Source organism: Methanothermobacter thermautotrophicus, from assembly GCF_014889545.1.
GTDB classification, from domain to species: domain Archaea; phylum Methanobacteriota; class Methanobacteria; order Methanobacteriales; family Methanothermobacteraceae; genus Methanothermobacter; species Methanothermobacter thermautotrophicus_A.
Window position 1 is genome coordinate 115,344 of record NZ_QKOF01000005.1, and the last position, 55,770, is coordinate 171,113.

The window sequence follows — 55,770 nt, forward strand, 5'->3', positions numbered from 1 at the left end:
ATCATGAACAGGGAACTCGAGGATTCTGTCTTCACAAAGCTCTTCCTCCTCGGAGGATTCAACCAGACGTCCTTCAAGTTCCTCCACCAGGAACCCGGTGTGCTGCTCTGGACAGCAGCATAACCCCAATCTTTATTTAATTTTACACTCCTGGAAACAGTAAATGAACTTTTTTAAGAAATTGGCTGCTTAAAAACTCTCAATGAAAAAATAAAATTCAGGCGCCAATCATATACAGAATAAATGAAATTTAATTCAGTTCCTCTCTCCATCAGCAGAATAGAGAAATGAGGTGTCTGAGCATCTACTGAATATGGATTCCTCAGTATCGCTTGGCCATCTTGGCCCTCAGTATATCCGTTGCGCTTATCACACCTATGATCTCATCGTCCTCCTCAACAAGGAGGCGCCAGACAACGTTCTTCACCATTTTCTCTGCTGCTTCCTTTATGGTTGCACTGGGAGGTATGGTAACAAGATCCCGCTCCATCACCTCCCATACCTTGACCTCTCCGAGATCATCCCCCTCTGCAATGGCCTCAAGCACATCCCATGTGGTTACAATTCCAACCCTGACACCATCCTTCACAACAACCGAGCTTCCCTTGGCGTTCTCAACATAGTTCCTCAGAACATCCTCGAGGCTGGCAGTTATGTCGATGGTGTCAACATCTGTAACCATAACATCCTCAACCCTCATAAAATCACCTGCTTATAATATGAACCTTATGGGATATAAAATATAAGGGAAAATATTTAATATGGATAATAGAGAACAGTGGATGATTACACTGATTTTTCCCGGCTTCAACAATGTTCATGTGAGTGGTATGGATATCGAAGAGAAGATCAGGAAGATAGAAGAGGAGATTCAGAAGACACCATATAACAAGGCCACAGCCCACCATATAGGTAAACTGAAGGCAAAGATCTCCCGCCTGAAGGAGGAGGCCCTCCAGAGGAAGACATCATCTGGAAAGGGGAGAGGATTCCATATCAAAAAGTCCGGCGACTCAACGGTGGTCCTCATTGGTTTCCCCTCCGTCGGGAAGTCAACTCTCCTCAATGAGTTAACCAGCGCAGAGTCAAAGGTGGGGGACTATCAGTTCACAACCCTTGAAATCGTTCCAGGTGTCATGGAGTACAGGGGTGCCCAGATACAGATATTCGACATACCCGGGATAATCACCGGGGCCTCCCGCGGGAAGGGTCGTGGAAGGGAGATACTCTCAGTTGCAAGGAGCGCCGACCTCATAGTAATAGTCCTTGATGTTTTCAACACGGACCACATGGACATAATCCTCAGGGAGCTGAGGGATGTTGGTATAAGACCCAACGAGACACCCCCAGATGTGACTGTTAAGAGGAGAAAACTGGGTGGTGTGAAGCTCTCAGCAACGGTTGAACTCACACACCTCGATGAGAAGATAATAAGATCCGTCCTCAATGAGTACGGAATCCACAATGCAGACGTCCTTATAAGGGACGATATAACCGTTGACCAGTTCATAGACGTCATGGAGGCCAACCGGGCCTACATACCAGCCATCACCGTTATAAACAAGATAGACCTTGTGGATGAATCCTATCTGGAGGACCTCAGGGAGAAATTCCCGGACGCCCTCTTCATCTCTGCAGACAGGGACATCAACATCGATGAGCTCAGGGAGGAAATATTTAACAGACTGGGCCTCATAAGGATATACCTCAAGCCCCAGGGTAAAAAGGCTGATTACGACGAACCCCTCATAATCAGGGAAGGTTCAACCGTTGGTGATGTGTGTCAGAAGCTCCACAGGGACTTTGTGCGTAAATTCAGGCATGCGAGGGTCTGGGGGAGCTCTGTTAAATTCGATGGCCAGAAGGTGGGCCTTGAACATGTCCTCAATGATGGGGACGTCCTGAGGATCATAATAAAGAAGTGACCACTTCCATGTCCCAACAGGGACAATGAAGGAGTGCTTCTATCATGGAGTATGTGCAGGTGTGAAGATGAAGCTTGATGATATAAAAATTTCAAGAGCAATTGTTGAAGGATACATGGAGGATCTCCTGGACTACATGGAGATGGATGTTGCAATTGGCGGAGGAGGCCCATCCGGTCTAACAGCAGGCTACTACCTTGCAAGGGCTGGTCTGAAGGTCGCACTCTTTGAACGCAAGCTCTCCATAGGCGGTGGAATGTGGGGTGGCGGCATGATGTTCAACAAGATCGTCGTCCAGGACGAAGGCCGTGAGATCCTCGACGAATTCGGTATAAGGTCAGAGCCCTATGATGACGGATATCATGTGGCCGATTCAGTGGAGGCGACCTCCACCCTGTGTTCCAGGGCCTGCCAGGCTGGACTCAAGATATTCAACCTCATGAGCATAGAGGACGTTATGATCCGCAAGGAGGGCATAAACGGCCTTGTTCTCAACTGGAGCTCAGTCGAAATGGCGGGCCTCCACGTTGACCCCCTCACAGTCAGGGCCAGGGCCGTCATAGATGCTACAGGTCATGACTGTGAGATAGTGAAGGTGGTGGAGAGGAAGATCGGCCCGGAACTCAACACCCCTGATGGTAGGATACAGGGCGAGAGGTCCATGTGGGCCGATGTGGGTGAGGCGGCCCTCATTGAAAACACGAGGGAGGTCTACCCCAACCTATATGTGGCTGGAATGGCGAGTAACGCCGTCTACGGCGCCCCAAGGATGGGGCCCATATTTGGTGGCATGCTGGTCTCAGGTCGACATGTTGCAGAGATGATAATTGAGAAGCTGAAATGATGACTCGAACAGAAACCAGCAAAATCAGATGAAAAAGACCATGATCTGCATAACCGGCACCCCAGGCGTGGGGAAGACAAGAGTGGCGGGTATATTGAGGGAGAGGGGACTTGAGGTCATATCCCTCGGTGAACTCATAAGGGAGAAGGGATTCATCCTTGGACGCGACCCCACCAGGGGGTACCTTGAAGCCGACATTGAGGCCGCATGCAGTTATCTCCAGGAAATGGAGGGCCTGGATGTGGTGGAGGGTCATCTCTCCCACCTCTGCAGATCATGCAGCATGGTGATTGTCCTCAGACTCCACCCTGAGGTCCTTCGGGAGAGACTCGAGGGCAGGGGCTACCCTGAAGGGAAGGTGCTTGAAAACCTCGAGGCCGAGGCACTTGACGTGTGCACCGTCGAGGCCTTCGAAATCCATGGAGGGCGTGTTCATGAGGTTGATACAACCGGAAGACCCCCACAGGAGGTGGCAGATATCATCACAGATATCATCAATGGTGCAAGGGTATGCCCACCAGGGGGGGTGGACTTCTCATGGTGGCTTCTTGGATAGAAAAGCTTTTTAAATATGGAAACACAAACCACTTATAATATTCTTCTTGTGCAGTCAGTACACCATCTTAATGTGCAAGATGTGGATGTTCTATTCCGTTATGAGAGGTTAAACCTTGAGGAGAGGAAAGAGACCGCGATGGATGCTAAAAATTGCTGAAGAGAGAATAGACATCCTTTTCAGAATGGCTGACCGTGAATTCTCAGCTAATCCCCATAGATCGCACAGGTACACCGAAATCGCAAGAAACATCGCAATGAAGTACAGGGTTAGAATCCCCAGGGAATGGAGGAGGAGGTTCTGCAGGAGATGTTACAGTTTCCTCAAACCCGGATCAAACTGCACCGTCAGAATAGCTGATGGAAAGGTTAATTTTAGGTGCCATGAGTGCGGTCACATCATGAGATTCCCATACACAAGGGAAAAAAAGGAGAGAAGGAGAAATAGGATTGAGTCTCACACCACCAAAGAAGGAACTGATGAACAGGTCACTTTCAGCACTCACAATAAATGTGGGGAAAGCCGGAGTGACAGATAGCCTCATTGAAGAGGTGAGGAGGCAGCTAAAGGCAAAGGAACTTATAAAGATAAGGTTTGCCAGGACAGTGGCCTCTGAAAAAGAAAGTTATATTACAGAGATAGTTGAAAAAACAAATTCTAAGCTCATAGATTTAAGAGGAAATGTGGCAATAATTTTCAAAAAAAGATCTTAGGAGGATAAATATGACTACAGTTTATGACGTGCCAGCAGATCTGCTCATAAACAGGGTTGCTGAGGAACTGAAAAATGACAGTAAGGTTAAATCACCTGAATGGGTTAACTTTGTTAAAACAGGTGTCCACAAGGAAAGAAGACCTGAAAATCCTGACTGGTGGTATGTAAGGGCCGCAGCCCTCCTCAGAAGAGTTTACATTGATGGTCCAGTGGGTGTTAACAGCCTCAGGACCCATTACGGTGGTAAGAAGGACCGTGGTTCACGCCCCGAAAAGTTCAGAAGAGGAAGCGGTGCCATAATCAGAAGGGCCCTGCAGCAGCTGGAGGAATCAGGTTTAATAAAGAGGGAAGAGACTGGAAGGGTTATAACACCCGAAGGCCGGTCATTCCTTGATAAGGCCGCTGCAGAGGTAAAGAAAGAAGTTGAAGGACTTGAAAAGTACTGAAAAGATCCCGGAGGGGTCTCAGGAGGCTTCATAGTTGACAGACCTCGAAGATATACGTCGCAGAAAAATGCTGGAACTCCAGCAGAAGGCTCAGCAGCAGGCAATGGAAGCTGAAGCACAGGAACAGATGCGTCAACAGCTGGAAATGCAGAAGAAACAGATAATGATGCAGATACTCACCCCTGAAGCCCGTAGCCGTCTGGCAAACCTCCGCCTAACAAGGCCAGACTTCGTTGAGCAGATAGAACTGCAGCTAATACAGCTGGCCCAGATGGGTCGTGTAAGGTCAAAGATCACCGATGAACAGCTGAAGGAACTGCTTAAGAGGGTTGCGGGTCAAAAGAGGGAGATAAAGATTAGCCGGAAATAGTCTGGTAAAATGAATGCATGCGTACTCTACAGTGGCGGCAAGGACAGTTCACTGGCGGCTGTGATGCTCCAGAGGCTAGGTATAAGGCCTGAACTGGTGACTGTTAACTTCGGCATCCATGATTCATGGAAGCCAGCATCTGAGGCAGCTGCAGCCCTAGGATTCCCACACAGGGTCCTTGAACTCAGCGATGAGATACTTAGGGATGCCGCTGCGATGATCATCCATGACGGCTTTCCAAATAACGGTATAAAGCACATACACAGGATGGCCGTCGAGGCCGCGGCCAGGGAGTACGAAATGGTTGCTGATGGAACGCGACGCGACGACAGGACCCCCAGATTAACAAGGGACGAGATACAGAGCCTAGAAGACCGCATGAACATTGAATATGTGAACCTGGATGGTCTCGGTCACAGGACCGTTAAAAGACTTGCATCGATGCTCTTCAACCTGAGGAGCGAGAGAAGCAGCATCGATAACAGCTCCGACTATGAGGTTGAGGTCCGCCTCCTCCTTGAGGAGATGGGCCACAGTTCAGAGTCATTCTTCCCTGTTCACTTCCAGACCAGGGTCACTGGCTGGAACACCAAAATTAAGGAGGATGCTAAATGAGTAGAAATAAACATGTTGCCAGGAAACTCAGAATGGCGAAGGCTAACAGACAGAACAGAAGGGTGCCAGCATGGGTTATGGTTAAGACAAACTACAGGGTCCGAAGCCACCCCAAGATGAGGCACTGGAGAAGGACCAAACTCAAGGTATAGGAGGACTGGATATGGAAAGGATTTACATTATACCTCTCAGAAAGGCAAAGAACGTGCCAAGGACCATAAGAGCACCGAAGGCTGTTAAGATTGTCAGGGAGTTTCTCATGAAACATATGAAGGCAGACAACGTTAAACTTGACGAGTCCATAAATGAAAAACTCTGGGAGAGGGGTATCCAGAAGATCCCCCCAAGGATAAAGGTCAAGGCCGTTAAGGATGAAGACGGTGTTGTTGAAGCCACACTCGAAGAATGAAATGATGGTGAATTATGATTAGAAGGATCAACCTCAGTGGAAACCCTAACCTGGGAGTCTACATCTCTGTAACCGACAGTGTGGCCCTGATACCACAGAACACCCCGGAAAAGTTCGAGGATGTTCTCAGGGAAGCACTTGAAGTTGAGGTCCTTAAGGTGTCCATCAGTGGCAGCAGCCTGAACGGTGCCCTTGCAGTGGGCAACTCAAACGGATTCGTGGTATCAAATCAGGCCATGGACCGCGAAATCGATGCCCTTGCAGCCGCCGGTGTGGAGGCCGTGAGGATCCCTGAAAGGTTTACCGCAGTGGGTAACCTCATACTGGCAAATGATAACGGAGCCGTTGCAAGTCCACTGCTCTCAGATGATGCGCTGCAGGTTATAGGGGATGTGCTTGAGGTTGACGTTAAGGTATCCACACTCGCAGGCCTCAACATCATAGGCTCCATGGGGGCAGTTACCAACAGGGGCGCCCTCCTGAATCCCCAGGCATCATCCGAGGAGATAAATACCATAGAGGACGCCCTGGGCGTTGAAGCTGACGTTGGCACAGTCAACCATGGAGTAACACTTATAGGTGCCTGCTCAGTGGCCAACTCAAACGGTGTCCTTGTGGGTGAAGAAACCACGGGACCAGAACTTGCAAGGATAGAAGAAGCTTTAGGTTTTCTTGAGGGATGAAAAATGAAGACAAGGATATTTAGGGTTAAAGGAAAGTTCCTGATGGGTGACAAACTTCAGCCATTCACAAAGGAGCTCAAAGCAATAAAGGAAGAGGAAATCTACGAGAGGCTCTACTCTGAATTCGGGAGCAAACACAGGGTTCCAAGGAACAAGGTTAAAATAGAGGAGATAGAGGAGATATCAGCTGAGGAGGTTCAGGACCCGGTGGTCAAGGCGCTGGTCCAGAGGTGATCCCATGGAAGACCAGCAGAGACTTGAGGAGATAGTGAACCAGCTGAACATCTACCAGAGCCAGGCCGAGCTCATCCAGCAGCAGATGGAGGCCGTCAGGGCCACCATCAGTGAACTTGAAATCCTTGAGAAAACCATCAGGGATATACAGGGAAAGGATGGCTCCGAGACCCTGGTACCGGTGGGTGCCGGTTCCTTCATAAAGGCAGAGCTAAAGGATACCAGTGAAGTTATAATGAGTGTAGGTGCAGGTGTAGCCATAAAGAAGAACTTTGAGGATGCAATGGAAAGCATTGAGTCCCAGAAGAACGAACTGGAGGCAACACTTCAGAAGATGGGTGAAAACCTGCGTAAGATAACAGACATCATGATGAAACTATCCCCTCAGGCAGAGGAACTCCTCAAAAAGGTAAGAGGAAGTGGAGAGTAAGTGTTTGAGTCTCTGAAGAAAAAATTCAGCGAGACCGTTGGCAAAATCACCGAGAAGGTCTCATCAACCCCAGAATCCCGGGTCGAAGAGGATGGTCCTGATGAAAAAGCTCCAGAGCCAGTTATAGAGGAGAAACCTGAAGAAGAAGTCGGGACTGAAGAGGCTGAGGAGATAAGTTCAGATGCAGAAGATGCCCATGAAGGGGAGGGGGGTTCAGGTTTCCTCTCATTCTTCCGGGAAAAAAGGATAACAGAAAAGGACGTTGATGATGTCCTCTGGGACCTTGAAATGGCACTCCTGGAAAGTGACGTGGCCCTTGAAGTAGCTGAAAAAATCACCACAGAGCTGAAGGAAGAACTGGTTGGCAGGAAGGTGAAGAGGAGCACCGAAATATCAGAATACACAGTTGAAGCCCTTAAAAAGGCTGTTGAGGATGTTCTCAGCGTTGATGGTGTGGACCTCCAGGAACTCGTCGAGAAGAAGAAACCCCTCGTCATCATGTTTGTTGGTATAAATGGGACCGGTAAGACAACCACCATCGCAAAGGTGGCCAGATACTTCATGAAAAAGGGTCTTGAGCCCGTGATAGCAGCTGCAGACACCTTCCGTGCCGGCGCAATAGAGCAGATAGGCCAGCACGCAGATAAACTTGGAGTCAGGCTCATAAGCCACCGCAAGGGAGCCGACCCTGCTGCAGTTGCCTTTGACGCGGTATCCCATGCAAAGGCCCAGGGCAAGGACGTTGTCCTCATAGACACCGCGGGGAGGATGCAGACAAACGTGAACCTCATGGACGAGATGGCCAAGATAAAGAGGATCGTAAAGCCTGATCTCATAGTGTTTGTCGGTGACGCCCTAACAGGAAACGACGCCATTGAACAGGCAGCTAAATTTGATGAAGCTGTCGGCATAGATGCAGTTATACTGACAAAGGCTGATGCAGACGCCCGCGGAGGCGCGGCATTATCCATAGGCTACATGATAAAAAAGCCCATAATATTCATGGGTACAGGGCAGGGCTACGATGACATGATGGAATTCAGGCCCCAGTGGATGGTTGAACAGCTATTCACATGATGAAGTAGCACATAAAAATCATACAGAATACAAAAATTTTTATACAGCCACATCACATTAACACATGTGGTGACTTTCAGATGGCTGTCAGGATACTCCTTGTAGAGGATGAGGCAATAACGGCGATGGATCTCCAGAGAAAGCTGGAGTTCTGGGGATACGACGTGGTTGGGGTTGCATACAGCGGTGAGACTGCAGTTGAACTTGCAGAGAAGCACCAGCCGGATCTAATTTTAATGGACATAATACTCAGGGGGTCCCTCACAGGCGTTGATGTCGCAAAAGAAATCCGGGGCCTCGAAATACCCGTGGTTTTCATATCAGCCCACTCAGAGGATTCCACCATGGAGAAGGCCAGGGAAGTGGAACCCTACGGATACCTGATAAAGCCCTTTGATGAGAAGGAACTCCTATTCACCATCGAACTGGCTATGCAGAGGCACAGGAGCCAGTTACAGATAAAAAAACTTAACAGAAGCCTGAGAATGCTCAGTGACTGTAACCAGGCCATAGTAAGGATAAATGACCCTCAGGAACTTCTAAGGGAGATATGCAGGATCATCGTCGAGGTCGGTGGTTACAGGATGGCCTGGATAGGATTTGCAGAGGACGATGAGGAGAGGTCTGTGGGGCCCGCTGCAGAGTACGGATTCCATGAGGGATACCTGGACTCCGTAACCATACGGTGGGATGAGAGTGAATATGGGCAGGGCCCGACAGGAAGGTCAATACGGGAGGGGAAACCCGTCATAATAAGGGACACCGGGGAAGATCCCAGATTCGTCCCCTGGAGGGATATGGCCGTTGAAAGGGGGTTCATGTCAGTCATTGGACTTCCACTGAGGGTGAGGGATGAAACCATCGGGGCCCTCACAGTTTACTCCGGGGAGAGGGATGCCTTCGACGAGGAGGAAGTGAAACTTCTCATGGAACTTGCAGGTGATGTGTCATTCTACCTTGAATCCCGTGAAATCCTGAAGGAGATGGAAGAGAAGGTGGCCAGAACAACCAGGAGGGAGAGAATCCTTAAGAGGATCTTTGAATTATCGCCTGTTGCAATACTGAATTTTCGGATAAATGATGGTGAACCCACACTGATAGACCTCAACAGGGCCGCCTCAACCCTAACAGGTGTGGAGGAATGCTCCGGATCCCTGGGAGTCCAAAGTGTCCTCAGGGGCATCCCCGAAGATGATCTGAGGGAAATTAAAGGGGCCATCATTGGGGATGTTGAACTGGAAGATAAAAAAATCAGTTACCATGGGGAAAATACAAGATTGCTAAGGTTAGAAATTGTGAGGCCCAGCAGTGAGATTGCCTCAGTCTTCCTTATTGATGTGACACCTGAAATTTGAGAGACTCGGGGGCCTGACCGGAATAAGAAATTTTTTTATTGAATCTGATTCTTATCTGGCTGCTAGATGGTAGGACAAGAGCCCTCACTCCCTGTCACAGAGGAGTGAACCTCCAACACCGACATCCTCAGGGTCTAGCTCCCTTATAAGGACTGTTATCGTTGATTCGGGTAGGCCCATAATTTCACTTGAGATCTCTGTTACACGCTTTACAAGTTCCCTCTTCTTTTCCCTTGTCAGCCTATTGCAGTTTATCTGGATAACAGGCAACTATATCACCATCCATAGGTATGATACTCATATAATAAATCCTTTAGAGTCGGCACACACTCAAAACTAAACCTCAAAGAGAACAGCATGATACTCATATAATAAATCCTTTAGAGTTAGAGACCATAAAATAGCAATGGCAGAGGAATCATAGATGATTGGAGAAAAACTGTTAAAGAAACTTTTCCCGGACTTTGAGGAACTCGTCCAGCCAGCTGGAATCGACCTGAGAGTTGATAAGGTTTACAGACAGATGGGACCCGGGTCACTGATTGACGATGAGAAGAACCTTCCACCCCTAGAAATGCTTGAACCGCCCATCTACAGACTTGAGCCAGGTAAAGCCTACCTTGTAAGTGTTGACAGGATGATAGAGATACCTGAGGGGTATGCAATGCTCTACCTTCCAAGATCAACTCTCCTGAGGTCCTTTGTATCTGTTCACACCGCCGTGGGAGATCCCGGTTTCAGGGGGACACTCCAGTTCCTTTTACATAACCATGGCGAATATGAGTACACCCTCAAGAGGGGTGAAAGGATAGTTCAGGCAGTGGTATTCCGTGTGGAGGGGTCTGGAAGGTACAGTGGAAGCTACCAGGAATAAACATAATAATAGCACATCATGTAGAGAACTAAGTGAGGCAAGTGAGGCCAGTAAAAATATATTTCAATCCCATTTTGGTCTGATTTTAACCCATCACGTCGAGTAGGACCTCCCACTCCCCGTTTTATTTCAATCCCATTTGATCTGATTTTAACTAAAAAGCTCCCTAAACTCTTCAAAAATGAAAAATATTTCAATCCCATTTGATCTGATTTTAACTGGCCACTGATGAGTAATTGGTGATCTGATTTTAACTGGCCACTGATGAGTAATTGGCCGGCGTCGTGACTGTATTTCAATTCCATTTGATCTGATTTTAACCTTCATGGGGGCTGTTATGCGTGATCTCCTTATAACATTTCAATTCCATTTGATCTGATTTTAACTATTAAAACCAAAACAGTGAATGAAAAACCTTGACTGATTTCAATCCCATTTTGGTCTGATTTTAACAAGTATACGAGGGTAGAGTATGCCCAGCCTTTGAGGGAGATTTCAATCCCATTTTGGTCTGATTTTAACATATGGGGGCAAGATCCTTCACATTAAATCCATAGAAATTTCAATCCCATTTTGGTCTGATTTTAACTTATTGATGGTCTTACTAACCTTTGCCTTAGCATCCATTTCAATCCCATTTTGGTCTGATTTTAACAGTACAAGGCTTGAATGTACTCATTCCTCTCATTCACGTCTGATTTTAACCATTTTGGTCTGATTTTAACGGAGAGGCTCGAGGAGAGACTCATCAAACTCATGGTGATTTTAACCATTTTGGTCTGATTTTAACCGCAGGGGAGGTAATCATCCAACTCCACGCCACCATCGTGATTTTAACCATTTTGGTCTGATTTTAACTAGAGGAGAGGATGAGCAGGCGACACAGATGAAATATGATTTTAACCATTTTGGTCTGATTTTAACTAGATCTGTGTCTCGATGTGCCTCAGGGGGGAGGTCATGATTTTAACCATTTTGGTCTGATTTTAACTAAATTAACTTACTACCAGATAGTATTATTTTAGAGATGATTTTAACCATTTTGGTCTGATTTTAACAGAAAAATAGAGAAAAAAGAAGAGAAAAAAGAAAAAATGATTTTAACCATTTTGGTCTGATTTTAACTCAGCACCCAGACGAGCGACTCATTCAGCTTTACAGGATTTTAACCATTTTGGTCTGATTTTAACCAGACCGGGAGAGCAATGCATATGATGAAGATGAGGATTTTAACCATTTTGGTCTGATTTTAACGAGGAGCTGCAGCGACTCCTCCACACCAAGTACACCTTGGATTTTAACCATTTTGGTCTGATTTTAACCAGTTTCACATCCTGTGCCGGGCCCTCTTGCTCCAGGGATTTTAACCATTTTGGTCTGATTTTAACTCTCCGACTTGATATTCTCCATTTTCAACTGATTCTGGATTTTAACCATTTTGGTCTGATTTTAACAGGGCGGATTTTTTCTTTATTTGGCCCCTATCGCTCTAAAATTTCTCCTTTAAGACATATAAATTTGACGATCCCCGATAATGCACTCCATTTATATAGATAGACTACCTGACATCCTCCTTTAAAATAATTAAATAAGATTTAAAATGGATTTAAAATTATTAAAAAGAATTTTTGACGAGATAAATGGCCATAAACTAATTTATGCAATTTTTAATCCTTAAATGAGAATAAAATAATATTTAGTTATTATAATCTGCTGGTGAAAATTGGCTCAAAAACGATTTGATGAGAAGACCCCAATAGTCCATAAAAATAATTTAATCCATTTAAAACAAATTTAAATAATTTTTAACGTGCTAGATATCTAATAATCATAAACCCCATTTATGTATTCATAGAGCCTCTCAGTGTGCACTCAAACTGAAAAGAGCCCTCAAAATGTTTTTCACCACCCCCTCAATGAGGATCTAGAAGAGCCCTCCTATATAAACCAATCAAGGATACCCTTGAAACAGATCCGCTCCATAAGCCATCAAAGAAGCAAGCCCTAGGAAGACCCTCGGACGAAATTGAAGAGCAAGTACTGCAAAACAAACAATCAGCCGCAGACATGAAAAATGAGATCAGTTGCTCGGCTGAAAAAAATATTTTTTTGGCTACTGCATTAGAATGTACGAACCCTGTCCTCAAGTATACTCACTGATTCAGGATTTGAGAGGGTGCTGACATCACCCACATCCTCACCCCTTACAAGGGCCTTGATAACCCTCCTCATTATCTTACCCGACCTTGTCTTTGGAAGGTCCTCAACGAACTCTATATAGGCTGGACTTGCAATTGGTCCTATCTCCTTCCTCACATGTTCGCGCAGAACACCCTTAAGGCGGGGTGTGGGTTCAACTGTATCCCTCAGTGTAACGAAGGCCGCTATCTCCTCTCCCTTCAGGATGTCTGGTTTCCCAACCACTGCAGCCTCAACAACATCTGGATGACTTACGAGGGCTGATTCAACCTCTGCAGTGCTTATCCTGTGTCCTGCAACGTTGAGAACATCATCCTCCCTGCCCTGGATCCAGAAGTAACCGTCCTCATCTATCCTTGCAACGTCACCGCTAAGGTAGATACCTAGAAATGTGCTCCAGTAGGCCTCCACATACCTCTCAGGTTCCCTGAAGAGTGTCCTGAACATTGCAGGCCATGGTGACTTTATCACAAGGTGTCCTCCACTTCCACGCAGGCTCCTTCCCTCATCATCTACAACGTCAGCTATTATGGTGGGGAATGGTCTTCCTGCGGAGCCGGGCTTCATTGGTGTCACAGGGAGGGGTGTTATTATGTGCATCCCTGTCTCTGTCTGCCACCAGGTATCCATGATGGGACATCTGCCGCCGCCCACGGTCCTGTAGTACCACATCCAGGCCTCAGGGTTTATGGGTTCCCCCACGGAACCGAGGATTCTGAGGGTGCTGAGGTCGTACTTCTCAGGCCACTTATCCCCGTATTTCATGAAGAGCCTCACTGTCGTCGGTGCCGTGTAGAGGATGCTGACACCGTACCTCTCAACCATGCTCCATATCCTCCCAGGGTCCGGGTGGTCAGGTGCGCCTTCATAGATGACAGAGGTTGCACCCTCAATGAGGGGGGCGTAGACTATATAGCTGTGACCAGTTATCCATCCTATGTCAGCCAGACACCACCATATGTCCTGTTCCTTCACATCGAAGACAAACCTGTATGTGGAGCTCACACCCACAGCATAGCCTCCATGGGTGTGCACAACACCCTTTGGTTTACCTGTCGTGCCTGAGGTGTAGAGTATGAATAGTGGATCCTCGGGGTCAAGCTCCTCACAGGGATATTCATCCTCCATGCCATCAATGGCCTCGTTCCAGTATATATCCCTCTCCTTCACCATGCTGACATCCTCGCCCATGCGGTCCACCACTATAACCCTCTCAAGTGATGGGATCTCATCTGCTACCATGTCAAGGGTTTCCTTGAGTTTTATTACCTTTCCCCTGCGGTAGAATGCGTCCGCGGTTATTGCAACCTTTGCCTCGGCGTCTGCAGCCCTTTCCCTGAAGGCCTTGGCCCAGAAGCCGCTGAAAACGACGCTGTGAACTGCACCTATGCGTGCACATGCGAGCATGGCCATGGGTAGTTCAGGTATCATGGGGAGGTATATGCTGACACGGTCTCCCCTTGAGACGCCCATATCCTTAAGGGCATTTGCCAGACGGTTAACCTCCCTGTAGATGTCGTAGTAGGTGAGCTTACGGATGCTACCATCCTCGCCCTCCCATATATATGCCACCCTGTTCCTTTCAGGCCCCATGACATGCCTGTCAAGGGCATTGTATGTGATGTTGAATTTTCCGCCTGTGAACCAGCGGGCATGGGGCGGCTCCCATTCAAGGACACGGGTGTATGGTCTGAACCATTCGAGTTCAGATGCCATCTCATCCCAGAACCACTCCGGCTCGGATCTGGCCTTCTCAAGGAGCTCATCATAATCCTCAATACCCCTGTCGTCCATCCATGCCCTTATATTACTGTTTTCTACAAGTTCCGGGTCTGGGTTAAAAACCCTTTCCTCCCTGAGCAGAGCATCAAGCTGTCCTCTCATAAACAACCCCCTTCTATTAATATCTTTTTAATTCATGATTTAAATAGTTGGCAGAATATAGATGGGTGCATGAAGATGTGTGCTGAGGTCCTTGTCGGGATCCTTGAGGAAGCTGGTTTCACCCATATATTCGGGCACCCCGGTGAACAGATGCTGCCCCTCTATGAGGCTCTGAGAAGATCCGGGATTGAACATGTTCTCATGAGACACGAGCAGGGAGCCGTCCACGCTGCAGATGGCTACGCCAGGGCATCAGGTGGACCTGCGGTTTGTGTTGCCACTGGAGGGCCCGGCGCCCTTAACCTTGTTATGGGTGTGGCTGCTGCAAACACAGATTCTGTGCCCCTAATCGCCTTAACCGGTGACCTGCCCCGTGGTGGGGGTCCTGGAAGGTTTCAGGAGGCTGACCTTGAGGCGGTCTTCAGGCCTGTCACAAGGATGAGCATGACCCCCTGGAGTGTTGATGAGGCCTCCAGGATGCTGGCTGAATCCATAGAATCCCTGAGGAGGGGGCTTACCGGTGTTATACACATAAACCTGCCAAGGGACGTCCTAGAGGAGGATTCGAAACGCCCCTTGAAGTCATCTGGAGTGTGGAAAGAACTCCCAGACATCAGCAGTGCGCTGGAGCTCCTCAGATCCTCTGAAAGGCCCCTTGTACTTGCAGGGGGTGGTATAATCTGGGGGAATGCTATTGATGAGTTCAGGGAATTCATAGAGAATGCCAGGATCCCTGTGGTGACCACCTACAGTGCAAGGGGTGTTCTACCTGAGGACCATCCCCTCTGCCTGGGAATGGCAGGTACCAGGGGGACACCGGCAGCTAACCATGCTGCTGGGAACTGTGACGTCCTCCTCGTCCTCGGGGCGAGGCTCTCAGAGAGGACCCTGGCAGCCACGGGCAATGCAAGGGTAATACACGTAAACACTGACCCCTCTGTACTGAGGGGAGATGTTGTGCTGCAGATGGATGTTGGGGATTTCCTCAGGGTCATGCCTGAATTAAAGGGCCCCTCATGGTGGCTTGAGGAACTTGCAGCCTACAGGAGGGCCAACCCTCCAATCAGTGAGTTACCAGCCCCTGAGGGGGGTGCATTTGTAACATCAACCGCTGTGAGGGGTATCCTTGATGCAGCCCCCTATGCCACCATAGTCAACGACGCAGGCAGCCACACCACATGGGTGACCCTCCACAGGAGGGTTCTCCGTGAGCGCTCCCTCATATTCTCGGGTGGCTTCGGACCCATGGGTTACGGCCTCCCGGCTGCCATCGGTGCAAAGCTTGCGGATCCATCAGAGGATGTCATCATGATAGCAGGTGACGGCGGATTTCAGATGACGGTCCAGGAACTTGGCACAGTTGCTGAGCTGGATCTTCCCATCACCATGTGCATCCTGAATAACCAGAAGCTTGATGTTATAAGGCAGTGGCAGGAGATGAAATACGGGGCCAGTTATTCTGTTGAACTGAAGAACCCTGATTTCATTAAACTTGCAGATGCCTATGGTATAGGGGCTGAGAGGGTCCGGAGAGCTGAAGATGTCCCGGGTGCCGTGGAGAGGGCTCTTGATTCAGGTGAACCTCGCATACTGGAGTTCATGGTTGAAGGGGAGGACATACCTCTCCCAAGGGTCAGGCCCTGACTCCTTAAAAGATGATCAACTGAAGTCCTGGATCCTGTGTTAAATTTCATGAGCTGCAGATGGTGCTGTGATGAAGAATGTCTTGCCCTCCATGAGAGATCTTCACCACCAAAAAAAGTAGAAATTTAGAGGTCCTCTGGGAGGTATGTGTCTGCAACTGCTGCAACGGCCTCTCCCATTTCAACCTCAAATCCAAGCTCCCTGAGGGTCATCTCAAGGGCTGAGAATGTTGTTATAAGTTCCCTGTGGGTTATGTTACCCATGTGGCCTATCCTGAATATCCTTCCCTTGAGGTGGTCCTGTCCCCCTGCAAGCTCAACATGGTACTTGTTCCTCATTGTCCCCCTCAGTTCACCATCTGTAACTCCCTCTGGGAGATTAACAGCCGTGACCGTTGTTGATGAGACTGCTTCATCAGGGAACAGTTCGAGGTTGAGGGCCTTCACCGCATTCCTCGTAGCTTCAGCAGCTATCCTGTGCCTCTTTATCCTGTTGTTGAGTCCCTCCTCCATTATAACCTTGAGGGCCTCATGCATTGCGTATATGAGTGAAACTGCAGGTGTGTATGGTGTTTCAGGTGGCTCTGCGTCACCGCTCTTCCTGTACTTTTTGAGGTTCAGGTAATATGTCCTGGGATTATCAACAGCGTCAATGACACTCCATGCGTCTTCACTAAGGGTTATGGCTGCCATGCCAGGGGGTGCTGCGAGGCACTTCTGGGAACCTGTAACGCAGATGTCTATGCCGTAGCCATCAACATCGACCTCATCCCCTCCAAGGGATGATACTGTGTCAACTATGTAGAGGGCGTCGTAGTCGTCCATTATCTTCCCTATCTCCCTGATGGGGTTAGCCACCCCCGTTGATGTCTCATTGTGGACTACGGTGACTGCCTTTATATCATCATTCTCCTCGAGGGTGTATCCAATATCGTCAGGGTTAACGGCTTTGCCCCACTCTACGTCTATTGTGATGGATTCGCCTCCGAATGCCTCCACTATCTGGGCGAACCTCTGGCCGAATTTACCCCCAACAACATTCAGAATCTTATCTCCGGGTTCTACAATGTTTGCAACTGCGGCTTCCATTGCAGCTGTCCCTGAACCCGTCAGAAGGTAAGACTTATTGCTGGTCCTGAAAACATCGGACATCATATCAGTCGTTTCAGTCAGGATCTTGCCGAATAGGGCGCTCCTGTGGTTAACAATGTTCTCTGACATTGCCTTGAGGACTCTCTGGGCCACCCTTGTCGGCCCGGGAATCATAAGCAGTGTTTCATCCATTTCCAAAAAACCTCCAGATTAAAGTGGATTTTATGACCTGTACCTATTTTTAATCTGTCCATTTAAAAAGATTTACATGGGCCTCCAAAACAGGGGCCCCGAAGTTGTTATAGGCAACTCAATGACATTTAAAAAGATTTGCATGGGCCTCCACAGGGCCCATCCATGGAGTCAGATGAAAAATGTGGTGAGGGTGGATGCTGAAGAGGTGTCTGAATTCCCTGCCAGGAGAGGATCCCTAACAGGAAAGCTGAAATTTGCGGTCTCCACTTCTCTGCATGCTTTGTAGTTCATAGTTACCTGAAAGCTGGAGATGTGCATGGTGGGGGCTTAAAAGCATCCACCAGCTGTGAACCCAAAGAATGATATATAAATGTGGATAAAGTTATCCCATGGAAGTTCAGGAATGGCTCAGGTGGTACACCCGTATACTTGATGACTTTGGATTTGAGAGGGAGGCTGACGAGGAGTCAGCATCATACCTGGACGCCTTCCTCAGGGAACACGGATGCCCAAGGGTTGAGGACCTTGATATCAGGTCCAGGGACTTCATTGTATTCGGGGCCGGACCATCACTCAGATCCCACCTCAAAAGGTTCAGGGCCCTCCATGAATCCATGACAGTTATCTCGGCAGATGGTGCCACGACTGCACTTCTCGAGGAGGATGTGGTTCCTGATATAATCGTAACTGACCTTGATGGCAGGATGGAGGATATACTCGATGCAAACCGGCTGGGGGCCGTTGTGGTGGTCCATGCCCACGGGAACAACCTCCCAGCACTGAGGAGGTACCTTCCACTCCTCCAGAATGTCATAGGGACAACCCAGAGCATCCCTCATGGTTGTCTCCACAATTTTGGTGGATTCACCGATGGTGATCGGGCTGTTTTCCTTGCTGCAGCCCTTGGCGCTGAGCGTATAGTTCTGGCGGGTATGGACTTCGGTGAGGTCGTCACAAGGTACTCAAGGCCTGATATGGACTCTGAGCTTGGGCCCGCCGATCCTGTTAAGAGGCTCAAACTCGAGTATGCCAGTAAACTGATAGACTGGCTTGAGATGAACATGAATGTCCGGATAGAGAGATGGTGAATAGGATAAAGAAAGTGAAGGATCATGAAAGGCGATAAGAGGCGTGATATAAGGGATATACTCCTGCATGATGAGACCCTATTCAGGAACATGCATGCCTTTGACCCAGACTATGTTCCTGAAAATTACAGGTACAGGGAGTCACAGATGGAGGCCCTTGCAGTGTGTATAAGGCCCGCCCTGAGGAATGGGAGGCCCGTCAATGCCGTTATCCTGGGGTCATGTGCAACAGGTAAGACAACCGCCATCAAGAAGATATTTGAAATGGCTGAATCAACATCAGAGAGCGTTGTCTGCTGCTACATAAACTGTCAGCTCCACACCACCCGATTCGGGATCTTCTCACAGATCTACAGCAGGATATTCGGGCACCAGCCACCTGAAACAGGTGTCCCCTTCTCACGGATATATCAGGCCATAATGCAGCACCTTGCAAGCGAGAACAGGGCCCTTGTGGTTGCCCTTGATGACATCAACCACCTCTTCTACAGTAAAAACGCCAACAAGGTGCTCTACGATATACTGAGGGCTCATGAGGTGTTTGAGGGTGTGAGGACCGGTGTATTCGCTGTTCTTTCGGATATAGAGTTCAGGTACGCCCTTGATAAAAATGTTGACTCCATATTCATACCCCAGGAGATCGTATTCCCACCCTACACACGTGAAGAGGTGTTCAACATACTCAGGGATCGTGTCAGGGTGGGGTTCTACCCGGGCGTCATATCCGATGAACTCATTGAGAGGATAACCGACCATACAATGGATACAGGGGACCTCAGATACGGTATAGACCTCCTCAGGGTCTGTGGAAACCTTGCAGAGGCCGATGCATCACCCATGATAACAGGGGAACACCTTGAAAGGGCCATTAAGAGCACAGGACCAGTTAATCTGATCCACACAGTGAGGACCCTGAATGAAAATGAGAGGGAGTTCCTGAGGATACTTGCAGATGCTGGTGATGATATAACAGCGGGAGCTCTCTATGAGCTCTTCAGGGAGAGTACGGGGTCAAGCTACTCATCCTTCAACAGGATAATTGAGAAACTGGAATTTTTAAGGTTGATCGACACGAGGCTCACCGGTAAGGGTGTGCGTGGTAACTCCAGGATCCTGATTCCACGTTTCAGCAGGGAGGATCTCGGGAGGTGCCCTGGCTTCTGATTCATATACTTGCAGGATAATTTGAGTTACATCCGGCTGCAACGCTTATAACGCCCCATAGGAGGGCTATCAGAACCGTTGATATGATTAAACATGCCTTCAGATCCACCGCAACGACAAGCTGCCCTACACGTCTCCTGATACTGTTTGATCTCCTCAGACTGTGCATAATATCCACTCCACTACCATGTTCATGTGGAGATTATTTAAGAAAAGAGATAGAGAGCACCTGAAAAGTAAATTAGATAAGATGCCATGTAGACTGAAACCCATGTCAGTGAATGTGCATCTGAAGGATGTCCCTTGGTGCACACTTTGGGAGGGGAAACATGAAAGGGTTTGAATTCTTTGATGTCACTGCAGATGCTGGATACTGGGCCTATGGACATACCCTTGAGGAGGTGTTCGAGAACGCGGCCCTTGCAATGTTTGAGGTTATGACCGACACGTCACTGGTTGAGGCTGCTGAGGAGAGAAGAGTTGAAATCACATCAGAGGATAGAGTCTCACTCCTCTATGACTGGCTGGACGAACTGCTCTTCATACATGACACTGAATTTATTTTATTCAGTAAATTCAAAGTTAAGATAGATGAGAAAGATGATGGCCTCCACCTCAAAGGTACCGCCATGGGTGAAACGATAAAGGAAAGGCATGAGCGGCGTGACGAGGTGAAGGCGGTGACATTCCATATGATGGATATAATGGAGGATGATGGGCTGTTAAAGGCAAGGGTAATCCTTGACCTCTAATTTTATATGCGAAGAAATGATGGAGGATGGTTTGCATGAGTATACATGAAGAACTGGTTAAGGTGAGAGAATCCGTATGGGAAGTTCCAACATCATACAAGAAGGGAATGCGGGTGCCCGGGAGGATCTTCCTGCGTGAGGAGGCCCTCAGGGACCTTGAGAAGGGCGCCATTGATCAGGTGGCCAACGTTGCATGCCTTCCCGGCATCCAGAAGTTCTCAATTGGACTGCCAGATATTCACTTCGGTTACGGCTTCAGTATTGGGGGTGTTGGTGCCTTCAGCGCCCGTACAGGGGTTATAAGCCCTGGAGGTGTTGGGTTCGACATAAACTGTGGTGTGAGGATGGTCCGGACAAACCTCAACCATGAGGATGTCAGGCCAAAGATAAAGGAGCTCATAAACACTCTCTTCACCAATGTCCCCTCCGGTGTTGGGAGTAAGGGGAAGATACGTCTGAAACAAGGTGAGATCGATGAGGTCCTTGAAAACGGTGCTGAATGGGCCGTTGAAAACGGATACGGCTGGGACCAGGACCTCAAATACCTGGAAGAAAATGGTAAAATGGAGGATGCCAGCTCAGAAAAGGTCAGTGAGAAGGCCAAGAAAAGGGGTATACCCCAGCTCGGATCCCTTGGCTCAGGTAACCACTTCCTTGAGGTCCAGATGGTTGATGAGATCTTCGATGAGGAAGCAGCCAGGGCCTACGGTGTGAGCCAGGGAAATGTAGCCGTCATGATACACTCTGGTTCACGTGGCTGCGGTCACCAGGTCTGCTCAGATTACCTCAGGCTAATGGACAAGGCATACAAGAGGTACAAGATAAACATACCTGACAGACAGCTTGCATGCGCCCCTGTGGATTCGGATGAGGCCCTGGATTATTTCCAGGCCATGGCAGCTGCTGCAAATTATGCCTGGGCCAACCGTCAGATGATAGTCCACTGGGTCAGGGAGTCATTTGAGGCTGTCTTCGGCATGACTGCAGAGGACATGGAGATGGAAATACTCTATGACGTGGCCCACAACATAGCCAAGAAGGAGGTGCACACAGTAAAGGGTCGTGATACAGAGCTATTCGTCCACAGAAAGGGTGCTACAAGGGCATTCGGACCTGGAAGGGATGAGATACCCCGGGAATACAGAAAAATCGGTCAACCCGTTATAATACCCGGGACAATGGGAACATCATCCTACCTCCTCCACGGGACAGATGTCGCCATGGCGGAAACCTTCGGTTCAACCGCCCACGGCGCCGGCCGTAAGATGAGCCGTGCAGGTGCCAAGAAGACCTACCGGGGCGAGGAGGTCCAGAGGAAACTTGAAAGTGAGGGCATATATGTGAGGGCCACCTCCATGCCTGTGGTTGCAGAGGAGGCCCCGGGGGCCTACAAGGACGTGGACGTCGTTGTGAGGACAGCCCATGAAACAGGCATATCCCGCCTCGTGGCCAGGATGCTCCCCCTCGGCGTTGCCAAGGGATAGGCGGGGTGAATAAATGATAGGGATCATTGGAGGTACCGGTGTATACGAGATAGTTGAACACGGGAGGGTGGAGAGGCAGGAATCCATCTCCACCCCCTACGGTGAAACCCCTGAAATATCCATCTTCAAACTCCACCGGCAGATGGTTGCATTCATACCGAGACACTCACCTGGCCATGACAACCCCCCGCACAGGGTAAACTACCGGGCCAACGTATGGGCCCTCAAAGAACTGGGGGTCAGACATATAATAGCAACAAACGCCGTGGGATCCCTTAAAAGATCAATAGGGCCTGGTGACTTTGTTGTGCCCGAGGACTTCCTCGACTTCACCAGGTCCCGGCCATCAACCTTCTATGATGAGAAGACGGTGCATGTAGACATGACAGAGCCCTACTGCAGGAACCTACGCTCCGCCCTCACAGGATACCCTGGTGTGATTGATGGGGGAGTGTACGTGTGCACCGAGGGCCCCAGATTTGAAACACCTGCAGAGATAAGGATGTTCAGGGCCCTCGGGGGCACCGTGGTTGGCATGACCGGACTGCCAGAGGCCGTCCTTGCAAGGGAGCTTGAGATGTGCTATGCAAGCCTATGCCTCGTATCTAACTATGCTGCATCCATCTCATCCAGCAAGCTCACCATAACAGAGGTCCTTGAGATCATGGATGAGAAGAAACATGAACTCATAGACATCATTGATGCTGCAATCAGAGACCTCAAAATGGAGCAACCATGTCCATGCCCGGATGCTCTCAGAGGTGCAGATATTAATGATGGCTAAGGAGGGGTTATATGAAGGTTTTAATGATATCTGCAAGTCCAAGGAAGAAGAGTAACACCATGATGGTTCTTGAGCACTGCAGGGATGCAATAGAAAACCATGGTGTTGAAACAGAGATAATATCACTCCGTGGTATGAAAATCGAATCCTGCAGAGCCTGTCTTAGCTGTGCAAAGAAGCATCGCTGCAAGATAGATGATGGACTCAACGAGATAATCGACAGGATACGTGAGTCCGAGGGATTCATAGTTGCAACACCAGTCTACTTCGGGACTGCCAGGGGCGACCTGATGGCGGCGCTGCAGCGGATAGGGATGGTTTCAAGGGCCTCAGATGGATTCCTGAGCTGGAAGGTAGGTGGCCCCATTGCAGTTGCAAGGCGCGGAGGCCACACCGCAACGATACAGGAGCTCCTGATGTTCTACTTCATAAACGACATGATAGTGCCCGGTTCAACCTACTGGAACATGGTGTTTGGATGGGCCCCCGGCGAGGTTGAAGATGACAGTGAGGGAATTGAGACCATAAGGCGTTTCGGGGAAAACGTTGCTGAACTCATAAAGAGGATAAATGGCGGTTCTTAAAATGAGGATAGCACTGGCCTCCTCCAGCGGGGAGGAGGTTGACCTCCATTTTGGGAGGGCCTCCCGGTTCCTCGTGTATGAGTACACTGAAGGTGAACCAAGATTCCTGGAGAGCCGGACCGTTGACATCTCTGAAACCGGTAAGCATCAGTGGATGAAGGCCCTTGATGCCATAAGAGACTGTGATGTTGTAATAGCTGTACAGGCCGGCCTCAAGGGTAAGATCGGGATTGAAGATGCAGGTATAAAATTTGTGGCCGATGAGGGCCCGGTTGAGGAGGTGCTTGACAGGTGGATCAGACACACTGAATTCATGAAGTCACTGTAAATCCCCGCCAAAACTGCAGATGGGACCTGATAAAGAGCTGGACCGCCGCATGAATCAATCCATGATCAGATCCCTGGGCCACCATCACCCACCCATGTCAAGATTTAAATACTCCCTTACCATAATTATAGAGTATTCCATACTGGCGGTGTATGTAACTCTAGATCATGGTTAACCAGTTAATAATGAATTTTTTGAATTTATGTTAAATCCAGCTGTTTTTACGGTGTTAAAGATTAAGGTGATATAATGGCAAAGGCTCGAAGAAGGAGAGTACGTGATACATGGAAGGAAAAGAAATGGTATGTGATAAAGAGTCCTAAAATGTTTGGAGAGAACGAGATAGGAACAACACCCTCAAGGGACCCTGACTTCCTCCTCAAGAGGAGGGTTGAAGCCACCATGAGGGAACTGACCGGAGACTTCTCAAAGCAGTACGTTAAGCTGAAGTTCCAGATAGACAATGTCGCCGGCAGTGAGGCCACGACCAGATTCATAGGCCACCAGGTTACAACAGACTACGTCCGGAGCATGATACGCAGGGGTACAAGCAGGATAGATGCCCCCGTCATAGTTGAAACAAAGGATGGTTACAAACTTAAGGTCCATCCGCTGGCCATAACAATCAGGAGGGCGAAGTCCTCACAGCAGAAATACATGAGGCAGAGCATAGAGGAACACCTGAAGGAAATCGCCTCAGAGAAGACCTTCGAGGAACTCGTGGAGGGTATTGTAACAGGAAAAATCGCCTCAGAGATATACCACCAGGCCAAGAAGATCTACCCCCTCAAGAGGGTTGAAATAATAAAGAGCAGGGTTCTGGAGGAACCAGCCTAATTAAGGGATCGGGACCCCCATGACAGACCTCAACATTGGATACGTACTCCTGTGCGTGTTCATTGGATTCTTAACCTACTATAGAGGTGCCCTTGATGTATGGGGATCCCTTTTCATGATCCTTATGGGTCTTCTCATAATATTATCAGCCGGTTTTAACTGGCTCCTTCTTATTTTTATTTTCCTGGTTCTTGGCCTCCTGTCAACAAAGTACAGACATGGATACAAGAAGCAGCTCGGTGTCTTTGAGGGAACAAGAAGCGCCAAGAACGTCATATCAAATGGAATAGTTCCCTTCATAATGGCTGCCTTTGGATACTATGACGGTTTTGTTGGAGGCTTCATAGGATCCGTTGCAACCGCCACCGCAGATACCATGGCGAGTGAAATCGGGGTTCTCCAGACCCCGCGCCTCATAACTACACTTAGGAGGGTGGAGCCGGGGACTGATGGAGGGATATCATCTCTTGGAACCGCTGCAGGTATAGCTGGAGCGGGCATAATCGGTTTATCAGCATTTTTACTTGGCGTGTGCCCTGATCCACTCAAATCGATGAAAATAGCTGTGATTGCAGGGACCGTGGGTTGTTTCATGGACAGTCTCCTGGGTGCCGTCCTTGAAAGGAGGAGGTACCTCACCAATGAACATGTGAACCTCCTGGCAACAGTTACAGGGGCAGTTATAGGAATTATTTTAGCATAGAGATCCATAAATCTAGGAAGGTGGGTTAATCATGAAAGGGGTAATAATGATAATAGATGGGATGGCTGACCGCCCCCTTGAGAAACTCTCAGGCAGAACACCACTGGAGGCCGCCAGCACCCCCAATATGGACAGGATAGCAGAATCAGGTATCAACGGGATAATGGACCCAATAAAACCTGGTGTAAGGGCAGGAAGCGACACATCGCACCTTTCTATCCTGGGATATGATCCATACAGGGTTTACACTGGACGGGGGCCATTTGAGGCGGCGGGTGTTGGCCTTGATGTGAAGCCCGGGGACATTGCATTCAGATGCAACTTCGCAACTGCAGACGATGATATGATAATAACCGACAGGAGGGCCGGCCGTATAAGGTCACGGACCTCCAGCATAGCCCGCGCCATAAATTCTATGACCATCGAGGGCTTCGAGGACGTTGAAATAATATTCAGGGAATCAACAGGCCACAGGGCCGTTCTGGTGCTGAGGGGACCCGGACTCGGAGATAAGGTCTCCGATGCAGACCCCAAGGTTGAGGGAAAACCTCCAAAGGAAATAAAGGCACTCGATGGATCCCCGGAATCCCAGAAGACCGCTGAGGTCCTCAACAGGATTGTTAAGGAATCCCATGAAATACTCAGGGACCACCCTGTCAACATCGATAGAATCGAAAGGGGTGAAGCCCCTGCGAACATAATACTCCCCAGGGGTGCAGGTGCCGTCCCCCACGTCGAGAAATTCCATGAGCGCTACGGTCTGAATGCGGCATGTATAGCTGAAACAGGGCTCATAAAGGGTATAGGGCATCTCACAGGCATGGATGTGATAGATGTTGAGGGTGCCACCGGTGGAATAGACACAGACCTTGAGAGCATAAAGAATGCCATATCCAGTACACTTGCCGCTGACTATGACTTCCTCCTCATAAATATCGATGGAGCTGATGAGGCTGGACACGACGGCGACCTTGAGGGAAAGGTCCGCTTCATTGAGAGGGTTGACTCCATCCTCGGGGATCTTATAGATGATGATGTCTACTTCATACTGACGGCGGACCACTCAACACCTGTATCGGTCATGGACCATACAGGTGACCCTGTGCCCATCACCATAAGCGGGCCGGAGGTCCGTGTTGATGACGTCACTTCCTTCGGTGAGAGGGCCGCTGCAGGTGGCGGTCTGTGCAGGATAAGGGGATCCGATGTCATGGACATACTCCTTGACCTCATGAACAAAAAGGAAAAATTCGGGGCTTAAGATGAAGGATAAAAAACCGCGACTCTTCGGTACATCAGGTATAAGGGGCCGCTTCGGAGAGAAGGTCACACTGGAACTTGCAGTTGACACAGGGAGGGCCCTGGCAACCCACCTCGGTGGTGAGGGGGAGGTCGTTGTGGGCTACGATACAAGGACCTCCAGTCAGCTCCTGGAGAACGCCGTGACCGCCGGCATAATTGAATGTGGCTGTGATGTTACACGCCTCGGGATGGTCCCCACACCCCTCGTGGGTTACGCAGCATCCAGGCTGGGTGCAGATGCAGGTGTGATGATAACTGCATCCCATAACCCCGCCCCCTACAACGGTATAAAGCTGTGGAACCCTGACGGGATGGCCTACAGCCCATCACAGGAGAGGATAATAGAGGCCATAATACACAGCAGGGACTTCAAAAGGAAGGGCTGGGATGAACTGGGTTCAATATCCTCAATAGATATCAGGGATGAGTATGTCAGGGAGGTCCTTGAAACCGTGGAGATTAAAAAACCCCTAAAGGTCGTCATTGACTCTGGATGTGGAGCAGCATCCCATCTCTCGCCCCTCATATTCAGAAAGGCAGGGTGCAGGGTTATAACACTTAACTCCCAGCCTGATGGGTTCTTCCCTGGCCGGGACCCTGAACCGGTCCCTGAGAATCTTTCTGAGTTGATGGATGCTGTGAGGTCAACAGGGGCTGATCTGGGGATAGCCCACGATGGTGACGCTGACAGGATGGTTGCAATTGATGACAAGGGGAGATTCGCAAGCTTCGATAAGCTCCTGGCCCTCATGGCAAGGGAGATTGGAGGTAAGATAATAACCACGGTTGATGCGTCCCTCTGTGTTGATGAATGCCTCGGGGACTGCGGTGAGGTCATAAGGACCCGTGTGGGTGATGTGCATGTGGCCAGCGCCATTGCAGAGGAGGGGGCCAGATTTGGAGGGGAGCCCTCAGGTACCTGGCTGCACCCTGATTTCTGCATGTGCCCCGACGGTATACTGTCAGCCCTCCGGGTGGCAGAACTTGTAGCCTCAAGGGGACCCCTCTCAGAGCTGCTTGAGGAGGTTCCCTCCTACCCGAACATGAGGGACAAGGTCCCCTGCCCCGATGGAAAGAAGGAAAGCGTAATGGAGAGGGTGGCCGCCGGGCTCAGTGACCAGTTCAGGGAAACCTCGGATGTTAACACCATTGACGGCGTCAGGATATCCATGGATGATGGGAGCTGGGTGCTTGTGAGGCCATCAGGGACAGAGCCCTACATCAGGATCACCCTTGAGGGAAAGACAGAGGAAAAAGCCAGGTATATACATGAAAGGACCCGCAGTTACCTTGAAAACCTAATAGGGTGATGATATGCAGGCCGTTATTCTAACAGCAGGTGAGGGGACCAGGATGCGACCCCTCACCCTTACAAGACCCAAGACGATGCTGCCGGTTGCAGGTAAACCCATACTCCAGTACAGTGTGGACGCCCTCAGGGATAGCGGTGTCCATGATATTGTGATGATAACAGGTTACCATGAGGAGGCCGTTAAGGATCATTTTGGCGACGGATCTGGATTCGGAGTCAATATAACCTACATCAGACAGGAGGAACGCCTTGGGACAGCCCATGCCATAGGTCACGCCTCTGAGCTTATAGATGATGAATTCATTGTACTTAACGGGGACATCATAACGGATCCCGGCCTAATGGAGGATCTGATCAGAACATACAATGAGAGGAAACCTGAAACACTCATGGTCCTCAGGGAGGTCCTGGACCCCACCTCCTTCGGAGTCGTCAGGGTTGAGGGTGACCGTGTAAGGGAGATCATAGAGAAACCAGGCCCCGATTCAGGGGCAGGGAACCTTATAAACACAGGTATATACGTATTCAGCCCGGCTGTCTTTGATTATATAGAGAGAACACCACTATCCAGCAGGGGGGAATACGAGATAACAGACACCATCATGATGCAGGTGAGGGATGACCTCCCTGTGAGGGCCATAATATCAGAGAGGGACTGGATAGATGTCGGCAGGCCATGGGAACTCCTTGAGGCGAGTGAGAGGCTCATGAGGGACCTGGAGGATTCCCTGGATGGTGAGGTTGAGGATGGTGTGACCATACATGGCCCCGTAGCCATCGGAGAGGGCACCATTATAAGGTCAGGCACCTACATCCAGGGGCCGGTCTACATAGGAAGGAACTGCGATATAGGCCCCAACTCCTACCTAAGGGCACACACATGTATAGGTGACGGTGTCAGTATAGGGAACGCCGTGGAAGTTAAGAATTCAATCATAATGGATGGTACAAACATCAACCACCTCAGCTATGTCGGTGATTCAGTTATAGGCATGGACTGTAACATAGCAGCAGGGACCAACATAGCCAATCTGAGATTTGATGACGGCCCCGTCAGGATGATGGTAAAGGATGATTTCGTGGAGACCGGCAGGCGGAAGCTGGGGGCTGTCTTTGCTGATGGTGTCAAGACAGGTATAAACTCAAGTTTCAACCCTGGCGTCAAGGTCGGCAGGGACTCCTGCATAGGGGCGGGCTGTGTGATCTCAAGGGATGTGCCCTCAAACACGCTTGTGATCCTCAAACAGGAGTACATTAAAAGGGAGTACAGGTGATTGGATGGCCTTCACGGTACTTGAAGGCGCCCGGATAGTGGGTGATGTGAGGATCGGGGACTGTTCCTCTGTATGGTACAATGCAGTCCTGCGGGGTGACCTCGAACCGATAGAGATAGGATGCTGCTCAAACATCCAGGACAACTGCGTCGTCCATACCAGTCATGGATACCCTGTCCGGGTCGGTGACCATGTATCTGTGGGACACGCAGCGGTCCTGCACGGGTGCATGGTTGAAGATAACGTCCTCATAGGTATGAACTCCACCATCCTGAACGGTGCGGTTATAGGGGAGAACTCCATCGTCGGAGCCGGTTCAGTTGTAACCTCTGGTAAGAAATTCCCACCGGGAAGCCTGATAATCGGGACTCCTGCAAGGGCTGTGAGAGAACTCAGTGATGAGGAGATAGAATCAATAAGGGATAATGCCCGGAGGTATGCTCTGCTGGCACGTGAATCCCAGTTCCGATAATCTGAACAGGATTGCATCAAAGTCAAGAGTGATTCTATGGTAAAGATCCGGAATAAGATCAATGATATTGAACCCTATGTACCTGGAAGATCCATAAAGGAAATTGCAGATGCCTATGGTCTGAAAGAGGATGAAATAATTAAACTTGGATCCAATGAGAACCCCCTGGGCCCATCACCCGCAGCGGTGGAGGCCATGAAGCGTGAACTTGAATCTGTCCACAGATACCCTGAGTCAGCCCTCACTGACCTGAGAGAAGCCATAGCAGACTACGCAGGGGTTGGAATGGACCAGGTTATCGTGGGTGGTGATGGCGCCGATGAGATAATCGATGTCCTGGGAAGGACCTTCCTTGACCCCGGCGAGTCCTTCGTGGTGCCCATGCCCTCCTACATGTACTATGAGTACACACTCCAGGCCCATGATGCGAGGGTTATCCATGCGCGCTGGGATGTCAGTGAAAACCGCCTCGACCTTGAATCTGTCCTGGATGCGGTTGATGAATCAGCCCGACTCGTCTTTCTCTGCACACCAAACAACCCAACAGGGGGTCTGATAGATAAGAAGGACATAAGGGCTGTCCTGGAGTCAACAGATGCCCTGGTAGTTGTTGATGAGGCCTACACCGAATTTGCTGGTGTGGACAACGTTGACCTCCTCCCTGACCATGAAAACCTCTTTATCCTGAGGACCTTCTCAAAGGTAATGGGACTTGCAGGTATGAGGATAGGTTATGGCCTTGGAAACCCCAGGATAATAGAGTACATGCACCGTGTAAAGCCTGTTTTCAGCCTGACGAGGCTATCACATGCAGCCGCCCTCGCAACCATCAGGGACAGGGATTACATAGCGAAATCCACTGAGTACTCCATAAAAAGCAGGGAGTACCTCTACTCTGGATTGAAGAAATTCCAGGAACTGAAGGTTTTCAGATCATATGCAAACTACATACTGATCGACGTGAGGGGTACAGGTAAGACCGCTGCTGAACTTTCAGAGGAACTCTTAAGGAATGGTATAATAGTGAGGGACTGCACATCCTTCAAAGGCCTTGATGAATACTGGATACGCGTCAGTGTCGGAACCCTGGAAGAGGATAGGAGGTTCCTTGAGGTCCTCGGTGAACTGATTCAGTGATTCCAATGAAGATTGGTTCGATGGCAGTTTCAACCCTCGACTATCCAGGTAAAACCGCCCTGGTTATATTCACCGCCGGCTGCAACTTCAGGTGCCCCTACTGTCACAACCCTGAACTCATAGATGGGGGTTATGAAGCTGACCTTGAAACCATCCTTGATGACGTGGAGAGTTACTCTGAATTTGTTGAAGCCCTGGTGGTGAGTGGTGGTGAGCCCCTCCTCCAGGCAAATGAACTTGAGGCTGTCCTTGAACATGCCCGTTCCCTTGGACTGTCAACGAAACTTGATACCAATGGCTCTTGCCCTGAATCCCTTGAAAGGCTAATCCCCCACCTCGACTATGTTGCAATCGATGTGAAGGCCCCCTTCCAGAGGTACCCTGAACTTGCAGGTGCCAGCGCAGGGGGTGTCATGAGGAGCCTTGAGATCCTCAGGGATTCAGGGGTTACAGTGGAGTGCCGCACAACCTTCGTCCCTGGCCTCATGGAGGACGATGACATAGAACTGATTGCAGGCACAATCGAATGTGATGTCTATGTCCTGCAGCAGTTCAGGAACAGAACCATCCTTGATGAATCCCTAAAGGATACAGAGCCTCCATCACCCCGGAGACTCAGAGAGATTGCAATGAAGATCAGGGACCGTTTCAGCAGGATTAAAATTCGTACAGAGGAATTCGGGGAAGAAGATATTAGATGATAACTAACTGAATCCCGGAGGTGGAGACCAGTTGCCCATACTCTCATTCAGCAGCAGGGACATTGACCTTGTGACAGGCAAGAGGACAATGACCATAAGGCGGAAATGGAAGAGGCCCCTCAGGGTGGGTGACCGGCTCCACTGCTACTGGAATCTCGTCTCAAAGGACCGTGAAAAGGTCTTTGAGGCGGTGGTGACAGACGTTGAAACAGTGAGTTTCAGAGAACTTAGAGGGAACGATGAACTGGCCAGGGAGGATGGCTTCAGGGATGCTAAGCAGCTCGAAGAGGAATTCAAGAGGATGTACCAGGGCGAACTTACGGATGATACTGAATTCCAGGTTATACGGTTCAGGAAACTCCCTGTGGATGAATGGGAGGGTAAAAAAATCGATGAAAAGGCCATGATAACAAGAAGGGCTGATATACTATTTGATTCAGGTAAATTCAGTAAATCAGAGGTATGCTACACTGCAGCCCTGAAGATGGACCCCAACGACGTCTACATACTCAACAGGCTCGGTGACAACCTCACAAGGCTGGGGAGATTCGATGAGGCCCTTCAAAATTACAGGAGGGCCATAATGATAGAACCGGAGAACCCCTACATATGGAATAACATGGCCATAACACTCCTTAACGCCGGGAGGGTGGATGATGCTCTTGAGGCCAGTGAAAGGGCCCTCAAGATAAAAACCGGCGACCCGGGCCTCCTATACTGGAGGGGTGTGATGCTTGAGGTTGCAGGAAAACCCCTGGAGGCCCTTGAATCCTATGAGCGATCCCTTGAAATTGATCCAAGGAACGCCGAGGTCTGGACAGCCAGGGGAAACCTGCTATCTGACCTTGGGAGGATGGAAGAAGCCATAGAATCATACAACAGTGCCCTTGAGCTTGCCCTTGAGGATGAACAGGACCCCAATGTCTGGAACCGTAAGGGTAACGCCCTCCTTGAGCTCGAAAGATTCGATGAGGCCCTTGAATGCTACAGGAGGGCCATTGAAATGGAACCAGAGAACGATGTCTACTGGACCAACATGGGTGTTGCCCTCCTTGAGCTCGAAAGATTCGATGAGGCCCTGGATGCCTTCAACAGGGCCCTCACGATAAACCCTGAAAATGAGGATGCTGGGATACTCCGTGAGGAGTGCCTTGAAAACCTCTAAACAACTATTTAAGTTTTTTTAATGGCCCTCTCGACGAGGGATATGCCCCAGCTGGCCATCTCATCCGCCTGCTCCTGGGTCTCTGACTCAGCAAAGCATCTGAATATCGGTTCTGTTCCTGATGGCCTTATTATGACCCATCCCTCATCTCTGAATATTTTAACCCCATCTGTAGTATCTATCTCCCTTACACCATCCTCATCTGCCAGCATCTTACTTACCATGTCCATCACATCTCCTTTAATTTCATCGGGACATTTTATCTTCCTTTTACTGGAGTAATAGGCGGGTAGTTCCGATACAAGCTCTGATAGTGGCCTTTCTTCATGGGCCATTATTTCAAGTATCTTTGCAGCTGTGAGGGCTGCGTCCCTCCCATACACAAAGTCAGGGAATATTAATCCACCGTTTTCCTCACCTCCAAACAGCCCGCCTGTCTCTTTAAGTTTTCTTGCCACCAGGAGGTCCCCTACAGCTGTTGTTATTACCTCGCCGTTGTTCTCTGATGCTATGTCATATATTGCTGAGGATGTTGCGACTGTGGTGACTATTATACCTCCACCATTTTCCTGGAGCATCCTCTTCTCAACGAGGGCGAAGGTCTTATCTCCGAGGACAAATTCTCCCCTCTCATCTATACATATTGTCCTGTCGGCGTCACCATCGTGGGCTATCCCCAGATCAGCCCCTGTTGACCTCACAGCATCCATCAGCTCAGAGAGATTCTCAGGGACAGGTTCAGGGTCCCGGCCAGGGAAGAACCCATCAGGCTGGGAGTTAAGTGCTATCACCTGACATCCAAGTCTCCTGAGGATGTAGGGCATGGTGTATGATGCTGCTCCGCAGCCGCAGTCAACCACCACCCTGAATTTCCTCTTGCGGATGGCCTCTGCATCAACCCTCGCTATGACACCGTCCTGGTACTCTCTGATTATGGAGGGATTTGATGTGAGGTTCCCGATTTTATCCCAGGAGGCCCTTCTGAAGTCTTCGCTGAAGAATATCCTTTCTATTTCCTCCTCCATCTCTTCAGGGATGCCTATACCGTCTGAGTCAACGAATTTTATACCATTGTACTGTGGGGGGTTGTGGGAAGCCGTTACGATAACCCCCCCATCATAATATTTTCTGACTGCATACTGAACAGCCGGTGTTGGGAGTATTCCCAGGTCAACAACATCACATCCACTTGAAAGAAGGCCGGATATGACAGCATTCTTTATCATTACAGTGGATGTCCTTGTATCTCCTCCAACAGCTATTTTCCCTTCTACAGTTGAACCGTATGCTGCTGCAAGCTTTGATGCGAATTCAGGTGTTAAAACCTCATTTGCAAGTCTTCTAACTCCGAATGTACCAAAGAGTTTCTTCATTTTTTTAACAGCCCCCTCACTGGATAATATTTGAAATGTTAATATGATAAAGTCAGACATTCACTCTGTAAACAGAAAAGTCCCTGTTCCTGTAAACAAGTCTGGAGTAGGGGGGAGTCCTGTCCTCATTATCCAGGATTATGTAGCCCACCCTGTCCCTCATTATATCATGCTTCGTATAGTCAAAGCTGCTGATATACTTTTCCGCGTTGAGCGAACGGATGGTTCCCGGCCCATAACCGCCCGCCGATACCGGTTGCCCTGAAACTGCAACTATGGCGGGTTGGATGCGGTAGTCAGACACAACAACAGTCTTATGGTCTCCGTTATACTTGAACCACTCTGCAATATCGAGTTCAGAATCTGAAACCGCGGGTTTTATGAAGCTTGCAAGGGAGTAACCATCATAGATGCAGTAAAGGGATATAAGCAAAATAATTGCGTAAAAGGACCATTTACCATTAGTTATCCGTATTGAAGTCAAAAGAGCGGCTCCCAGTGTTGCCATCGGGAAGAGGGCGAAGTACAGTATCCGGTCCGAGAGGACCTTCAAACCCAGAAGGTGGCCAGCTGTAAGTGCCAGAACGAATACAGACCAGACAGCCATTATAACATCCTTTTTCTCCCTCCGTCCAGCCGCATGAACAATTCCTGCCAATGAAAATATGGTGAGCAGAACCCCCAGATGGGTGATGTATCCCTTCAGATGTAGTGCACTGGTCGGCGGTGACCTGAATACAAAACCGTATTTAACTATAGGGGTGCATACCAGACAGATGCAACTAAAAGACCGGACCCGAGGATTATTAATAGATTCCCTGGTCTGATATCATATCTCCCAATGTAAAGGGCCATGGTTGAGAGGGTAAGCACTGCTAAAATTATGGAGGCAGAAAGGAGATGGGTCATTAACATTAACCCCAGGAGCAAGCCGGTTAAAACAGGGTAAAGCCTTGAGCAACTTTCCATGGACTTGTAGTACCCATAAACAAGGATGGGGATGGATATCATCGCAAGGGACTCAGGGATTGGGGACATCATCCTTATGAAGAACAGGCTTGAAAATAGGAAAATGCCTGTTAAGAATCCTGCCAGAGGTCCGTACAGTTTTCCTGAGACATATGAAAATGACAGTACAATGAGAAATGCAAACACTGGCTGTATGAATCTGGAGACTGTGAAAAACCCCAGGCCGGTTATTTTAGTGAGAAAAACCAGCATTATGTGAAAGAGGGGCGGATAATATATGGGTCTCCCATAGGGGGCGTAGGTTAGAGGATCCCAGAACACGATACCCTTCTCCATGTAAAGGGTGGCATTATGTATATGGTAATAGATATCCCATGTCAGCGGAACACCATACTTTAATGTGGGTATTAAAGCCAGGAAAAATGCGAATAGTGCCGGTAAAATGATTAAGAATACATCCCTCTTCCTCCAGATATCCATGTTCTTCCCTCCATATTAGGTAATAGATACATATTAGGGATACATATTAGGTAATAGATAACTAATGTAGATGAGGTTTGTTAGCATGATTATTAAAGGTTAGCATGATTATTAAAGGGGTTAGCATGATTATTAAAGATATCCTCAGAAAAAATCAGGACTTCAAGTTCCAGGATCTGTCAGATTTAAAACCTTCCCCGAAGCTGTGTATCATCACATGCATGGACTCCAGACTCATAGGTCTCCTTGAGAGGGCCCTTGGGATCGGGAGGGGTGATGCGAAGGTAATAAAGAACGCGGGTAACATTGTGGATGATGGGGTTATAAGATCCGCTGCAGTTGCCATATACGCCCTGGGTGTTAATGAGATCATCATAGTCGGCCACACCGATTGTGGGATGGCACGCCTTGATGAGGATCTCATAGTCTCAAGGATGAGGGAACTCGGGGTTGAGGAGGATGTCATTGAGGATTTCAGTATCAGTGCTCTCAATCCAATAGCTGATGAGGAAGAGAATGTGATTGAGGGTGTTAAGAGGCTGAAGTCATCCCCCCTCATACCAGCATCCATAGGGGTCCACGGACTGATAATAGACATAAACACAGAAGATTAAAGCCACTTTACATTGATGAAGGTTAACCATAACCAGGGAGAGGTCTCAAACCTGAAGGTTCCTCTACGGCCACCTCAAGTAATCCCCTGTACTCCTTCACCCTCCCAGTTACCTGTACTCTCATCCCCTTCAGCAGCAGAAGGTCAGGGCCATTCCTCTTTATTGTCTCTGCTGTTGATTCAAACATAACAGCCGTTATTGTACCGGTGCCATCATTTATTTTCAGAAATAGGATCCCCGAGTGTTCTGATTCGTGGACATCAGTCACTGTGCCCTCGACTGTAACCTTCCTGTCAATCATACCCCTTTCAATCTGAGCTATTTTAATAAGGTCCGGTGTGAGGGTCGCCGAAGAGATTATCATTCCGGTAAACCCGGCGAGTCCCAGCATGGCTGATATTATGAGCAGTTTCCTATCATCCAGAAGGGTTCCCATAGAAATTATTAATACTATATACTATTTAAATATTACTAACTTCTGGCTGCCCGGACTGGAAGAGGGATTCTATGCGTCCAACTGTATCAACATCGTCCAGGCACAGATCGTCCCTTATACGTTTCACCACTGGAAAACGCAGGGAATAACCGCTTTCATACTCAGGACTCTTCACTATCTCACTGTAGGCAACCTCAAGTATTATTTCTGGTCTGACCAAAAGCTTCCGTCCCTTCCTCTCAATGGCAAGTTTTTCCATCCTCTCTGAGAGTTGCTGGAGTGTCTCATCGTCAAGACCCGTTGCAACATGTGCAACCGTAACAAGATCCCCGCTATCCTCATCCCTAGCAGCCAGGAGATAGGATCCCACCAGATGTGCCCTTTTACCCCTGCCATAGGTGCCACCGACCACAATGAGGTCCAGGGTCTCGGGTTCCGCCTTAAACTTAAGCATCTTCTTACCCCTTATGCCAGGTATGTACGGTGCCTCGGTATCCTTTATCATTATACCCTCATGTCCCTCTCTTATTGACTCCTTGAAGAGCCATAAAGCATCATCAAGGTTATCTGGACCCACATCAACCATGCGACTCGCTTCAACCTTTCCAGGTATCTCTGAGAGTATTGACTCAAGGGCCTCCCTCCTCCTTCTTAGGGGCTCATCAATCAGGGGTCCCCTGTGGTAGAGGACATCAAAGAGGAATAGTGAGAGGGGAACCTCCCTTTTAAGTCTCCCTATATCATATTTTCTTCTAACACGCTGGAGTATGTACTGGAAGGATGCTGGCCTCCCATCCATGGTGACTATGATTTCACCCTCAACTATGTAGTCATCATCGGGAAGGGCCTCCTCAACACCCTCAAGTATCTCAGGCACCGCCGCGGTTATGTTCTCAAGCCTCCGTGTGAAGATGGATATATCATCCCCGCATCTGTGTATCTGGACCCTTATACCATCATATTTGGTTTCACAGAAGGCCCTTCCAAGCTCCATTATGGCGGATTCTATGCTGCTGGCAAGCTGTGCCAGCATGGGTTTCACGGGTCTTCCAGGTTCAAGGTTGAGTCTTCCAAGACCAGACTCCCCCTCCTCACTTGCAACAGAGGCCACCATTCCCAGGTCATTTGTGAGCATGTGGGCCCTCTCAACGAGAGAAGGGTCAACCTCAAAGGCCCGGGCAATGGCTTCCCTTATTATACCCTCTGCCACGCCAACCCGCAGTTCCTCAAGTACCGTCCTTGTTATATACCGTGCCTCAAGGGGCTTTGCCTGCGATAGGACCTCAACCAGTATGTTTATCTTCTTTGACTGTGCTCTATCACCGGAAGCAGATGCCAGGGCCTTCAGTCTACTGTAAACAAATTCGACCGTTAGGGGTCGTGAAAAAAAGGTTGTCTGAGTTTTCCTGGAGAAGAGTTTCTCACTTGCAAGACCTATATCGCCCTGTTCCCTTATTTCATCCTCGATTTCCTCCAGGGAAACCCCCACAACCAGGGATATAGCCTTCATGAGCAGCTTTATGCCAACCCCAAGTTCCTCCTCGCTCCAGATGGGAAAAACCCTGCCAAGCATGAGAATTGTTACAACAGGCAGAAGTTCCTTATCAACACTCCTCAGGAGCTCCGCAAGTATTTCAGTCTTTTCAAGGCGTTTTGTGGTTGATTCGAGTCTGTGGTATACCTCTGCAAGTTCCATATAGAGCAATTCCCTCATCCCCTCACTCATCTGAACATGTAAAACCTCATTGCCCTTATTCTTCAAGCCCTATTCAGCAGGACACTCCTCCTCTGCTGGAACTTCAGCCATCTCCCTGAAGTGCCTGAATAGTCTCCATGCCCAGCCTATTGCCTCCTCATCCCTTGAAAAGAGGAATCTCGCAGGATCATAGAGACCATTGGACATGAAGAGGGAGAGGGCCATTGCTGTGTCTGTTATTATGAGGCTGAACCTCAGTTCAGAATCGATGGTGCTGATTTTAACATTTTCCCCTGCTTTCTCCAGTTCAAGGGCATCTGCAACATCCCCTGAGAGTATCATCTCGGTCCTTATCCCTGATTTCAGGAGGTCCTCATAGAATGGGTGTTGAACGCCCGAAACTATCCACACCCTGCCGGAGTTCAGGACGTTCTCTGCAACGATCTCATAAGGCTCTGTGAGGTTTTCAGGTTTTGCCTCGAGGAGTGATGCCCCCTCAAGGGATTCTATACTATAGAGGAGGGATTCCGGTAGGGACCTGAGGTCATGGTCAAGCAGGAAATCCGAGAGTTCCCTGACCACTGAGATCGTCCTTATGATCCCCTGAACCTTGAGGGAGATTATCCTGCCGGTTGATGACAGTTCATATTTACGGTTGACCCTGGATACCATACCCTTCTCCTCGAGCTGATATATGGCGTGTAGAATTGTTGATGAACTCGATTTTATGATGGATCTCATCTGAGAGAGTTCCATCGGGCCATCCATCAGCGCCATTAAAACTCTGAGCCTTATCTCAGATGAGAAAAGAAATTTGATGTCCTTTCTGACTTCGCTGAATGCTTCAAGCAAGACCAGACACTCCTCTATTCAATGAAAACATCGAATTTTCCTGCAACGCCACAGATGGGGCAGGGTTCAGGAGGGATCTTCCTTGCGCAGAGATACCCGCAGATTCGGCACCTCAGCACGGGTATCTTAAGGCCAGATGGTGCCCTGACAGGAGCGCTCCCCATTTCTCGCCTCTCGGGTATGGATCTGAACTCAACGTCCTCATCCCTTACATAGAGTCCACAGTAGCATGTCCCGTATTCCTCAATGTCATCATCCCTGTAATCACACGGGCATACTATATCCCTGTCCTCCTCAGGGTTGCCTGATGCGAGTCTGCAGGGGCAGGAATCATAACCATACCTTTTCCTGTTAACCAGCATCCCCCTTAGCAGTTCCATCACGAATTCCCTGTCAGGATTAAGCTTATAACCTGATTTCTCTGCGGATTCCCTAACCTCTCTGTACATTGCCCTTAGTTCATCCTTCATGATGATCCCTACCTGAGGGATGATTTTATTGAGAGTGGATCGAATCCCACCACCACGTCCTCATCGTCTATTACAAGTGTTGGGAATGAGAGGGATGGGTTCCACTTCTTAAGCTCCTCAATTATGTTCTCACGTTCCTCTCCCTCAAGAAGGTCGACATATATGTAATCATAGGCCACGCCCAGTTCTTCCAGCAGCTCTCGTGTCTTTTTGCACCATCCGCATGTGCTGAGTGCAAAGAGCCTTACGCTGCCCCTTTCAGTACCTTCAACATGCTCGAATCCCATGTTACCACCATATTAATCTATGGTTCTGATCTCTAATAATCATTCCAGAGAGCTGATTCATCTGTCTTCACGCAGTATCCTGAGGGCGCAGTATTCGCCACACATTGAGCACATCTCTGAATCCTCAATTGGGCACTGCATCCTGTATTCATATGGCTTTTTTGAGTCAAAGGCCATTTTGAACTGTTTATCCCAGTCAAAGGACCTCCTTGCATCAGCCATTTCAAGCTCAGATTCCCATGCGCCTGGTAATTTTCTGGCGGCATCTGCGGCCTGGGCAGCTATCCTTGATGCGATGACACCCTCAATAACATCCTGAACCCCAGGTATCGCCAGGTGCTCTGCAGGTGTGACGTAACAGAGGAAATCCGCGCCGTTCATCGCAGCCACGGCACCACCTATGGCTGCGCTTATATGGTCATAGCCGGGCGCCATATCTGTTACAATGGGTCCCAGGACATAGAAGGGTGCGCCGTCGCAGAGCTCCTTCTGTATCTTCATGTTGGCGGCTATCTGGTCCAGTGGCATGTGGCCGGGTCCCTCAACCATGCACTGGACATCTGCATCACGCGCCCTCTCAACGAGCTCTGCAAGGGTGAGGAGCTCACTGATCTGGGGTATGTCAGAAGCGTCTGCCAGACACCCTGGCCTGAGGCCATCCCCGAGGCTGAGTGTGACATCATACTCGTAGGCCACCTCCAGTAGGTACTCATAGTTACTGTATAGTGGATTCTCCTCCTGGTTGTGGATTATCCATGCTGCAAGGAATGCTCCTCCCCTGCTAACTATCCCCATTATCCTCCCTGATCTCTGAGCCCTTTCAACGGTTTCCATGGTGATCCCTGAGTGCACCGTCATGAAGTCAACACCATCCCGGGCCTGGTTCTCTATGGCCCTGAACATGTCATCCTCATCCATGTCCACAACGGCTCCATCTGACATGAAGGCCTCAACACCGGCCTCGTAGATGGGTACCGTGCCCACAGGAACGTCAACAGCACCCATGACAGCCCTCCTCACATCCCTCAGCATGGGGCCTGTGCTGAGGTCCATTATGGCATCTGCACCATATTCAACTGCGGCGAGTGCCTTATCAACCTCAAGTTCAATGTCCTCTATCTTTGAGGATGAACCGATATTTGCATTGATCTTTGTTGAGAGGTTCCCCCCTATACCGCAGGGTGATGACTCCCTGTTAATATTGGAGGGTATGACAATTCGGCCATCTGCAATACCTCTGATGAGCATCTGAATGTCAAGGTTTTCTTTCCGGGCAACCTCCTCCATTTCAGGGGTTATATTGCCCTTTCTTGCTTCTTCCATCTGAGTCACTTTGGATCCCTCAATCTTAATATATGAATATCAATAAAAATAATTTCATGATCAGGAAGCTCCGTGCAAGGGATATAATGCTCCGTGATGTTATTGTTTCCCACCCCGATGACCTTGTTGCAGCCGCCAACCTCAAGATGGTCCGTGCGAACGTGGGTGGCGTCCCTGTTGTGGAGGGTGATAAACTTGTTGGACTCATAACCCACAGGGACATTCTACTTGCTGGTGGCGAGGCCCTGAAGCTACGTGTGAAGGACATAATGAGCCAGGACCTTGTTGTGATTGATGAGGAAACTCCTATAAGCAGGATAAGCAGGATAATGGCAGATACCGGATATCAGCGGATACCTGTTGTCAGGGACGGTAGACTCGTTGGACTCATAACCCAGAGCTGCATAATAAAAGCCCTTGCAGATTACCTGTAATTTCATACCAGTGGGCGGGGAGATTCTGGACTTTTCCCGGAATCTTTTATACCACCCATCCTTTTAATTCGGAGTTCCATGAATTTTTTACCTTTCTTTGTGCATGCATATACAGGTATTGCTGATCCTACCTTCAGGAGGGCCCTTCTATCGGCTATTCTTCTTATGTACTTTGATGCGCATGATGTTACAACATCGGCTGTGTTAATCACCTTCTCGGCGCCCCTGTAGTCTATCCCTGTCAGGTGGACGGCGAATATGTAGATCTCGCCTCCATCCATTCCCCTCAGCCTCTCTGCCTCTGCAGGGTCAGCCACGGTGACAGCCACCCTATCATAGCCCATCTCAAGGGCCCTTTCAACCCCCTTAACCTGATCTATTGTGGCTTCTTCGGGTTCAAGGACTTTTTCTGGTCCTATAAACTTTATAACATCCTTCTCGGGTGATGTTTCCACCACTCCTGATATCCTGCCCCCTATTCCCTGTGCAAGTTCGGGTTCGGTGACTATGACTGTGCCTGCACCATCACATACCATGACTGCTGCGTCAACCTCGCCCTCCTCGAGAAGTGTTGAGATTATCTCAGAGATGCCAAATGATAGAAAATCCCTCATTCTTAATTCACGATTAGCAGTACACATTCCGAAATCTTTAATGCGAAACTCGATATTTTGACGGATGGCCTCAGATGTGATTTTTTCAATGCCACGGTACTTATGAAAGAGTGGACAGTAATCGATAAGTGGCTCGGATACATCAACCACCCTTCCATCACGCACGGTGACACGGCTTTTTCCAAGGGCCTCTATTACATGTTCACCCACAGAGAACACCTCAACAGCTTAGGGGTATGGAAACCCGTCTGCAGGGTCTGGTTTCAGGATGAGGGAAGCATCGGATCTCAGGAGTGCGTTGACGGTTGCGCTGAATGAGCAGAGCGTTCCTATACCACATGCAACCCTCCTATCACCAGATAGGATGTCCACAGTTATATAATCTTCCATCCTGACGTGTTCCCTCACACCGGCCCTGGTCATCCTCTGAAGTATCCTGTTTCCAAGGGCGCCCATGGATTTTCCGAGCCAGAAATGTTTCAGGGGACAGAGGTCGCAGTAATTCTTAAAGATACGGTTCCACCTTCGGCTTCCAAATCCAGCGTCTATCTCAGCCCTCACTGTTGCATAGGCTATGCAGCACCCCCAGTTTCTGCCAATGACCTCCCCATCCTCCAGGAGGGACACGTGGATCCTGTTTCGTCTCCAGGCTACCCTGCCGGTCACCCCCCTCTCATACTTTTCCATCCCTGTGTTCCGGGATTTCCTGGAGGCCATCCTGCTTCTGATTGATGGCACCCTTGAAGCTGCAATGTTCACTGCACAGACCGGGCAGAACCCTGATGCTGCAGATACAATCTCATCACCCCCTTCAGAGTAGAGGACGACCTCTATACCAGGCCCGTCCCTTCTGACCTCGACTGAACCTCCCTCTGACCAGAGATCAGATATTATCCTGGAGGCCGTGTTAACAACCCTACCATAGCCAGACATCTCTGCAACCTGGATCTGGTCTCTCCGATCTGTTAGGAAGGGTGCAAGTTTATCTGCGACCTCATCCTCCAGAAAACCAGCATTGATCTCTGCCTCGAGTATCGCCGGGGCCCAGGTTATGTCTGAACCCTCCCCAACAGAGTCGCCTGAAGGGTCAGTTATCCAGGCCCTGACACCCTCAGGGTACTCTGCTGTTTCAACCAAAAATCCACTTCTGGATATATTGGCGAGAATTGCATGACATATCCCACAGGCCCCCTCTGAGAAATCAAAATCATCAAGTCCCATTAAACCCACCAGGAGAACCTATTAATGTGTATTATGTTGGAGGTTCATAATAATGATTGTACCCCTCTGACTCTCTGACAGTGTCACCATTGAGACCCTCTTGGTTCAGATCACATGACAGAAAAGTTTAAATTAGATGAAAACTGATCTTGTATAAGCCATGCCGGGGTGGCTCAGCTGGTTAGAGCGCACGGCTCATAGGGTATTAAGCAGTGCTCTGACTTTTTCCTGGGATACCGTGAGGCCGCGGGTTCGAATCCCGCCCCCGGCACTTTAACCCCCCATTTTTAAATCAAAAACTCTTTTTTTATAGTGGAAGCTGAATTAAAAACTTCTTCTGAAAAAAAACTAAATTCACATGCCTGAATTAGAAGGAATTAAAAGCCCTACTCAGCAAACCTGTGGATTTCAGCCTGTGGATTTCAGAAGATCTCTCCCCATCTGCATGGTCTCTGCGGAGAATCTTATCAAGTGATTTCCATGATAACTCCATGCTACAAGCAGCTATAACACGGTGTTACATGGGTGACTCCCCTCGCCACCAAACCCTAACATGATTTATATCAACACACACATAGTTATTTACAGAACATTAAAGAGGGTCTGAATGCCTGAGAGATATGAGGGTATGGCTTACTGGGAGATGGTCAGCCGGCAGATGGGTTTACTTTCAAGGGCAGACCAGTTAAAGCTCAAGGATTCTACTGTTTCTGTGATTGGCTGCGGAGGTATAGGTGGCGCTGCAGTTGAGATGCTTGCACGGATGGGTGTGGGCACTCTGAAAATAATTGACAGCGACGTCTTTGATGTTTCAAACATCAACAGGCAGCTTATGAGCAGCTTCAGGGACCTAAGAATCCCCAAGGTTGACGTTGCAGCGGAAAGAATTCGCACCATAAACCCCTTCAGCAGGGTTGAGGTTTATCATGAAATCTTCGATGAAGAAAATGCATCTGAGATAATAGATGGCAGTGATGCGGTGGTTGATGCCCTCGATAACATAACCTCAAGGGTGATTGCATCAAGGAGGTGCGCCTCCGAGGGAATCCCTTTCATCCACGGCGCCATACATGGCTCAATGGGGCAGGTGACTGTATTCATGGAAGGATCACCCTCCTATGAGGAACTCTTCCGTTTACCATCCCTGGGCCTTGAGCTCAAAGGAGATGTGAGGGCAAAGCTCAGGAAACTATCATCAAAAACACCTCCGGTGATAGGGCCTGTGCCCAATATCACAGGGTGCCTCCAGGCAGCCGAGGTTCTCAAGTTAATCACAGGGAGGGGTGATGTGATATCTGCCCCCAGAATGTTGAAATTTGATCTATTCCATGGAAAACCATTTAAAATTGTTGAACTATCCTGAACACAAAATATATAAACCAGTAGAAGGAAAGTTACTTCCGGTGAAGTTAAGCTCATGCCATGGAGGCATAACCCATGTCAGATAAGATTGGAAGAATAATAGCTAAAATGGATGAATGCGGCGTTAAATTCGTCCGCCTTCAGTTTGTGGACATACACGGAAAACCAAAGAATATGGCAATACCCCTGGTAAGGCCAGACCAGATAGAGGACATAATAAAGGATGGCCTCCTCTTCGATGGGTCATCCATTGAGGGATTCGTTGATATAAACGAGAGCGACCTCGTCCTCAAACCCGACCCCGACACCTTCTCAACACTCCCATGGAGGCCAGAGGAGAAGGGTGTGTGCAGATTCATCTGTGACATCTACTGGCCTGAAGGTAAACCCTTCGAGGGGGACCCAAGGTACGTCCTCAAGAGGGCCCTTGACAAGTACGCCCACCTGGGATATGAATACAACGTGGGACCCGAACCAGAGTTCTTCATACTCGACCAGGACGAGGATGGCAACATAATACCCCACGACTGCGGCGCATACTTCGATGTTGAACCAGTTGACCAGGGAACCGACTTCAGGAGAAAACTCGTCATGGACCTTGAGGCCCTTGACTTCGACGTTGAGGTCAGCCACCACGAGGTTGCCCCTGGACAGCACGAGATAGACTTCAAATTCGACAAGGCCCTGAAGACAGCCGACGCGGTTATAACCTTCAAACAGGCCATAAAGGCCATAGTCGACAAGATGGGCTACATGGTAACATTCATGCCAAAGCCATTCTTCGGTGAGAATGGCAGCGGTATGCACTGCCACCAGTCACTCTTCAAGGACGGTGAAAACGTCTTCTATGACCCTGACACAGAGACACAGCTATCAGAAGAGGCCATGTACTTCATAGGTGGTCTCCTAAAGCACGCCCCGGCGCTATCAGCTGTCTGTGCCCCAACAGTCAACTCCTACAAGAGACTTGTCCCAGGCTATGAAGCACCGGTTTATATTGCCTACGGCCTTAAAAACAGGTCAACCCTTGTCAGAATACCTGCATCACGTGGAAAGGGTACACGTGTTGAGTTAAGGATGCCTGACCCATCATGCAACCCCTACCTCGCCTTTGCAGCCATGCTGGAGGCAGGTATGAACGGTATACAGAACAAGATCGACCCCGGTGAACCAACAGAGATCGACGTCTTCGAAAAATCCATCCCCGAGCTCAGGGAGATGGGCATCGAAACACTGCCATCCAGCCTCTGGGAGGCTTACCATGCCCTCGAGGAGGATGACGTCATCAAGGGTGCCCTCGGTGACCACGTCTACGAGAAGTTCATGGAGATAAAGCACAAAGAATGGGACGACTACCGTGTAAGGGTCTTCAAGTACGAACTTGAAAGGTACCTTGACATCTAAACTTCAAAATTTACTTCTTTTTTATTAAACTTTAAATAAGCCCTCCCCCTACTTTTTATATGGTGTTTCTGATGGCTGATGAGACCAACCAGAAGATGATGGAGATTTTAAGGATACTCGCAGAGCATGACGATGTCCTCGGGGCAAAGATAATAGCATCTGAACTAAGGAAGAAGGGCTACAACCTCGGGGAAAGGGCCGTCAGATACCACATGCGCATACTGGATGAGAAGGGTTTCACAGAAAGGGTTGGTTATGCTGGAAGGAGAATAACAGAGAAGGGGCTACAGGAGATAAACCGTGGGCTAGTCTATGACCAAGTAGATTTCATATTCTCAAAGTTTGAAAGCATGATCTATAATACCAGCCTAAATCCAGACACCCTGGATGGGAAGGTTGTCGTCAACACCTCAAGGATATCCCCGGAGTCCATTGAAACCCTCAAGTACGTGATGCAGAATGGACTCTGTCTCAGCCCAAGGGTTAAACTTGAAAGGGATGGTGATGGGTGCATAATAAGCACAATATGCGGCACAACCGTCGACGGCATTCTGCTAGCCAGTGGCATCCCGGTTATACCCCAGTTCGGTGGGATTGTGAGATTCGAGGACCATCAGCCAGTGAACTTCACAGAGCTAATAGCCTACAAGAAAACATCAATGACACCCCTTGAGGCCTTCACCTCAGAGAACATGACATCGGTCCTCAGTGTCATTGATGAGGGGGATGGTCTGGTACCGGCAAATCTCCGCCTCATACCAGGGACCGCAAGGGAACATGCCATGAAAATCCTGAGGAAACTTGAGGGGATCGGAATATCAGGGGTGCTCAAGGTTGGAGAGCCCGGAGAAGACGTCCTGGGTGTCCCGGTTGCAGATGGAATGGTGGGTGTTGCCATCATAGGAGGTATAACTCCCCTCTGCGCCATCCAGGAAGCAGGGTACCGTGCTGAAATTAAACTGGCAGAGAACCTCATAGAATTCCAGAACCTGAAACCCCTTGTAAAACCTGAGAGAAGGTTGATGGCCTCGGCCCCTGAGAGGGGTGTCAAGGTCCGTTTCCTCCTCTCGAAGGCCTGGAACCTCATAAACAGGGTGGATTTAAATCCAGAGGACCTTTCAGGGAGAGTGATAGCCAATATATCCCTTATCAAGAGAGAAGATCTTGATTATGCCCTTGAGGTCATAGGTCAGGTCATCAGTGAGAAACCAGAATTCTCCACCCTCCCCCTGATAGGAGTCACCGATGAGGGAAGCATGGCTGGAATTGCAACTGTATGCAGCCTGACGCTGGATGGTTTCCTGATAAAGAACGGTATCATGTCCACACCAAAGTATGGGGGTCTTCTTGAGTTGGGAGGCAGGGATTCCCGCTTTGTTGAGCTCACAGCCTACAGTGGCTCCTCCCTCGACCCCCACGAGATCTATGTATCAAAGAATATGACCGCAGTCCTTGAAGCCCTAAATGGACAGGGCAGGGTCCTTGCGAGTCTGAGGGAGGTTCCATACCTTGCAAGGGACCATGCTGAGGGATTGATTGAAGAACTATCTGAAGCAGGGTTCAGTGTTCTTAAAATCGGCGCCCCCGGGGAGATACTTTACAATGCCCGTGTGGAAAAGTATCATGCAGGCATAGTCACCCCCGGCGGCTTAAACCCCCTTGCAGCTATCAGAGAGGCTGGTGTCGAGATAAGGATGAAGGCCATCGAGAGGCTCATGGATCTCAGGGAATTAAGGTATGCAGATGAGGTGTAAACCTTATTTTTATAAGCACCATAGGATTATATAATTCAATTGAAAGGTGATCTCTTTGAAGAAGGAAAATAGAATAGCAACCTGTGATGAACTCTGCAGGTACATCAAGGAAGAGGTGAAGCCAGGGGACACCGTTAGATTATCCCTTGGCCGTGTGTATATACCCGGGAAGGTCGTGACCAACAACGCGGGGGTCCTGCAGATAAAGATCGACAGTGATATGATAAAGGGCCTTACAACAATTGATGTTGAGAAGCTGAAGGAGTACCTCATCGAACTGGAACATGAATGTGAAGGTGGGGTATGCCTCATCGAAGCTGTTGATGAGTGAGGTGATTCCTGTGAATGCAGCAATTCAGATAGTTTCACTCATAGTGGCGGGATTTATACTTGTTAGCCTCATGGCACACTTCATGAACAGGAATGCCACCTGAAATTTTCTTTAATTTTATTCTGGTTTCGTTGTAAGCTGTTCCATGCCCCATCATTGTCTCCCTGTCCTCGACGACTGTGTTTATACAGCCTCCATTTGATAACCAGGTTCCCCTGAATGAGAGGGCGCAAAGTGGATGTACATCATCACTGGAGCGTATAATTGCACAGGTTTTTCATGCATATGATTCCACAACTGAAATTTCCCCATCCCTGAAACCAAGCCCCAACAGCGTTTCAGGGTTTAGGTAGATTTCTATAAGGTCTTCATGAATGGGGGGTTCACCTGAACCTACCCATCCTGGTGACATCACTGTTAAAAGCCTTATGGAATTTTCAAGAGGTTCCCCATCATGTTGCATTATTTTGTAAGGACTCTCCGATGGTAAATTGAACCTTCCGCTTTCTGTACAGAATTCATATCCCTCAAATGCAACCACTGGGAATGCGGGTGATCTGTATGGTTTTTCCAAAAGATCATGAATTTCGATTCCATGATAATCAAGAACCCTCGAAGCTATGATTTCCAGCCATTCCATCTCTGTTCCCCTCATACCCTCAACCCCCATGATCTCCGATAGTCTCTGTAGAATCCAGAATTCAGAATGACATTCACCCAATGGTCTGACCGCAACATTTACAGGAGACACATAAGGGTGACCATAGCTTCCAACAAGGTCTGTTTCCTCCAGGAATGTCGTCGCAGGTAAAAAAAGGTCAGCTGCGTGTGATGTGTCATTCAGGAAATGGTCCACCATTACAACAAAGTCAACCTCCCTGAGCGCATTGAGAGTCTGAATGGAGTTAGGTCCCAGAGTTACAGGATTACCCGCTGTTATAAAAACACAATTCACTGGTGGGGACTCCATATTCAATATTTCCCTTCCAAAGAGCGGCATTGATATTTTCCTGCCACTTCCTTCCATCTCAAGGTGACTGATTTATCAAAGCTCCCATATTCGTCGAAACCGCTGCTAACACCACCACCACTAACACCAATATACCCTGATATGGCTGCAAGGGCGTCTATGAATCTGCACGTCAGATGTGAGTTGAAGTATCGCTGCAGACCCCAGCCAATTATTATGCTGCTTGGTCCATCAGAATATAGGTGTGCAAGTTTATGGATCATTTTTAAGGGGACCCCTGTCATCTCTGAGAGTTGATTTAAACTGGTTTCATCAAGGATTTTCATATATGAATCAAAATTCTCTGCGTACTTCTCTATGAATTCAGAGACATAAAGCCCCTCAGCTATAATTATCTTTGCCATTGCAATTGCAAGATATAGGTCTTTCCCCGGTTTGATCTGGCAGTGAATATCTGATTTAACTGCTGTTAAAGTCCTTATAGGGTCTATTGTGACAATCCGTGTTCCCTGCGCCCGGGCCCTCTTTATTAACTTCCAGAGATTAATGTCAGTGACTGCAGGGTTACGTCCCCATATGAATATGTTCTTGCTCCTGATGTGATCTGATGGATCATGGGACATTCTCCTTCTAAAGTCCCTTGATTGAGCTGCTATGGCTGTGCCTCCACATAGAGTTCCCTGGAGAGTTGTTGCCCCTATGAGATTGAAAAACCTCCTGTTGAGGAGCCTCAATGCTGTTCTAGCTCCAAACCCCTGATAATATACTATTGACTCAGCGCCGTACTCATCCATACACTCATTCAATTTATCAGAAATTACATGAAGGGCCTCATCCCAGGATATTGTTTTCCATTGTCTTCCATCCCTCTTCAACGGTTTTAATATCCTCTTATTTGAATAGAGCCTTTTTGTATGATATCTCGACGTATTTCTACATATAAATCCCCTCGTGTAGGGATGAAGTCTGCTCCCTTCTATGGATCTGACCTCACCCCCACTTACATTAACTGTAAGACCACATGAACCAGGACAATCCCTTGTGCAGGTTGTCAGGATCTTCATTCAGTTACATCCAGAGTATTAGGCTAAATCCTGCAGGGTATGTTCAGATCAGTTAAAGACTTCAGTATAGCTGCCGATATTTTCCTATCAGATTCAAATACAATTATTCCCATTCTTTTAGCCTCATCAAGAGGTTTTTCACCTATCTTACTACATATAACCACCTCACAGTCATCTATAAGGTCCATGACCCGCCCCCACCTATCATCATGTTTCTCCAGTCTCCTCTCATCAATTCTTCTTATTTCAGAAAATTTAATCTCATTATCAATCCTTTCAAAGATTATAAGGCTATCTGCATCTGCAAAGTGTCTGTTAACGTATTTCCCATCATCTGATGCAACAGCTATTTTCATCAGCAACACCTCCATCAGTTATTTCATAGCCCTCCTCATAGTATCTTTCAATTATCAGGTTGCTAATGGAATCAACAAACTCTATGCCTCCACTGTAACCTGCAATTCTTATTCTCTGGGAACCAAGTCTATCATAAACCGGGAAGCCGACCCTCATGAGGGGTATTCCTGCTTCTTCTGCCACTCTCCTACAGTAAGAGTTCCCTATGAGAACATCAACAGGTCTTTCTGCAATATATGACTGTAAATCAAATATATCCGCGCCGCTCATGGCAATACACCTGAAACCATATTCTTTCTGGAGCTGGCTAATTTTTTCATTGAAGTAGATGCTCTCTGAGCCGGTTAAAACAACTGAAGGCGTCATTCCCATTTCAAGAACCATCGAAGTGATGGCCACTGCATAGGCGGGGTCTGTGAAGATTGCAACCCTCCTTCCATAGGTGTACTGATGTGCATCTATCATGGCATCAATCAGGCGCCCCCTGTTCCTCATGAGTGAAGGTGAGATATCGACATCAAAGAGCTCCCTTAATGTCCCTATGAAACGATCTGTGTTTTCGAGGCCTGCTGGGATTTCGAGACCTATTTTTAATACCGTATCTGCCTCAAGTAATCGTCCGGATCGGCATCCCCCAAGACTTAGTGTTGCCATGGAGTTAGCGGCTCCCTCTATTTCACTTATGGATGTTCCGTGGCGCGTTATAAAGTAGGGGTTTCCATCGAAGGGTTCGTCAAGAGATTCTGAGGTATCTGTTATCATGAGAAATTCCGTGCCCATTGACTCAAGAATGCTCTTTAACTCCGAGGTGTCGGCTGGACTCATGATGCCATTTATGAGATTAATCCGTTCCATTTGATGGGAGGGATTCTCTGTGATGGATCCGAGGATGGAAGTGACTGCCATGTCATACCCATCCACATGTGATCCTTTGAATCCCGGGGTTGAGACCGGGATTATCCAAGAGTCTCCATCAGCCTTGTAGATCCTCACAATCCTGTTGATATCGTCCCCTATGGTTTCTGAGAGGCAGCCTGAGATAACCGCTATGACCTCGGGTTTGTAATTTTCCTCAACTGTTCTTATGGCCTTTAGAAGGTTTTTCTCTCCGCCGTATACAACGGTTGCCTCGCTCAGTGAGCTTGATGCAATATTAACTGGTTCCCTGAAATGCCTCGTTATCTGAAACCTCATATAGGTGCTGCATCCCTGCGAACCATGTATTAAGGGCATCGCCCCCCTGACGCCAAGGAAAGCCATGACAGCGCCAAGTGGCTGGCAGATCCTTCCAGGGTTTATTGTGACGTTTTTATTCATAACCTCACTCACTTACATTACTTTCAGAAAGTTTTATTTTGATGTCAGTTTCCAGACTCTGCTGTTTACAGCCTTATCAACTTCCTCTGCAAAATTTAAAAATCCCCTGAAACCTGAAAATGGCTTTATTCTGTCATGGTTAAATTCGCAGAAGGGTATGCCAAGTTTGTATGAGAGGTATTTCTCCTTGGCCCCCGAAACAAGAAGATCCGGCCTATACTTATTCAGCAACCTTGAAAGTTCAAGGGGATTGGCATCGTCGAATAGTATAAGTTCTCTGCCGGATTTCTCAATGATTTGAGATAATCCTCTGGTATGCCATTCTGCGTTCCGCTCATAATCACATCCATCCCCAGATCTTCGAATGCCCTTATGAGGGACCATGCCTTGTTACCACCGACATATATGGCCACGGTCTTGCCCTCCAGGACACTTCTGTACCTGGCAACCTCTCTGTTTGTTTCCTTTGCCATCCTGACTATCTGGCTCTCTGCCGATTCCAATCCAAAGAATTCTGAAATTGAGATGAGAGAATCCATGGTTTCCCTTATACCGAAAAAATTGACGTTGATATGGGGGATTCCATATCTCCTTTCCATCTCCTCTGCAAGGTATCCTGATGATTTGCTGCACTGTACAAGGTTGAGCCGGGCTGTGTGGGCGACTGAAATTGCAGCCACCGTCGAATCACCGGTTATGGATGCCACGACCTCAATACCCATCTCCTCAAGGAGCCTTTTTATCTCCCATAGATCACCCGCCACATTGAATTCACCCACAAGGTTAACTGACCTCTCTACTGTCTCAGCATTTCCACGACCTATAAATGGTCAAGGAGAACATCACAGGCCAGCTGGTGTCCTAAGGATTTGTTGAAGCTTCTGAACCCCTCAGACTGTACTGGTATTACCCATTTTCCTGTTTTATCTTCTGCGGTTCTGCAGACGGCCGTGATATCATCCCCTATGACACCTGAAACACATGTGGAGTACACGAATATTGCTGATGGAGAGTAGATTTCGTCCACTTCCAGTATGCATTTAAGAAGTTTGTCCTCACCGCCAAAGACCACATCCCTCTCTTCAAGGTCTGTGGAGAACCCTGTCCTGTAGAGATCTGACTTTGAACTTCTACTTCCCCTTATATCCCATTTACATGCTGCGCATCCAACGGGTCCATGGACTAGATGCGCTGCATCTGTTATCGGCATTAGGACCACCCTTGCGCCTCCATACACGCATGACCTCTGAGTAACCATACCCGGTACTGATGCCTCATTGCAGCGTGGCCCCCCTCCCCCGCAGCTCCTCTTGAAGTGTTCTCTCCTCGAGGGGAGGGTTTCTATTAGCGTGTCCATATGGCACACCCTGGAATTCTCAAGGTTAGTTTCAGGAAATTTCTGTTTACTGCTGGAGTTTCCAGTGCTGTGGTTCATAGTATGCTCTCAGTACTGTGTTTGTTATTCTGTTTAGAAGATTGACGGCTCCGTGGTAACCGACAACGGGTATCCTCTGATAGCCAACCCTATCATATACAGGAAAGCCGACCCTTACAAGGGGTATTCCAAGATCCCTTGCTATAAGTCTTCCATCAGAATTGCCTATCATAATGTCCACGGGTTCATCCATAAGTTCTCTTTCAAGTGCCCTGAGATCTGAGTTTATCATGACGTTTATCCTTTCATCTGTCTCAGATGCTACTCTTTTCATTCCCTCCTTGAAGAGTTCATTATCAACACCGGTGCAGGCATAGAGTGGTGTGATTCCAAGTTCGCATAGGAACCTTGATATGCCATCACCATGTCAGGATCCCCATAAACAGCTGCCGTCCTTCCAAAGAGGTATCTTGAGCTCAGATCAGCCATTGAATCGATTAGGATACCTCTTTCATCCAGTAGTTCTTCACTCACATCCACCTCTACGATCCCTGCCACTGAACGGACAAAATCGTCTGTATTCCTGACACCTAGGGTATGCAGTGCTCATGGGAAACATTGAAACGCTTTTTAAGTGTTTCTGATGCTTCATTTCCATACATAGTCATTGAAAGTGTTCCCAGACTATTTGATGCGTCCTCTAATATCAGAAACCTCTGTTCCGCCCTTAGGATAGAATGGCATTGTCTCTGTCTTTGATGGTCGTAGTGGTGAATCGAATGGGTCAGAGGTGTCTGTGAGTATGAGGGGATCGACATCCATTAACTCAAGGATGCGCCTTATCTCCCTTATATCGCCGGGGTTAACTATGCCTGGTATCAGGTTGATCCTCTCATTGCAGTCCCCTTCATCCACTGCAAGAGCATCTATAAAGGATTTTATCGCGTTTCCGTATCCCCTGAAGTGGTTTTCAACAAAGCTGGGTGTGGATACACTGATTATCCTTGTTTTGAATCTCTCTCCAAGTTCTTCTCTTAATTCTGCCTCTGCAGTCCTCATGAATCCGTCCACATCATCCCCAATTATCTCACTTGAACATGTCGTTACGATTCCCACGAGATCTGGTCTGAATCTCTTCACAAGATTTTTGACCCCATTTATGATGTTGCTCCTGCCACCAAAGACTGCAGCATCCTCATGAAGTGATGTGACGGTATTTCAGCGGGTTCGCGGAAGTGTCTATTAAGGCCGTACCTCACAAATGTGCTGCAGCCCTGAGAACCATGGACAATTGGTAGACCCCTCCTTATACCAAGGGTTGCAAACATTGCCCCGAATGGCTGGCATGTCACAAGAGGGTTTATTACAAGTTCTCTTCCTCTCTCCATCACTTTTATCTCTGACATTCAATCACCTGACTCAAATTCAAGCAGCTCCCAGACAGGATTGTATATTGATGCGTACATGTCCCTTGCAAGATTCAGGAATCCCTCAAAACCTATGTATGGACCGTTTTCGTAGGAATGGATGAGTACACATGGCACGCCAAGTTTATGGGCAAGGTACTTCTCCTTTATGCCTGAAAGGATGATGTCTGGCCTGTACTTTTCAATGATCTCCTCAAGTTCCAGTGAATTTGGGTCATCAACTATCACCGTCTCTTCCCTGACCCTTTTCTTGATTTTTTCATATCCATCTTCATGTTCGAACATTGTTGAAACGGCAACTACCTCCATTCCAAGTTCGTCCTCAAGGGGGCGGGGAAGGTGCCAGTTCTTTGGGCCCCCTGAAAATATCCATACCCTTTTACCAGCCAGTTTATTGCGGATATACTCAATTTCAGGACCTATCTTCTCCATCCTATCATTTATAACACTCTCTGCCCTTTCAGGAATTCCGAAATATTCCCCTATCGCCATGAGGTTCTTCCTGCAGTATTCTATTCCAAAGAAATCAACCTTCATGTATGGGACATTGTAACGTTCCTCCAGAAGTTTCGCGATGTAGGTGGCTGAACGCTGACACCTGACCAGACTAAGCTTGGCCCTGTGCATCCATTTTATCTCATCATGGCAGCAATCCCCTGTGAATGTGCTAAGAACATTTATTCCCATCTCCTCAAAGTATTTCTTCAGAACCCAGAGGTCACCATCGATGTTGTATTCTCCTATGAGATTCACATCATAGTCCGTGACTGCCGGAGGCTCTGCAGTTCCCACAAGGCTCTCGAAGAGTGTGTAGTTTGCAACCTGATGTCCCTTTGACTGTGTTGGACCAGAAAAGCCCGGGGCATTTATTGCAACAACGTCCTTACCTATCTCTTCTGATACTTCCCTTGAAATCGCGTCGATATCATCACCTATGAGGCCAGTTGTGCATGTTGCATATATGTAAACAGCATTTGCCTCAGGGAATTCTTTAACGGCCTCAAGGA

64 protein-coding genes, 1 tRNA gene, 2 pseudogenes and 1 CRISPR repeat array (2 of these 68 running past the window's edge) are annotated in these 55,770 nt (G+C 48.5%); of the genes and pseudogenes, 42 read left to right on the top strand and 25 right to left on the bottom strand.

From position 1 onward, the window contains the following. Positions 1-123 carry the end of a dolichyl-diphosphooligosaccharide--protein glycosyltransferase subunit STT3 gene (locus DNK57_RS03115; RefSeq protein ID WP_192961591.1) on the top strand. 2,415 nt of this gene lie to the left of the window's left edge, so 123 of the gene's 2,538 nt are visible here — the last part of the coding sequence; its start codon lies beyond the left edge, outside the window; its stop codon occupies positions 121-123. A gap of 199 nt (positions 124-322) precedes the next feature. Here the strand turns inward: DNK57_RS03115 and DNK57_RS03120 are convergent, their stop codons facing one another. Beyond that, positions 323-700, bottom strand: coding sequence for a CBS domain-containing protein (locus tag DNK57_RS03120; RefSeq protein WP_192961592.1), 378 nt, complete (start codon positions 698-700; stop codon positions 323-325). A gap of 130 nt (positions 701-830) precedes the next feature. Between DNK57_RS03120 and DNK57_RS03125 the strand changes: the two genes are divergently transcribed. The 15 genes from DNK57_RS03125 (at position 831) to DNK57_RS03195 (ending at position 9,659) form a co-directional block, all read left to right on the top strand. After that, complete coding sequence (locus DNK57_RS03125; protein WP_192961810.1) at positions 831-1,925, top strand: OBG GTPase family GTP-binding protein; 1,095 nt, start codon at positions 831-833, stop codon at positions 1,923-1,925. Positions 1,926-1,992: 67 nt separating this feature from the next. Then, positions 1,993-2,769: a sulfide-dependent adenosine diphosphate thiazole synthase gene (locus tag DNK57_RS03130; protein ID WP_192961593.1), complete on the top strand. Its 777-nt coding sequence runs from the start codon at positions 1,993-1,995 to the stop codon at positions 2,767-2,769. A gap of 28 nt (positions 2,770-2,797) precedes the next feature. Next, on the top strand, positions 2,798-3,325 hold the full coding sequence (locus tag DNK57_RS03135) for an adenylate kinase family protein (RefSeq protein ID WP_226891021.1): 528 nt from the start codon (positions 2,798-2,800) through the stop codon (positions 3,323-3,325). 115 nt (positions 3,326-3,440) lie between these two features. After that, positions 3,441-3,863, top strand: coding sequence for a ribonuclease P protein component 4 (rnp4, locus tag DNK57_RS03140; RefSeq protein ID WP_192961594.1), 423 nt, complete (start codon positions 3,441-3,443; stop codon positions 3,861-3,863). After that, positions 3,805-4,038, top strand: a complete 234-nt coding sequence (locus DNK57_RS03145; RefSeq protein WP_192961595.1) for a YhbY family RNA-binding protein — start codon at positions 3,805-3,807, stop codon at positions 4,036-4,038. The genes rnp4 and DNK57_RS03145 overlap by 59 nt, the downstream gene beginning before the upstream one ends. A gap of 10 nt (positions 4,039-4,048) precedes the next feature. Continuing rightward, positions 4,049-4,486 (top strand): 30S ribosomal protein S19e, encoded by a 438-nt coding sequence (locus DNK57_RS03150; RefSeq protein WP_192961596.1) that lies wholly within the window; start codon positions 4,049-4,051, stop codon positions 4,484-4,486. A gap of 34 nt (positions 4,487-4,520) precedes the next feature. After that, positions 4,521-4,856 (top strand): DNA-binding protein, encoded by a 336-nt coding sequence (locus DNK57_RS03155; RefSeq protein WP_192961597.1) that lies wholly within the window; start codon positions 4,521-4,523, stop codon positions 4,854-4,856. A gap of 9 nt (positions 4,857-4,865) precedes the next feature. Further along, a complete protein-coding gene (locus tag DNK57_RS03160; RefSeq protein WP_192961598.1) occupies positions 4,866-5,471 on the top strand; it encodes a DUF7411 family protein in 606 nt (201 codons plus the stop codon). Then, complete coding sequence (locus DNK57_RS03165) at positions 5,468-5,623, top strand: 50S ribosomal protein L39e (protein WP_010877221.1); 156 nt, start codon at positions 5,468-5,470, stop codon at positions 5,621-5,623. Before DNK57_RS03160 ends, DNK57_RS03165 begins: the two co-directional genes overlap by 4 nt. 11 nt (positions 5,624-5,634) lie before the next feature. After that, entirely contained in the window at positions 5,635-5,880 is a 246-nt protein-coding gene (locus tag DNK57_RS03170; RefSeq protein ID WP_192961599.1) for a 50S ribosomal protein L31e, read from the top strand. A 14-nt stretch (positions 5,881-5,894) separates the two neighbouring features. Beyond that, complete coding sequence (locus DNK57_RS03175) at positions 5,895-6,563, top strand: translation initiation factor IF-6 (RefSeq protein ID WP_192961600.1); 669 nt, start codon at positions 5,895-5,897, stop codon at positions 6,561-6,563. A 3-nt stretch (positions 6,564-6,566) separates the two neighbouring features. Further along, entirely contained in the window at positions 6,567-6,797 is a 231-nt protein-coding gene (gene rpl18a / locus DNK57_RS03180; RefSeq protein ID WP_192961601.1) for a 50S ribosomal protein L18Ae, read from the top strand. A gap of 4 nt (positions 6,798-6,801) precedes the next feature. Continuing rightward, complete coding sequence (gene pfdA / locus DNK57_RS03185; protein ID WP_192961602.1) at positions 6,802-7,227, top strand: prefoldin subunit alpha; 426 nt, start codon at positions 6,802-6,804, stop codon at positions 7,225-7,227. After that, entirely contained in the window at positions 7,228-8,304 is a 1,077-nt protein-coding gene (gene ftsY / locus DNK57_RS03190; protein WP_192961603.1) for a signal recognition particle-docking protein FtsY, read from the top strand. Positions 8,305-8,384: 80 nt separating this feature from the next. Further along, positions 8,385-9,659, top strand: coding sequence for a GAF domain-containing protein (locus tag DNK57_RS03195; RefSeq protein ID WP_192961604.1), 1,275 nt, complete (start codon positions 8,385-8,387; stop codon positions 9,657-9,659). Positions 9,660-9,743: 84 nt separating this feature from the next. On the opposite strand, the gene dmpI is transcribed toward DNK57_RS03195, so the two are convergent. Continuing rightward, positions 9,744-9,929 carry a 4-oxalocrotonate tautomerase DmpI gene (dmpI, locus tag DNK57_RS03200; protein WP_192961605.1) on the bottom strand — a complete coding sequence of 62 codons (186 nt, stop codon included), beginning with the start codon at positions 9,927-9,929 and terminating at the stop codon, positions 9,744-9,746. Positions 9,930-10,083: 154 nt separating this feature from the next. On the opposite strand from dmpI, the gene DNK57_RS03205 reads away from it, so the two are divergent. Next, positions 10,084-10,533: a dCTP deaminase gene (locus DNK57_RS03205; RefSeq protein WP_192961606.1), complete on the top strand. Its 450-nt coding sequence runs from the start codon at positions 10,084-10,086 to the stop codon at positions 10,531-10,533. Between the two features lie 695 nt (positions 10,534-11,228). Continuing rightward, positions 11,229-11,987: direct repeats of the CRISPR family, unit length 30 nt; unit sequence GGATTTTAACCATTTTGGTCTGATTTTAAC. 667 nt (positions 11,988-12,654) lie between these two features. Here DNK57_RS03205 and acs read toward each other — a convergent pair. Continuing rightward, a complete protein-coding gene (gene acs / locus DNK57_RS03210) occupies positions 12,655-14,616 on the bottom strand; it encodes an acetate--CoA ligase (protein ID WP_192961607.1) in 1,962 nt (653 codons plus the stop codon). A 69-nt stretch (positions 14,617-14,685) separates the two neighbouring features. Between acs and DNK57_RS03215 the strand changes: the two genes are divergently transcribed. Continuing rightward, the gene (locus tag DNK57_RS03215; RefSeq protein ID WP_192961608.1) at positions 14,686-16,260 is read left to right on the top strand and encodes a thiamine pyrophosphate-binding protein; all 1,575 of its coding nucleotides are present in this window, start codon (positions 14,686-14,688) and stop codon (positions 16,258-16,260) included. Between the two features lie 125 nt (positions 16,261-16,385). On the opposite strand, the gene DNK57_RS03220 is transcribed toward DNK57_RS03215, so the two are convergent. Beyond that, the gene (locus DNK57_RS03220) at positions 16,386-17,543 is read right to left on the bottom strand and encodes a pyridoxal-phosphate-dependent aminotransferase family protein (protein WP_192961609.1); all 1,158 of its coding nucleotides are present in this window, start codon (positions 17,541-17,543) and stop codon (positions 16,386-16,388) included. 76 nt (positions 17,544-17,619) lie between these two features. On the opposite strand from DNK57_RS03220, the gene DNK57_RS03225 reads away from it, so the two are divergent. From DNK57_RS03225 to cdc6-2, 3 genes are all read left to right on the top strand, one after another. Continuing rightward, complete coding sequence (locus tag DNK57_RS03225; protein ID WP_192961610.1) at positions 17,620-17,832, top strand: hypothetical protein; 213 nt, start codon at positions 17,620-17,622, stop codon at positions 17,830-17,832. A 103-nt stretch (positions 17,833-17,935) separates the two neighbouring features. Beyond that, entirely contained in the window at positions 17,936-18,634 is a 699-nt protein-coding gene (locus DNK57_RS03230) for a 6-hydroxymethylpterin diphosphokinase MptE-like protein (RefSeq protein WP_192961611.1), read from the top strand. Positions 18,635-18,658: 24 nt separating this feature from the next. Continuing rightward, a complete protein-coding gene (cdc6-2, locus tag DNK57_RS03235) occupies positions 18,659-19,798 on the top strand; it encodes an ORC1-type DNA replication protein Cdc6-2 (protein ID WP_192961612.1) in 1,140 nt (379 codons plus the stop codon). 1 nt (position 19,799) lies between these two features. Here the strand turns inward: cdc6-2 and DNK57_RS03240 are convergent, their stop codons facing one another. Continuing rightward, on the bottom strand, positions 19,800-19,967 hold the full coding sequence (locus DNK57_RS03240) for a hypothetical protein (protein WP_192961613.1): 168 nt from the start codon (positions 19,965-19,967) through the stop codon (positions 19,800-19,802). A 160-nt stretch (positions 19,968-20,127) separates the two neighbouring features. On the opposite strand from DNK57_RS03240, the gene DNK57_RS03245 reads away from it, so the two are divergent. The 14 genes from DNK57_RS03245 to DNK57_RS03310 all read left to right on the top strand — a co-directional run bounded on the left by DNK57_RS03245 (position 20,128) and on the right by DNK57_RS03310 (position 32,633). Then, on the top strand, positions 20,128-20,550 hold the full coding sequence (locus DNK57_RS03245; RefSeq protein ID WP_192961614.1) for an archease: 423 nt from the start codon (positions 20,128-20,130) through the stop codon (positions 20,548-20,550). A gap of 35 nt (positions 20,551-20,585) precedes the next feature. Then, positions 20,586-22,034, top strand: a complete 1,449-nt coding sequence (locus tag DNK57_RS03250) for an RtcB family protein (RefSeq protein ID WP_192961615.1) — start codon at positions 20,586-20,588, stop codon at positions 22,032-22,034. 13 nt (positions 22,035-22,047) lie between these two features. Next, entirely contained in the window at positions 22,048-22,818 is a 771-nt protein-coding gene (gene mtnP, locus DNK57_RS03255) for an S-methyl-5'-thioadenosine phosphorylase (RefSeq protein WP_192961616.1), read from the top strand. 11 nt (positions 22,819-22,829) lie between these two features. Then, the gene (locus DNK57_RS03260; protein WP_226891022.1) at positions 22,830-23,402 is read left to right on the top strand and encodes a flavodoxin family protein; all 573 of its coding nucleotides are present in this window, start codon (positions 22,830-22,832) and stop codon (positions 23,400-23,402) included. Further along, positions 23,389-23,730, top strand: coding sequence for a NifB/NifX family molybdenum-iron cluster-binding protein (locus DNK57_RS03265; protein ID WP_226891023.1), 342 nt, complete (start codon positions 23,389-23,391; stop codon positions 23,728-23,730). Before DNK57_RS03260 ends, DNK57_RS03265 begins: the two co-directional genes overlap by 14 nt. Positions 23,731-23,979: 249 nt before the next feature. After that, entirely contained in the window at positions 23,980-24,567 is a 588-nt protein-coding gene (locus DNK57_RS03270) for a 30S ribosomal protein S3ae (RefSeq protein WP_192961617.1), read from the top strand. A gap of 19 nt (positions 24,568-24,586) precedes the next feature. Then, positions 24,587-25,270, top strand: coding sequence for a TIGR00297 family protein (locus DNK57_RS03275; RefSeq protein ID WP_192961618.1), 684 nt, complete (start codon positions 24,587-24,589; stop codon positions 25,268-25,270). 31 nt (positions 25,271-25,301) lie between these two features. Further along, positions 25,302-26,531, top strand: a complete 1,230-nt coding sequence (locus tag DNK57_RS03280; RefSeq protein WP_192961619.1) for a 2,3-bisphosphoglycerate-independent phosphoglycerate mutase — start codon at positions 25,302-25,304, stop codon at positions 26,529-26,531. 1 nt (position 26,532) lies between these two features. Then, positions 26,533-27,882, top strand: coding sequence for a phosphoglucosamine mutase (glmM, locus tag DNK57_RS03285; protein WP_192961620.1), 1,350 nt, complete (start codon positions 26,533-26,535; stop codon positions 27,880-27,882). Between the two features lie 4 nt (positions 27,883-27,886). Next, on the top strand, positions 27,887-29,158 hold the full coding sequence (glmU, locus tag DNK57_RS03290) for a bifunctional sugar-1-phosphate nucleotidylyltransferase/acetyltransferase (RefSeq protein ID WP_192961621.1): 1,272 nt from the start codon (positions 27,887-27,889) through the stop codon (positions 29,156-29,158). A 4-nt stretch (positions 29,159-29,162) separates the two neighbouring features. Beyond that, on the top strand, positions 29,163-29,630 hold the full coding sequence (locus DNK57_RS03295) for a gamma carbonic anhydrase family protein (protein WP_192961622.1): 468 nt from the start codon (positions 29,163-29,165) through the stop codon (positions 29,628-29,630). 36 nt (positions 29,631-29,666) lie between these two features. Further along, the gene (gene hisC, locus DNK57_RS03300; RefSeq protein ID WP_192961623.1) at positions 29,667-30,767 is read left to right on the top strand and encodes a histidinol-phosphate transaminase; all 1,101 of its coding nucleotides are present in this window, start codon (positions 29,667-29,669) and stop codon (positions 30,765-30,767) included. Between the two features lie 5 nt (positions 30,768-30,772). Then, positions 30,773-31,468, top strand: coding sequence for an anaerobic ribonucleoside-triphosphate reductase activating protein (locus DNK57_RS03305; RefSeq protein ID WP_192961624.1), 696 nt, complete (start codon positions 30,773-30,775; stop codon positions 31,466-31,468). A 31-nt stretch (positions 31,469-31,499) separates the two neighbouring features. Next, complete coding sequence (locus DNK57_RS03310; protein WP_192961625.1) at positions 31,500-32,633, top strand: tetratricopeptide repeat protein; 1,134 nt, start codon at positions 31,500-31,502, stop codon at positions 32,631-32,633. A gap of 8 nt (positions 32,634-32,641) precedes the next feature. On the opposite strand, the gene glmM (DNK57_RS03315) is transcribed toward DNK57_RS03310, so the two are convergent. From glmM (DNK57_RS03315) to DNK57_RS09015, 3 genes are all read right to left on the bottom strand, one after another. After that, a complete protein-coding gene (glmM, locus tag DNK57_RS03315; RefSeq protein WP_192961626.1) occupies positions 32,642-34,006 on the bottom strand; it encodes a phosphoglucosamine mutase in 1,365 nt (454 codons plus the stop codon). A gap of 52 nt (positions 34,007-34,058) precedes the next feature. Further along, positions 34,059-34,664, bottom strand: coding sequence for a hypothetical protein (locus DNK57_RS09010; RefSeq protein WP_226891024.1), 606 nt, complete (start codon positions 34,662-34,664; stop codon positions 34,059-34,061). A gap of 95 nt (positions 34,665-34,759) precedes the next feature. Further along, positions 34,760-35,455: a hypothetical protein gene (locus tag DNK57_RS09015; protein ID WP_226891025.1), complete on the bottom strand. Its 696-nt coding sequence runs from the start codon at positions 35,453-35,455 to the stop codon at positions 34,760-34,762. 125 nt (positions 35,456-35,580) lie between these two features. Here DNK57_RS09015 and DNK57_RS03325 point away from each other — a divergent pair, with 125 nt between their 5' ends. Next, a complete protein-coding gene (locus tag DNK57_RS03325) occupies positions 35,581-36,069 on the top strand; it encodes a beta-class carbonic anhydrase (RefSeq protein WP_192961627.1) in 489 nt (162 codons plus the stop codon). Between the two features lie 22 nt (positions 36,070-36,091). On the opposite strand, the gene DNK57_RS03330 is transcribed toward DNK57_RS03325, so the two are convergent. The 6 genes from DNK57_RS03330 to thiC are packed head-to-tail and all read right to left on the bottom strand — an operon-like array spanning position 36,092 to position 41,142. Further along, a complete protein-coding gene (locus DNK57_RS03330; RefSeq protein ID WP_192961628.1) occupies positions 36,092-36,505 on the bottom strand; it encodes an exodeoxyribonuclease VII large subunit in 414 nt (137 codons plus the stop codon). A 25-nt stretch (positions 36,506-36,530) separates the two neighbouring features. After that, on the bottom strand, positions 36,531-38,210 hold the full coding sequence (locus DNK57_RS03335) for an ATP-dependent DNA ligase (protein ID WP_192961814.1): 1,680 nt from the start codon (positions 38,208-38,210) through the stop codon (positions 36,531-36,533). 60 nt (positions 38,211-38,270) lie between these two features. Continuing rightward, complete coding sequence (locus DNK57_RS03340; protein WP_192961629.1) at positions 38,271-39,053, bottom strand: helix-turn-helix transcriptional regulator; 783 nt, start codon at positions 39,051-39,053, stop codon at positions 38,271-38,273. 14 nt (positions 39,054-39,067) lie between these two features. After that, positions 39,068-39,523 (bottom strand): ferredoxin-thioredoxin reductase catalytic domain-containing protein, encoded by a 456-nt coding sequence (locus DNK57_RS03345; RefSeq protein WP_192961630.1) that lies wholly within the window; start codon positions 39,521-39,523, stop codon positions 39,068-39,070. A gap of 8 nt (positions 39,524-39,531) precedes the next feature. Beyond that, on the bottom strand, positions 39,532-39,810 hold the full coding sequence (locus DNK57_RS03350) for a glutaredoxin family protein (RefSeq protein WP_192961631.1): 279 nt from the start codon (positions 39,808-39,810) through the stop codon (positions 39,532-39,534). 57 nt (positions 39,811-39,867) lie between these two features. Continuing rightward, positions 39,868-41,142, bottom strand: a complete 1,275-nt coding sequence (gene thiC, locus DNK57_RS03355) for a phosphomethylpyrimidine synthase (RefSeq protein WP_192961632.1) — start codon at positions 41,140-41,142, stop codon at positions 39,868-39,870. 47 nt (positions 41,143-41,189) lie between these two features. On the opposite strand from thiC, the gene DNK57_RS03360 reads away from it, so the two are divergent. After that, complete coding sequence (locus DNK57_RS03360) at positions 41,190-41,567, top strand: CBS domain-containing protein (RefSeq protein WP_048061093.1); 378 nt, start codon at positions 41,190-41,192, stop codon at positions 41,565-41,567. Between the two features lie 2 nt (positions 41,568-41,569). Here the strand turns inward: DNK57_RS03360 and DNK57_RS03365 are convergent, their stop codons facing one another. Continuing rightward, entirely contained in the window at positions 41,570-42,391 is an 822-nt protein-coding gene (locus tag DNK57_RS03365; protein WP_192961634.1) for a methanogenesis marker 8 protein, read from the bottom strand. Between the two features lie 18 nt (positions 42,392-42,409). Then, complete coding sequence (locus tag DNK57_RS03370; protein WP_192961635.1) at positions 42,410-43,402, bottom strand: hypothetical protein; 993 nt, start codon at positions 43,400-43,402, stop codon at positions 42,410-42,412. A gap of 162 nt (positions 43,403-43,564) precedes the next feature. On the opposite strand from DNK57_RS03370, the gene DNK57_RS03375 reads away from it, so the two are divergent. From DNK57_RS03375 to DNK57_RS03395, 5 genes are all read left to right on the top strand, one after another. Beyond that, positions 43,565-43,673: transfer RNA gene (locus DNK57_RS03375), tRNA-Met, on the top strand. A gap of 336 nt (positions 43,674-44,009) precedes the next feature. Then, positions 44,010-44,765, top strand: coding sequence for a HesA/MoeB/ThiF family protein (locus DNK57_RS03380; RefSeq protein ID WP_192961636.1), 756 nt, complete (start codon positions 44,010-44,012; stop codon positions 44,763-44,765). A 74-nt stretch (positions 44,766-44,839) separates the two neighbouring features. Then, positions 44,840-46,168, top strand: coding sequence for a type I glutamate--ammonia ligase (gene glnA / locus DNK57_RS03385; RefSeq protein WP_192961637.1), 1,329 nt, complete (start codon positions 44,840-44,842; stop codon positions 46,166-46,168). 71 nt (positions 46,169-46,239) lie between these two features. Further along, a complete protein-coding gene (locus DNK57_RS03390; protein WP_192961638.1) occupies positions 46,240-47,922 on the top strand; it encodes a DUF128 domain-containing protein in 1,683 nt (560 codons plus the stop codon). Positions 47,923-47,968: 46 nt separating this feature from the next. Continuing rightward, positions 47,969-48,253 (top strand): DUF2097 domain-containing protein, encoded by a 285-nt coding sequence (locus DNK57_RS03395; RefSeq protein ID WP_286709247.1) that lies wholly within the window; start codon positions 47,969-47,971, stop codon positions 48,251-48,253. A 277-nt stretch (positions 48,254-48,530) separates the two neighbouring features. Here DNK57_RS03395 and DNK57_RS09020 read toward each other — a convergent pair whose 3' ends face one another. From DNK57_RS09020 to DNK57_RS03425, 9 genes and pseudogenes are all read right to left on the bottom strand, one after another. Beyond that, positions 48,531-49,253, bottom strand: coding sequence for a molybdopterin-dependent oxidoreductase (locus tag DNK57_RS09020; protein ID WP_226891028.1), 723 nt, complete (start codon positions 49,251-49,253; stop codon positions 48,531-48,533). Then, positions 49,226-50,287: a molybdopterin-dependent oxidoreductase gene (locus tag DNK57_RS09025; protein ID WP_226891029.1), complete on the bottom strand. Its 1,062-nt coding sequence runs from the start codon at positions 50,285-50,287 to the stop codon at positions 49,226-49,228. Before DNK57_RS09025 ends, DNK57_RS09020 begins: the two co-directional genes overlap by 28 nt. Positions 50,288-50,310: 23 nt before the next feature. Then, entirely contained in the window at positions 50,311-50,643 is a 333-nt protein-coding gene (locus tag DNK57_RS03405; protein ID WP_192961640.1) for a NifB/NifX family molybdenum-iron cluster-binding protein, read from the bottom strand. Further along, the gene (locus DNK57_RS03410) at positions 50,618-51,961 is read right to left on the bottom strand and encodes a nitrogenase component 1 (RefSeq protein WP_192961641.1); all 1,344 of its coding nucleotides are present in this window, start codon (positions 51,959-51,961) and stop codon (positions 50,618-50,620) included. Before DNK57_RS03410 ends, DNK57_RS03405 begins: the two co-directional genes overlap by 26 nt. A gap of 33 nt (positions 51,962-51,994) precedes the next feature. Beyond that, a pseudogene (locus tag DNK57_RS09245) lies at positions 51,995-52,740 on the bottom strand (nitrogenase component 1). Between the two features lie 41 nt (positions 52,741-52,781). Further along, positions 52,782-53,318: a nitrogenase component 1 gene (locus DNK57_RS09250; RefSeq protein WP_264291548.1), complete on the bottom strand. Its 537-nt coding sequence runs from the start codon at positions 53,316-53,318 to the stop codon at positions 52,782-52,784. 46 nt (positions 53,319-53,364) lie between these two features. Then, positions 53,365-54,500: pseudogene (locus DNK57_RS09375) on the bottom strand (nitrogenase component 1). After that, positions 54,494-54,742: a nitrogenase component 1 gene (locus DNK57_RS09265; protein ID WP_264291549.1), complete on the bottom strand. Its 249-nt coding sequence runs from the start codon at positions 54,740-54,742 to the stop codon at positions 54,494-54,496. The pseudogene DNK57_RS09375 and the gene DNK57_RS09265 overlap by 7 nt, the downstream one beginning before the upstream one ends. Further along, positions 54,743-55,770: the 3' portion of a nitrogenase subunit alpha gene (locus DNK57_RS03425; protein WP_192961642.1), read on the bottom strand. The gene runs 382 nt beyond the window's last position; only the last 1,028 of its 1,410 coding nucleotides appear in the window; its start codon lies beyond the right edge, outside the window — the gene reads right to left on this strand; its stop codon occupies positions 54,743-54,745.

Excerpts from the sequence above, each read along its gene's own strand:
- DNK57_RS09025 (WP_226891029.1), bottom strand. The coding sequence starts at position 50,287 with ATGAAGATCCTGACAACCTGCACAAGGGATTGTCCTGGTTCATGTGGT.
- DNK57_RS03295 (WP_192961622.1), top strand. The coding sequence starts at position 29,163 with ATGGCCTTCACGGTACTTGAAGGCGCCCGGATAGTGGGTGATGTGAGG.
- DNK57_RS09265 (WP_264291549.1), bottom strand. The coding sequence starts at position 54,742 with ATGTCAGAGATAAAAGTGATGGAGAGAGGAAGAGAACTTGTAATAAAC.
- DNK57_RS09020 (WP_226891028.1), bottom strand. The coding sequence starts at position 49,253 with ATGCCGCTCTTTGGAAGGGAAATATTGAATATGGAGTCCCCACCAGTG.
- DNK57_RS03220 (WP_192961609.1), bottom strand. The coding sequence starts at position 17,543 with ATGGATGAAACACTGCTTATGATTCCCGGGCCGACAAGGGTGGCCCAG.
- DNK57_RS03275 (WP_192961618.1), top strand. The coding sequence starts at position 24,587 with ATGACAGACCTCAACATTGGATACGTACTCCTGTGCGTGTTCATTGGA.
- DNK57_RS03245 (WP_192961614.1), top strand. The coding sequence starts at position 20,128 with ATGAAAGGGTTTGAATTCTTTGATGTCACTGCAGATGCTGGATACTGG.
- DNK57_RS03360 (WP_048061093.1), top strand. The coding sequence starts at position 41,190 with ATGATCAGGAAGCTCCGTGCAAGGGATATAATGCTCCGTGATGTTATT.
- DNK57_RS03350 (WP_192961631.1), bottom strand. The coding sequence starts at position 39,810 with ATGGGATTCGAGCATGTTGAAGGTACTGAAAGGGGCAGCGTAAGGCTC.
- DNK57_RS03380 (WP_192961636.1), top strand. The coding sequence starts at position 44,010 with ATGCCTGAGAGATATGAGGGTATGGCTTACTGGGAGATGGTCAGCCGG.
- DNK57_RS03265 (WP_226891023.1), top strand. The coding sequence starts at position 23,389 with ATGGCGGTTCTTAAAATGAGGATAGCACTGGCCTCCTCCAGCGGGGAG.
- DNK57_RS03325 (WP_192961627.1), top strand. The coding sequence starts at position 35,581 with ATGATTATTAAAGATATCCTCAGAAAAAATCAGGACTTCAAGTTCCAG.
- DNK57_RS03160 (WP_192961598.1), top strand. The coding sequence starts at position 4,866 with ATGAATGCATGCGTACTCTACAGTGGCGGCAAGGACAGTTCACTGGCG.
- DNK57_RS03175 (WP_192961600.1), top strand. The coding sequence starts at position 5,895 with ATGATTAGAAGGATCAACCTCAGTGGAAACCCTAACCTGGGAGTCTAC.
- DNK57_RS03215 (WP_192961608.1), top strand. The coding sequence starts at position 14,686 with ATGAAGATGTGTGCTGAGGTCCTTGTCGGGATCCTTGAGGAAGCTGGT.
- DNK57_RS03345 (WP_192961630.1), bottom strand. The coding sequence starts at position 39,523 with ATGAAGGATGAACTAAGGGCAATGTACAGAGAGGTTAGGGAATCCGCA.
- DNK57_RS03370 (WP_192961635.1), bottom strand. The coding sequence starts at position 43,402 with ATGGGACTTGATGATTTTGATTTCTCAGAGGGGGCCTGTGGGATATGT.
- rpl18a (WP_192961601.1), top strand. The coding sequence starts at position 6,567 with ATGAAGACAAGGATATTTAGGGTTAAAGGAAAGTTCCTGATGGGTGAC.
- glmM (WP_192961626.1), bottom strand. The coding sequence starts at position 34,006 with ATGAAGAAACTCTTTGGTACATTCGGAGTTAGAAGACTTGCAAATGAG.
- DNK57_RS03125 (WP_192961810.1), top strand. The coding sequence starts at position 831 with ATGGATATCGAAGAGAAGATCAGGAAGATAGAAGAGGAGATTCAGAAG.
- DNK57_RS03130 (WP_192961593.1), top strand. The coding sequence starts at position 1,993 with ATGAAGCTTGATGATATAAAAATTTCAAGAGCAATTGTTGAAGGATAC.
- DNK57_RS03260 (WP_226891022.1), top strand. The coding sequence starts at position 22,830 with ATGAAGGTTTTAATGATATCTGCAAGTCCAAGGAAGAAGAGTAACACC.
- DNK57_RS03150 (WP_192961596.1), top strand. The coding sequence starts at position 4,049 with ATGACTACAGTTTATGACGTGCCAGCAGATCTGCTCATAAACAGGGTT.
- hisC (WP_192961623.1), top strand. The coding sequence starts at position 29,667 with ATGGTAAAGATCCGGAATAAGATCAATGATATTGAACCCTATGTACCT.
- glmU (WP_192961621.1), top strand. The coding sequence starts at position 27,887 with ATGCAGGCCGTTATTCTAACAGCAGGTGAGGGGACCAGGATGCGACCC.
- mtnP (WP_192961616.1), top strand. The coding sequence starts at position 22,048 with ATGATAGGGATCATTGGAGGTACCGGTGTATACGAGATAGTTGAACAC.
- DNK57_RS03195 (WP_192961604.1), top strand. The coding sequence starts at position 8,385 with ATGGCTGTCAGGATACTCCTTGTAGAGGATGAGGCAATAACGGCGATG.
- DNK57_RS09015 (WP_226891025.1), bottom strand. The coding sequence starts at position 35,455 with ATGGATATCTGGAGGAAGAGGGATGTATTCTTAATCATTTTACCGGCA.
- DNK57_RS03120 (WP_192961592.1), bottom strand. The coding sequence starts at position 700 with ATGAGGGTTGAGGATGTTATGGTTACAGATGTTGACACCATCGACATA.
- DNK57_RS03205 (WP_192961606.1), top strand. The coding sequence starts at position 10,084 with ATGATTGGAGAAAAACTGTTAAAGAAACTTTTCCCGGACTTTGAGGAA.
- DNK57_RS03405 (WP_192961640.1), bottom strand. The coding sequence starts at position 50,643 with ATGAAAATAGCTGTTGCATCAGATGATGGGAAATACGTTAACAGACAC.
- DNK57_RS09250 (WP_264291548.1), bottom strand. The coding sequence starts at position 53,318 with ATGGACACGCTAATAGAAACCCTCCCCTCGAGGAGAGAACACTTCAAG.
- DNK57_RS03165 (WP_010877221.1), top strand. The coding sequence starts at position 5,468 with ATGAGTAGAAATAAACATGTTGCCAGGAAACTCAGAATGGCGAAGGCT.
- DNK57_RS03330 (WP_192961628.1), bottom strand. The coding sequence starts at position 36,505 with ATGGGAACCCTTCTGGATGATAGGAAACTGCTCATAATATCAGCCATG.
- DNK57_RS03145 (WP_192961595.1), top strand. The coding sequence starts at position 3,805 with ATGAACAGGTCACTTTCAGCACTCACAATAAATGTGGGGAAAGCCGGA.
- DNK57_RS03230 (WP_192961611.1), top strand. The coding sequence starts at position 17,936 with ATGGAAGTTCAGGAATGGCTCAGGTGGTACACCCGTATACTTGATGAC.
- DNK57_RS03410 (WP_192961641.1), bottom strand. The coding sequence starts at position 51,961 with ATGAATAAAAACGTCACAATAAACCCTGGAAGGATCTGCCAGCCACTT.
- DNK57_RS03135 (WP_226891021.1), top strand. The coding sequence starts at position 2,798 with ATGAAAAAGACCATGATCTGCATAACCGGCACCCCAGGCGTGGGGAAG.
- glmM (WP_192961620.1), top strand. The coding sequence starts at position 26,533 with ATGAAGGATAAAAAACCGCGACTCTTCGGTACATCAGGTATAAGGGGC.
- glnA (WP_192961637.1), top strand. The coding sequence starts at position 44,840 with ATGTCAGATAAGATTGGAAGAATAATAGCTAAAATGGATGAATGCGGC.
- cdc6-2 (WP_192961612.1), top strand. The coding sequence starts at position 18,659 with ATGAAAGGCGATAAGAGGCGTGATATAAGGGATATACTCCTGCATGAT.
- DNK57_RS03305 (WP_192961624.1), top strand. The coding sequence starts at position 30,773 with ATGAAGATTGGTTCGATGGCAGTTTCAACCCTCGACTATCCAGGTAAA.
- pfdA (WP_192961602.1), top strand. The coding sequence starts at position 6,802 with ATGGAAGACCAGCAGAGACTTGAGGAGATAGTGAACCAGCTGAACATC.
- DNK57_RS03280 (WP_192961619.1), top strand. The coding sequence starts at position 25,302 with ATGAAAGGGGTAATAATGATAATAGATGGGATGGCTGACCGCCCCCTT.
- DNK57_RS03225 (WP_192961610.1), top strand. The coding sequence starts at position 17,620 with ATGGGCCTCCAAAACAGGGGCCCCGAAGTTGTTATAGGCAACTCAATG.
- DNK57_RS03250 (WP_192961615.1), top strand. The coding sequence starts at position 20,586 with ATGAGTATACATGAAGAACTGGTTAAGGTGAGAGAATCCGTATGGGAA.
- DNK57_RS03270 (WP_192961617.1), top strand. The coding sequence starts at position 23,980 with ATGGCAAAGGCTCGAAGAAGGAGAGTACGTGATACATGGAAGGAAAAG.
- acs (WP_192961607.1), bottom strand. The coding sequence starts at position 14,616 with ATGAGAGGACAGCTTGATGCTCTGCTCAGGGAGGAAAGGGTTTTTAAC.
- DNK57_RS03240 (WP_192961613.1), bottom strand. The coding sequence starts at position 19,967 with ATGCACAGTCTGAGGAGATCAAACAGTATCAGGAGACGTGTAGGGCAG.
- DNK57_RS03170 (WP_192961599.1), top strand. The coding sequence starts at position 5,635 with ATGGAAAGGATTTACATTATACCTCTCAGAAAGGCAAAGAACGTGCCA.
- DNK57_RS03390 (WP_192961638.1), top strand. The coding sequence starts at position 46,240 with ATGGCTGATGAGACCAACCAGAAGATGATGGAGATTTTAAGGATACTC.